General features: G+C 32.1%; 51 protein-coding genes and 2 pseudogenes. 30 read left to right on the top strand and 23 right to left on the bottom strand.

All coding sequences use genetic code 11. The features are described 5' to 3' along the window. Positions 1-126 precede the first annotated feature (126 nt). From AC22L0_RS25055 to AC22L0_RS25015, 9 genes and pseudogenes are all read left to right on the top strand, one after another. Positions 127-675 (top strand): fascin domain-containing protein, encoded by a 549-nt coding sequence (locus AC22L0_RS25055; protein WP_087966865.1) that lies wholly within the window; start codon positions 127-129, stop codon positions 673-675. Positions 676-1250: 575 nt separating this feature from the next. Then, positions 1251-1499 (top strand): hypothetical protein, encoded by a 249-nt coding sequence (locus AC22L0_RS25050; RefSeq protein ID WP_487272501.1) that lies wholly within the window; start codon positions 1251-1253, stop codon positions 1497-1499. Between the two features lie 1437 nt (positions 1500-2936). Continuing rightward, on the top strand, positions 2937-3044 hold the full coding sequence (locus AC22L0_RS25045; protein ID WP_339326551.1) for a DUF3983 domain-containing protein: 108 nt from the start codon (positions 2937-2939) through the stop codon (positions 3042-3044). Between the two features lie 204 nt (positions 3045-3248). Then, positions 3249-3695, top strand: a complete 447-nt coding sequence (locus AC22L0_RS25040; RefSeq protein ID WP_097998761.1) for a hypothetical protein — start codon at positions 3249-3251, stop codon at positions 3693-3695. Between the two features lie 174 nt (positions 3696-3869). Further along, complete coding sequence (locus AC22L0_RS25035; protein WP_487272500.1) at positions 3870-5213, top strand: patatin-like phospholipase family protein; 1344 nt, start codon at positions 3870-3872, stop codon at positions 5211-5213. Positions 5214-5303: 90 nt separating this feature from the next. Beyond that, positions 5304-5990: a DUF2278 family protein gene (locus AC22L0_RS25030; RefSeq protein WP_487272498.1), complete on the top strand. Its 687-nt coding sequence runs from the start codon at positions 5304-5306 to the stop codon at positions 5988-5990. Between the two features lie 207 nt (positions 5991-6197). After that, on the top strand, positions 6198-6368 hold the full coding sequence (locus tag AC22L0_RS25025) for a hypothetical protein (RefSeq protein ID WP_109103085.1): 171 nt from the start codon (positions 6198-6200) through the stop codon (positions 6366-6368). A 26-nt stretch (positions 6369-6394) separates the two neighbouring features. Next, positions 6395-6544, top strand: a pseudogene (locus AC22L0_RS25020) (ArpU family phage packaging/lysis transcriptional regulator); the annotation flags it as partial. 261 nt (positions 6545-6805) lie between these two features. After that, a complete protein-coding gene (locus AC22L0_RS25015) occupies positions 6806-6931 on the top strand; it encodes a hypothetical protein (RefSeq protein WP_257144800.1) in 126 nt (41 codons plus the stop codon). A gap of 125 nt (positions 6932-7056) precedes the next feature. Here AC22L0_RS25015 and AC22L0_RS25010 read toward each other — a convergent pair whose 3' ends face one another. From AC22L0_RS25010 to AC22L0_RS24985, 6 genes are all read right to left on the bottom strand, one after another. After that, positions 7057-7209, bottom strand: coding sequence for a hypothetical protein (locus AC22L0_RS25010; RefSeq protein WP_097998318.1), 153 nt, complete (start codon positions 7207-7209; stop codon positions 7057-7059). Further along, positions 7209-8324 (bottom strand): response regulator aspartate phosphatase, encoded by a 1116-nt coding sequence (locus AC22L0_RS25005; RefSeq protein WP_487272497.1) that lies wholly within the window; start codon positions 8322-8324, stop codon positions 7209-7211. The genes AC22L0_RS25010 and AC22L0_RS25005 overlap by 1 nt, the downstream gene beginning before the upstream one ends. A 497-nt stretch (positions 8325-8821) precedes the next feature. Next, entirely contained in the window at positions 8822-9949 is a 1128-nt protein-coding gene (locus AC22L0_RS25000; protein WP_487272496.1) for a Ger(x)C family spore germination protein, read from the bottom strand. Continuing rightward, complete coding sequence (locus tag AC22L0_RS24995) at positions 9946-11049, bottom strand: GerAB/ArcD/ProY family transporter (protein ID WP_048538656.1); 1104 nt, start codon at positions 11047-11049, stop codon at positions 9946-9948. Before AC22L0_RS24995 ends, AC22L0_RS25000 begins: the two co-directional genes overlap by 4 nt. 1 nt (position 11050) lies before the next feature. Further along, positions 11051-12544, bottom strand: a complete 1494-nt coding sequence (locus AC22L0_RS24990) for a spore germination protein (protein ID WP_000055695.1) — start codon at positions 12542-12544, stop codon at positions 11051-11053. 829 nt (positions 12545-13373) lie between these two features. Then, positions 13374-14417 (bottom strand): Fic family protein, encoded by a 1044-nt coding sequence (locus AC22L0_RS24985; RefSeq protein ID WP_048538655.1) that lies wholly within the window; start codon positions 14415-14417, stop codon positions 13374-13376. 1391 nt (positions 14418-15808) lie between these two features. On the opposite strand from AC22L0_RS24985, the gene AC22L0_RS24980 reads away from it, so the two are divergent. Then, a complete protein-coding gene (locus AC22L0_RS24980) occupies positions 15809-17185 on the top strand; it encodes a lytic polysaccharide monooxygenase (RefSeq protein ID WP_087965808.1) in 1377 nt (458 codons plus the stop codon). Positions 17186-17378: 193 nt separating this feature from the next. Here the strand turns inward: AC22L0_RS24980 and AC22L0_RS24975 are convergent, their stop codons facing one another. Both AC22L0_RS24975 and AC22L0_RS24970 read right to left on the bottom strand, forming a co-directional pair. Next, a complete protein-coding gene (locus AC22L0_RS24975) occupies positions 17379-18794 on the bottom strand; it encodes a phosphatidylinositol-specific phospholipase C (RefSeq protein ID WP_087965810.1) in 1416 nt (471 codons plus the stop codon). Positions 18795-19204: 410 nt separating this feature from the next. After that, complete coding sequence (locus AC22L0_RS24970; protein WP_087965812.1) at positions 19205-19774, bottom strand: methyltransferase; 570 nt, start codon at positions 19772-19774, stop codon at positions 19205-19207. A gap of 987 nt (positions 19775-20761) precedes the next feature. On the opposite strand from AC22L0_RS24970, the gene AC22L0_RS24965 reads away from it, so the two are divergent. The 4 genes from AC22L0_RS24965 to AC22L0_RS24950 all read left to right on the top strand — a co-directional run bounded on the left by AC22L0_RS24965 (position 20762) and on the right by AC22L0_RS24950 (position 25273). Further along, on the top strand, positions 20762-21529 hold the full coding sequence (locus AC22L0_RS24965) for an ABC transporter ATP-binding protein (protein ID WP_087965816.1): 768 nt from the start codon (positions 20762-20764) through the stop codon (positions 21527-21529). Beyond that, positions 21519-23501 (top strand): FtsX-like permease family protein, encoded by a 1983-nt coding sequence (locus AC22L0_RS24960; protein WP_487272495.1) that lies wholly within the window; start codon positions 21519-21521, stop codon positions 23499-23501. The genes AC22L0_RS24965 and AC22L0_RS24960 overlap by 11 nt, the downstream gene beginning before the upstream one ends. A gap of 81 nt (positions 23502-23582) precedes the next feature. Further along, positions 23583-24254 (top strand): response regulator transcription factor, encoded by a 672-nt coding sequence (locus AC22L0_RS24955; RefSeq protein WP_087965820.1) that lies wholly within the window; start codon positions 23583-23585, stop codon positions 24252-24254. Continuing rightward, a complete protein-coding gene (locus AC22L0_RS24950; protein ID WP_487272494.1) occupies positions 24251-25273 on the top strand; it encodes a sensor histidine kinase in 1023 nt (340 codons plus the stop codon). The genes AC22L0_RS24955 and AC22L0_RS24950 overlap by 4 nt, the downstream gene beginning before the upstream one ends. Positions 25274-25707: 434 nt before the next feature. Here AC22L0_RS24950 and AC22L0_RS24945 read toward each other — a convergent pair whose 3' ends face one another. Beyond that, positions 25708-26940, bottom strand: coding sequence for a sensor histidine kinase (locus AC22L0_RS24945; RefSeq protein ID WP_087965824.1), 1233 nt, complete (start codon positions 26938-26940; stop codon positions 25708-25710). A 4-nt stretch (positions 26941-26944) separates the two neighbouring features. Next, the gene (locus tag AC22L0_RS24940) at positions 26945-27637 is read right to left on the bottom strand and encodes a response regulator transcription factor (protein ID WP_000362055.1); all 693 of its coding nucleotides are present in this window, start codon (positions 27635-27637) and stop codon (positions 26945-26947) included. A 701-nt stretch (positions 27638-28338) separates the two neighbouring features. Between AC22L0_RS24940 and AC22L0_RS24935 the strand changes: the two genes are divergently transcribed. The 3 genes from AC22L0_RS24935 to AC22L0_RS24925 are packed head-to-tail and all read left to right on the top strand — an operon-like array spanning position 28339 to position 32339. Further along, positions 28339-29139, top strand: a complete 801-nt coding sequence (locus tag AC22L0_RS24935) for a lipoprotein BA_5634 family protein (protein ID WP_087965826.1) — start codon at positions 28339-28341, stop codon at positions 29137-29139. A gap of 21 nt (positions 29140-29160) precedes the next feature. Further along, positions 29161-29874 carry an ABC transporter ATP-binding protein gene (locus tag AC22L0_RS24930; protein ID WP_087965828.1) on the top strand — a complete coding sequence of 238 codons (714 nt, stop codon included), beginning with the start codon at positions 29161-29163 and terminating at the stop codon, positions 29872-29874. Then, the gene (locus AC22L0_RS24925) at positions 29871-32339 is read left to right on the top strand and encodes an ABC transporter permease (protein ID WP_487272493.1); all 2469 of its coding nucleotides are present in this window, start codon (positions 29871-29873) and stop codon (positions 32337-32339) included. Before AC22L0_RS24930 ends, AC22L0_RS24925 begins: the two co-directional genes overlap by 4 nt. 374 nt (positions 32340-32713) lie before the next feature. On the opposite strand, the gene AC22L0_RS24920 is transcribed toward AC22L0_RS24925, so the two are convergent. Both AC22L0_RS24920 and AC22L0_RS24915 read right to left on the bottom strand, forming a co-directional pair. After that, the gene (locus AC22L0_RS24920) at positions 32714-33160 is read right to left on the bottom strand and encodes a hypothetical protein (protein ID WP_087965832.1); all 447 of its coding nucleotides are present in this window, start codon (positions 33158-33160) and stop codon (positions 32714-32716) included. A gap of 302 nt (positions 33161-33462) precedes the next feature. After that, positions 33463-33816, bottom strand: coding sequence for a hypothetical protein (locus AC22L0_RS24915; protein ID WP_000533251.1), 354 nt, complete (start codon positions 33814-33816; stop codon positions 33463-33465). 517 nt (positions 33817-34333) lie between these two features. On the opposite strand from AC22L0_RS24915, the gene AC22L0_RS24910 reads away from it, so the two are divergent. After that, positions 34334-34486 (top strand): hypothetical protein, encoded by a 153-nt coding sequence (locus tag AC22L0_RS24910; RefSeq protein WP_487272492.1) that lies wholly within the window; start codon positions 34334-34336, stop codon positions 34484-34486. A 222-nt stretch (positions 34487-34708) separates the two neighbouring features. After that, the gene (locus AC22L0_RS24905; RefSeq protein WP_487272516.1) at positions 34709-34831 is read left to right on the top strand and encodes a hypothetical protein; all 123 of its coding nucleotides are present in this window, start codon (positions 34709-34711) and stop codon (positions 34829-34831) included. Positions 34832-34944: 113 nt separating this feature from the next. Here AC22L0_RS24905 and AC22L0_RS24900 read toward each other — a convergent pair whose 3' ends face one another. After that, positions 34945-35928, bottom strand: coding sequence for a DUF4046 domain-containing protein (locus AC22L0_RS24900; RefSeq protein WP_487272515.1), 984 nt, complete (start codon positions 35926-35928; stop codon positions 34945-34947). Between the two features lie 231 nt (positions 35929-36159). On the opposite strand from AC22L0_RS24900, the gene AC22L0_RS24895 reads away from it, so the two are divergent. Beyond that, complete coding sequence (locus tag AC22L0_RS24895) at positions 36160-37653, top strand: peptide MFS transporter (RefSeq protein ID WP_000413411.1); 1494 nt, start codon at positions 36160-36162, stop codon at positions 37651-37653. 655 nt (positions 37654-38308) lie between these two features. Here AC22L0_RS24895 and AC22L0_RS24890 read toward each other — a convergent pair. Continuing rightward, positions 38309-39691: an alpha/beta hydrolase family protein gene (locus AC22L0_RS24890; RefSeq protein ID WP_487272491.1), complete on the bottom strand. Its 1383-nt coding sequence runs from the start codon at positions 39689-39691 to the stop codon at positions 38309-38311. A gap of 257 nt (positions 39692-39948) precedes the next feature. Between AC22L0_RS24890 and AC22L0_RS24885 the strand changes: the two genes are divergently transcribed. Together AC22L0_RS24885 and AC22L0_RS24880 are read left to right on the top strand one after the other, a co-directional pair. Beyond that, entirely contained in the window at positions 39949-40122 is a 174-nt protein-coding gene (locus AC22L0_RS24885) for a hypothetical protein (protein WP_170925776.1), read from the top strand. 67 nt (positions 40123-40189) lie between these two features. Beyond that, entirely contained in the window at positions 40190-40387 is a 198-nt protein-coding gene (locus AC22L0_RS24880) for a thermonuclease family protein (protein WP_487272490.1), read from the top strand. On the opposite strand, the gene AC22L0_RS24875 is transcribed toward AC22L0_RS24880, so the two are convergent. Both AC22L0_RS24875 and AC22L0_RS24870 read right to left on the bottom strand, forming a co-directional pair. Next, a complete protein-coding gene (locus AC22L0_RS24875; protein ID WP_163050577.1) occupies positions 40373-40528 on the bottom strand; it encodes a DUF2651 family protein in 156 nt (51 codons plus the stop codon). The genes AC22L0_RS24880 and AC22L0_RS24875 overlap by 15 nt on opposite strands. A 233-nt stretch (positions 40529-40761) precedes the next feature. Continuing rightward, a complete protein-coding gene (locus tag AC22L0_RS24870; RefSeq protein WP_487272489.1) occupies positions 40762-41913 on the bottom strand; it encodes a hypothetical protein in 1152 nt (383 codons plus the stop codon). Positions 41914-42032: 119 nt separating this feature from the next. On the opposite strand from AC22L0_RS24870, the gene AC22L0_RS24865 reads away from it, so the two are divergent. Beyond that, positions 42033-42440 carry a hypothetical protein gene (locus AC22L0_RS24865; protein WP_487272488.1) on the top strand — a complete coding sequence of 136 codons (408 nt, stop codon included), beginning with the start codon at positions 42033-42035 and terminating at the stop codon, positions 42438-42440. Positions 42441-42568: 128 nt separating this feature from the next. Next, positions 42569-42733, top strand: a complete 165-nt coding sequence (locus tag AC22L0_RS24860) for a hypothetical protein (protein WP_170964345.1) — start codon at positions 42569-42571, stop codon at positions 42731-42733. 299 nt (positions 42734-43032) lie between these two features. On the opposite strand, the gene AC22L0_RS24855 is transcribed toward AC22L0_RS24860, so the two are convergent. Then, a complete protein-coding gene (locus tag AC22L0_RS24855) occupies positions 43033-43203 on the bottom strand; it encodes a hypothetical protein (protein WP_000204757.1) in 171 nt (56 codons plus the stop codon). A 993-nt stretch (positions 43204-44196) separates the two neighbouring features. On the opposite strand from AC22L0_RS24855, the gene AC22L0_RS24850 reads away from it, so the two are divergent. Beyond that, a complete protein-coding gene (locus AC22L0_RS24850; RefSeq protein ID WP_487272487.1) occupies positions 44197-44673 on the top strand; it encodes a GNAT family N-acetyltransferase in 477 nt (158 codons plus the stop codon). Between the two features lie 1033 nt (positions 44674-45706). Then, on the top strand, positions 45707-46780 hold the full coding sequence (gene xerS / locus AC22L0_RS24845) for a tyrosine recombinase XerS (protein ID WP_135238824.1): 1074 nt from the start codon (positions 45707-45709) through the stop codon (positions 46778-46780). Positions 46781-47175: 395 nt separating this feature from the next. On the opposite strand, the gene AC22L0_RS24840 is transcribed toward xerS, so the two are convergent. From AC22L0_RS24840 to AC22L0_RS24820, 5 genes are all read right to left on the bottom strand, one after another. Beyond that, the gene (locus AC22L0_RS24840; RefSeq protein WP_487272486.1) at positions 47176-48222 is read right to left on the bottom strand and encodes a M4 family metallopeptidase; all 1047 of its coding nucleotides are present in this window, start codon (positions 48220-48222) and stop codon (positions 47176-47178) included. Positions 48223-48400: 178 nt separating this feature from the next. Further along, positions 48401-48844 carry a hypothetical protein gene (locus tag AC22L0_RS24835; protein ID WP_487272485.1) on the bottom strand — a complete coding sequence of 148 codons (444 nt, stop codon included), beginning with the start codon at positions 48842-48844 and terminating at the stop codon, positions 48401-48403. A 513-nt stretch (positions 48845-49357) separates the two neighbouring features. Then, positions 49358-49549, bottom strand: coding sequence for a hypothetical protein (locus AC22L0_RS24830; RefSeq protein WP_487272484.1), 192 nt, complete (start codon positions 49547-49549; stop codon positions 49358-49360). A 1373-nt stretch (positions 49550-50922) separates the two neighbouring features. Beyond that, positions 50923-52137 (bottom strand): SpoIID/LytB domain-containing protein, encoded by a 1215-nt coding sequence (locus tag AC22L0_RS24825; protein WP_487272483.1) that lies wholly within the window; start codon positions 52135-52137, stop codon positions 50923-50925. Positions 52138-52162: 25 nt separating this feature from the next. After that, on the bottom strand, positions 52163-52708 hold the full coding sequence (locus tag AC22L0_RS24820) for a hypothetical protein (RefSeq protein WP_487272482.1): 546 nt from the start codon (positions 52706-52708) through the stop codon (positions 52163-52165). Between the two features lie 331 nt (positions 52709-53039). Between AC22L0_RS24820 and AC22L0_RS24815 the strand changes: the two genes are divergently transcribed. Further along, positions 53040-53318 (top strand): hypothetical protein, encoded by a 279-nt coding sequence (locus AC22L0_RS24815; RefSeq protein ID WP_483503483.1) that lies wholly within the window; start codon positions 53040-53042, stop codon positions 53316-53318. Positions 53319-53700: 382 nt separating this feature from the next. On the opposite strand, the gene AC22L0_RS24810 is transcribed toward AC22L0_RS24815, so the two are convergent. Continuing rightward, a complete protein-coding gene (locus tag AC22L0_RS24810) occupies positions 53701-55548 on the bottom strand; it encodes a C1 family peptidase (RefSeq protein ID WP_487272481.1) in 1848 nt (615 codons plus the stop codon). 728 nt (positions 55549-56276) lie between these two features. Between AC22L0_RS24810 and AC22L0_RS24805 the strand changes: the two genes are divergently transcribed. The 3 genes and pseudogenes from AC22L0_RS24805 to AC22L0_RS24795 all read left to right on the top strand — a co-directional run. Further along, positions 56277-56666 carry a DUF1036 domain-containing protein gene (locus tag AC22L0_RS24805; RefSeq protein WP_483503479.1) on the top strand — a complete coding sequence of 130 codons (390 nt, stop codon included), beginning with the start codon at positions 56277-56279 and terminating at the stop codon, positions 56664-56666. A 231-nt stretch (positions 56667-56897) separates the two neighbouring features. Further along, positions 56898-57290 (top strand): hypothetical protein, encoded by a 393-nt coding sequence (locus tag AC22L0_RS24800; RefSeq protein WP_487272480.1) that lies wholly within the window; start codon positions 56898-56900, stop codon positions 57288-57290. A 107-nt stretch (positions 57291-57397) separates the two neighbouring features. Beyond that, positions 57398-57598 (top strand): annotated as a pseudogene (locus AC22L0_RS24795) (DUF1036 domain-containing protein); the annotation flags it as partial. Positions 57599-57671: the final 73 nt, after the last annotated feature.

Below are 57671 nucleotides of genomic sequence, written 5' to 3'. Positions count from 1 at the left end.
TATAGATTTGAGAAAAAAGAAACAGAATAGTAAGGTATTTATTGATAAACTCTCTCTAGTATTACAATATTTTACATATTTGGTATGATGTATATGAGTTCTATGTATATTAAGGGAGGAATGGGAATGAAGAGGTTCATAACACGTGCAAGTGGTAATACAATCTCAAAAAAGTTAGTTTTAATGATGTTGCCGATGGTTTTAATGATATTGATGATTACACCATCGAATGATGTATCGGCAGCAAATCTATCAAAAACAGGTTCACTAAAAGGCGTGAATTTATTTAATGGAAGTTGGACAGTTGCTATACAGGCAGCAAATTTACAATATGTTTCTGCTGAGCCTTTGGGAAATGTAACAGCAAATCGTAATGTAGTTAATGAATGGGAGAAATTTGAATTAATTCCGACTGGAGAATTATATACGTACGCTTTAAAAGCCAAAAGTAATGGGAAGTATGTTTCGTTTGAGCCAAATGGTAGAGTAGTAGCAGATCGTACATCAATTGGGACATGGGAAAAGTTTATCTTATATAATGGTGGAGACAATAGGATATATGTATTACAAGCACTCAGTAATGGTAGGTATATATCAGCAAATGGTGGTAGAGAATTAACGGCTACTAGTTATGTAGCTGGAAGCTGGGAAAGATTTGTTATTGTATACTTCTAAACTTTGAAGTGTAAAGGACTGCAGGTAATTAGCAGTCCTTTTTACATGCTAAATAAGGACTTACTGGGGTTATAATGAAAAGAAAAAGAACCCTATAGGGTTCTTTTTCAAGGCATATTAACAGTAAGGAGAATCATGAAATGCTACTTCAAATCTTTATTAGGGGAAAGATTTTGAATAAGCTTAACATACATCTATTTTTACATAAATGTAAGATATAGTAAATTGATAATGTTTATACTTACTATTACTAATATTCAATTAAGATAGTTAACACTATGTATATAATGTTAACTGGTGTTTAGTACAGTATACATTTAGAAATTTAATATTAGATTTCATTTGTTAAAAAAGCTAGAGAAAGTAGTTATGAAAGCAATGAACTAATAAAGAATTTAACAAAATAGTTATTTTGTTAAATAAAAAGCTATGTCTTGTCTATGTAAATATATGTTTGGTTTATACAAACTGTGAGTATTTTTAAGTAAATTATTTGTTTATAAACAAATATAAAGAGCGTCCTCCAGGACGCTCTTCCACCCAAACTTACAATGAAAAAGAATACGTGACATTGTATGCGTTTTTTTTCTCTTTGTGTAGTTTATCAACAAAAAAGAGCGCTTTTAAAGGCACCCAATGATCAAGATTTATGTAAAAAAGGTGCACAAGATATGGTATGTATGCTTCTTAATCTTGGTGCAGATTTAATACAAAATCCTTATTTGAAAACAAGAAGCTTTAGAGTTAGGGCTCTAGGGCTTCTTGTTTTGGTATTCTCACATGGTTTTTCAAAAAGAATAGAACATATTGAAGATAACATGTGAATGTTTCATAAATGTATCAAAAAAGTGAACAAAATTGCTATTGCAGAAGAAGCAGAAATGAAGTTTCTAATACGTAAGTACGTGAAAGGTATTATTTCCAGTGGATAAAATGCGTATGGGACACCTAATCATTATTTTATCGGGGGAAAAGAATATGTTATGAACTTGGTGGAATGAAAAAATGAAAATTTTACTTTTAGAGTGAAACTAAACAAAAATGCTATTTTGTAGAGTTTTAATTCCATGAGAAAAGAGCACTTCGTAAAAGTGCTCTTTTGACCAAAATCCATTTTGTAAAAGAGAGGAATACGTAATATCATATGAATTTATTTTTAAATGTGTTTAAAATCGTATAAAAACTTCTTTTTGCAAAACAAAGCAGCCAGCTTAATTAGCTAACTGCTTGTTGTACAAAAGAAAATTAGGCCCTACAAGTAAAAGATATGTAACTTTAAGTTACAACTATATTATAAGCAGAATTAAACATGTTATGCGGTAGTAAAAATAAGCTTAATCAAACTTTCATTTTGTATTAAGTTGGAGTATAAAAAGAGCACTTAGTAAAGTGCTCTCGTGACGAGTCTCATTTTATAACGACTATTTTATAAAGAAAGGAACTCAGGATATTATATGTGCGCCAGTCAATTGAGTACCTTGTACAAATAAAGAGCAGCTACCAAAAGTTAACTGCTCAAGTTGTATTATGAGTAGTATTGTTAGAATATCGAATTTTATCCGTTTAATAAAAAAAGCAGCTAGCAAAAGCTAGCTACTTAGCCTCAGGGAAGGGAGAGGAGCAATCAATTAGGTCTAAGTTTGGAATAAGGTTTTTAGATTTTAAGATCTAACCTAAGTATAGTATCGATTTTATTTGAGTTATTATGCATATAAATGGTTCCTCTTAAAAGAATGATCAACAAAAAAGCGGCTAGCTAAAGCTAACTGCTCGGTTCATGGAATGTGGTTTGAAAAATGGGTTGTCTATAGTATTGAAGGAATATTGAGTTTTATTAAAGTGATTACGTTATATGTTTGACGATATAGTCTTTTATTAGTAAAAAAGCTACAAGGAGAAACATTACGTTAATCGAGAACCATAACACACCTTTTTGAGGTTTTTAAACTCTGATATTATGGAAAACATTAAAAATAAGGTAACGACTATTACAATACAGACTTTAATTATATCAGGCATTTATAGCATTCCTAACATCTAATCATTTTTATTATATAGCTATTTCTAATATTGAGGAATTTTAAAAAAAGTTTTACGAAAATTCGAACAAAATAATCCTTTTGAAATTATATAGGTACAATTTCCATTTGAGCAGTTTTTTGAATGTAATAGGGTATTAAATTAATGAAAACGCCCTAAAATGGACAGTAAACCGTTCCGTACGAAGGAGTGAGAGGATTGACTAATTTAAAGAAGAAGAAATTAAAAAAGCAATTTCTCGTCGCGCAAAGGCTATACAAAAATATGAGAAAGACAGATTAGATAAAGCATGGATGAATCTTTTCATTCAATCAAGTATCATAAAATAAATTCAGTCCGGCTAGAAAACTAGAGGACACCAATTCATTAAAGCAGCAATTAAAGCTGTTTTAAGAATAGGTGTCCTTTTTTATAAGGTATTCTTTGAATTTCTATTTATACTAATATAAATAAAAAATGAATAATCTTTATATAACATACAAAAGATTGTTTAAGAAAGAGCAATATCTATAATAAAATTTGGAGGTAGAATTATGATTGAAAATTTAAAACGACATCCTCACTATGGTCACACTTTAGCTGACCATCCTATGGAGCATCATCGACATCCATTATCACATCATGGTCCTATTGTACATGTTAAAGGAATCATAAAAAAAGTGGAAAAAGATGATACAAACCCTCAAGGGGGTACTCATCAACATATTATAGTTGATCAAGTAGAACTTATTGATGCTCAAGGATTACCAGAATCATTAACCGTCGATACTATAGTATTTTGTGCAATTCGTTATGGAGATAATTTAGGAATAGCACATCGTATCCCAGATTTAGAAGAGGGAGAAGAAATTGAATTACAAGGTGAGTATTTAGATAAAACTACTGCAACTCCAAGCGAAGGTAATCCAGGGTATGCGGTAATACACTTTACTCATCGCCCTGTAGGGTTTATTAAATATCATGGGAAAGAGTACAGATAGAAGTTTGATTATCAGAAAAAAATAAAACTAATTTTTAATCTATTGAATGGAATGTATCACATGTAAGTGATACATTCCATGAATTATTTTATTACTAATAAAAATTTTATATTTAAACGTCGCGCATATCTTTATTCGAACTTTATGGGTGGAAAAGTTAAGGAGGAATCATAGATGAAGAAGGAGCTAAAATTAGCGTTTTCTGGAGGTGGATTTAGAGCGACCTTTTATGCATTAGGGGGATATAAACGTTTAGTTGAATGCAAGCTAGATCAATGTGTAAATAGTATTAGTTCTGTTTCAGGTGGCAGTATTACTGCCGCTGCTATTATGCTTGCTTTACATAAAGGTGGATCATTCCGTGATGTAAATGATTTTGAAGAACGCGTAGTAAATCCATTGGTAAAATTAGGACAATTAGACCTTCGTACAAAATTACTCACGAACTCGTTTACAAAACAAGCATTATCTTTCAAGTCCATTCGTGAAAAATGCAGCAAAGCCTTTCCGACAATGTTAGATAAATATTTATGTGAAGGGGTAAAAATGAAGGAATTAGAAAATTCTCCTATAAAATGGTACTGTAATACAACGTGTTTAGATACAATGAGGATGTTTTATTTTTCCAATCAAGAAATATATGGAACACTTATTGGAAAATCACTTGATTTTGATGATATTACAGTCTCTTATGCTGTTGCGACCTCAGCTGCTTTTCCAGTTTTATTTGCACCTATATCACTATCATTAGAGGGAAGAAATTTTAGTGATTCAGAAAATAGGATGCAAGGCAATCCTTTGTTAAAATTTGACACACTCTGGTTTTCTGATGGAGGAGTATTTGATAATATCGGGACTGAGCCAATATTAATATCGGATGGTGAGAACAAAAACAGTAGTTCCCCTTTAAATACAAAACATAGAAAAGAGCCCATGAAATTTATTCCCGACCCAGATGCAAGTATTGATGAAATTTACCTTGTTTTAGATGCTTCTGCATCTGAGAAAATTTGGAAGGAAGACGAAGTACCTTCACATTTTGAATTAACTAAACGGATTTTAGATACATCTAATAGTCAAATTGTAGTTTTAAGGAGAAGATTATTAAAAACCTTAGATTACAAAAAATATCCAGGATTGCAACTTATTCTTAGTAAACCTATTCAATCTTTATTCGAAAAGAATAATAATCCTTTTTATAATGATAAAACATCTTTACCTGATTATAAATTACCAACCCGTTCTAAGGAGGTCGAAAGTCTGTTAGCTGGTCTTCGTACGGATTTAGATAGCTTTCATGACAGTGAGATTAATACTCTAATGCGTGCAGGCGAAATAAGAATGGATATCGCGTTAAGATCGTTATTACCTGAGTACATGGAGAATATAAATACAGTGCCTATTCCTGTATTTTCTTCGGGAGATATGGATGGTCTAGAAAAAATATTACGCCGAGGTGGAAAACATAGATTTACCGGAGGATTTTTTGAGAATGTTCATGATGAAGATAAATTTTAAAACAAGGAAATCTTCTTATAGACATCTCATTTATATTTTTAAATTACATTCAATGTAGAAAAGTAAATTGTAATTATGGAGGGAATAAAAATGAATTATGGCGTTCTAATAGGAAAAGTAGAGGATACGCATCCGGATAGAAATGCGAATAATCATCATAATCCACATTATGAGGTGAAAGTTAAGACAGAACAAAATAAGGAGTATAGTGTTAAAATAAATGTTCGTTCGAAAGAAGCTAATAGTCCAGATTTGTTATACTATGCCGATGAAGATTTTAACGCCAAATCAATTACAATACTTCCTAATATGGAATCGGATTTTCATAAAATTGATTATCATCAGGGTATAAATCCTGATATAGCATTAGATTATATTAGGGGTAATTTGTTTGATCCTCATAAAATGCAAGTTGTTAGTTTTAATAAGCCTGGAGAGAACAATGACTTGAATGAATTTATCGATAAAAATATGAAAAAGGCAAAAGAATTAAACGATTCCGCTATTATATATGTCTATGGTACAACATTTCCAGGTGGTATAGATAATATACATATGATGCAAGGAAATAGTGAGATAGAGGTTAAGGAAAATGGAACTTGGCATGATGGAGGTTTTTTACTGCACTTTCCAACTGAAAATAAATGGGTAGCATATTTTTTAGCATTCCAAAGCCAATCATGGTGTACAGATGAGAACGGTATGCCAATGCCTGACAGTGTTGATGAAAATGGTTTTTCTGTTAAAGGTTGTCGATATAATGACACAGATATTTAATAGTGATGTTGCAATTATGATAGTTGGGTACCGACGTGATAAGAAACCTAACAGTACAATCCATCCTGAAGGATTGAATTTTGTAAGGTGAACAAAAATAAAATATAGTCCGGCTAGAAAACTAGAGGACACCAATTCATTAAAGCAGCAATGAAAGCTGTTTTAGGAATAGGTGTCCTTTTTTATTTTGAAAAGGGAGATGGGGAAATGAAGGGGTTAAGAGATCAATTACGTGAATGGAAAAAGAAATCGAATCAGACAGAAAAGAAAACTAAGAAAAAACGAAAAGAGAAGTTAAGCACTCGTGAAATTGAGTATTTAATGGGGATGCATAGACCTTGTTATGAACGTAGAAGCGGAGCATTAAGACAAAAGTAATAAAAAATAAACAGGAGTGGTCTTACATGACTAAACAATTATCTTTCTTACCAAAAATCGATAGAGTAGCAACGCAGAAAAAATTAGAAGGTGTTCTGGAAAGTGTACGTTTATATAGGCAGTTTGGAGTGATGCGTGAAGAAATGAAAGTCACTCCTTCTTATGAAATTAGATATTAAAATTTCCTTTTAGATAATGCCTTTAGTATTGGATTAACAATCCTACTGATTAAGCGAACTCCTCTAAATATCGACTGGAAAAACTTCATCGCATCATCTCTCTTGGATTAGGTAAATAATAATAATTTTAGAGTGTAATCGTAAGATTGTTTTTCTAAATGAGTCTAAAAAAGTGGATTGTTTATTATACAACAATTCATTAAATTTAAATTCTGTATTTAATCCAAAGGCATCTGTATTGTACAAAGTTTATATGATGTGGGACTGGGATTCAAAATCAATGCAATAGTAAATGTCAATGGTGCGACACACTCTATTTCAGCAATACAATTAGCACAGATGGCGGAAGAACTTCAAGAGTTAATTGGTGGATTTAAGATTTAAGTTGAGATTCTAGGAGAGAATGCTAGAATCTTGTTACAGAGTGGAAATGAAAAATCTTAAAACATAGTAACTAAGTATAATACGTATTCTCTACAAGTATTGAACAGGCAGATAAGCCATTTACATTAAATTTGTTGTGGTGTACCACCATCACTATATGAAGGAGCAGGATAATGTCCATGAGTAGCAAGTTGATCTGTTTTAGAAAACTGAGAAATTCCCACCGTTAAAACTCCAATGAAAGCAATACCAGATAATAATAAGCTGATTTTTTTCATTATTTTAAGACTCCTTTTTCAATTGATTTTCGTCTTGCTTGATAACAAATATGGAAATAGTCACTTACCTTTTTATGGTTCTCTAATTGTCTACATTTTGTGGCAAATAATTCAGCGTATTCGACAACATATTCCCATAACTCTTCTTTCTCAAAGTATAAGATTCCTTCTTGAATGATTTTTTCTAATTCTTCCAATGGAATGTTTTCGTTTAATCTTTTTAAAATAAAGAAGTGATGCATATATTCTTCATTATGGATTTCTCTGCAGATTTTTAATCCCTTAATAATAAGCTTGCTAGCCGTCGATTGTTCTCCTAATTTATAATGTTCCTTAGCTTGTAGGAAGATAGCCTTGAAGTGTGTAGGGATTTTCTCTGTTACTTCTGAAAGGTGACGAATAGCTAAAGTTGAAATACTTTGATCAGAATACAGCCATCCCAAAGTACTTTTTACGTATAACAAGGAATCTTCTTCCTTATTTTTTTGTAGTAAATCAATTGCATATTGGAGATATTCTTCAGCTTGTTCGTACTGTTTTAAATAGATGCAGCAACCACCTAACAAACTATTACAAAAAGCTGTTTTTACTTCATAACCTTCATACTTTGAAAAGATTGCCCTTGATTTACTTGCATATTCGATAGAAGCGAGCATGTTATAGGTATGGTGATAAAAAGTAGCAATTCTATAGTAGAATTCAGCGTGTTCAATTTCATCTGGTATGTCTACTAATATCTTTTCAGCTAGTTTATAATGTTCCTCTGCCTCAGTATAATTTGATATAAAAGTGGAATGAATGGATTTAAAAAAGTGATAATAGAAGCGTAGGAAATGGTCTGCAGGCATATCATAGTCGCTAATAGCATCAAAGCTATTTTGTTGAATACCAAGGCTATTTGTTAAGACCTTATAACGAAATTCGAGTAGTGAGTAATATAGTAATAAATTTTGATCTTGATGCTTTTGATTCGGTTCAATGATTAACTGACTAATTTTTTCATCAATTTTCTTTTTTAGATTAGTAGCTTTTATAACTTGTTGAGATAGCATAGCTCGGTACCAGTCGTTTAATAGAGAGGTTAACTGCTCATTTCCTTTTACTGAGACACTCATAATATACGCCCCCATCTTATAGAAATATCCTAATCCAATTTAATTGTAACTATCATAGCAAAATAGAAGAAAAAATGGAATGATTTTACAACTTTTTCAAGAAAATTCAGAAAATAATCAATTATTGTCGAATGTACTTATAATTTAAGTTATCTGCTCGGTATAAGTCATCAATCTAATGTAAAATAATAAACAAAAATGTTGATATGTATTTATTGTAGCTAGGTACATAGAACTAAAAATAAGATATTCTTGTGAACTCAAAAAGCCGAAATTCCTTAACTTGGGAATTTCGGCTTTGACGTTATGTCATGGAATTGCAATTGGAATGGAATCTGACATATCTACTGCACCAGAGTTATAATTTCTTCAGCTCTTTAAATTATTGCCTTTTTAAGAGAACGGAAAGAGTTTTTCGAGTTAACATCTTTTGCATAATAATTATTAAAGAGGGAATTTCCACTTAGAAATACTTTTAAGCAGAAGAATAGACTAGTTTAATTTCTAATGGTCCCAGTATCTTTTATTTTGACATGTGTCTTTACATTTATTTTAGCCTCTGCTAACGCTTGCGACCAATCTCCTTTTACTTTTTTCCACTCTTTATATTGAAATGCTCTAGCATATAGGGATAATCCGATTGGATCAATTTTATTCTGCTGTATTTCATACAACATATTTTGTAAATTATTATTAATTTCTTTTTGAATAGCACTTTTTAAATTATTTATATTTTTTTTATTATCATAGTACCCCTTAATTAAATTCGGATTAGTTTTTTCTATTAAAGCTACATTAGCATATATATCGAGATTAAATACAAACTTTCCGTTTTGAAAAGTTACATCTACCTTCCTTGTCGCGTTCTGTACGAAGATAGAAGTATTTGTTTTTTTGTTGGAATTTTTAGGAGGAAGTGCAAGGTGTAGTATCATTCGCCCGTTACTTTTTGGCTTATTTATAAGATTGAAAAATTTAACATCTTTTTTAGGGATATGAGTCAAATATTTCCCTTTTCGATTTAAAAATGCAATTCCTACTGTGTCGATTTCATCCTTTGTTTTTTTGATAATTGGAACAGTTTGCGTCATTCCTTCTTCATTTTGTTCTCTCATTAATTGTTGAATTGTAGAAGAGACTGATTGGTTATTTTGAATTGACGATTCAATTACACCATTTATATAAGATGAAAGTGATGGTTTACTAGGCTTATGAATTTTAAAAATTTCTTCTGCAGGTCCATCTACAAGTACTACTTTAGCATTAATGGTAGCGTAAGGATCACGGTAAGAAGAATCAAGCTCCTGCAACCAGTTTGCTTCTTGCGCTAATTTTTTCCCAATTAAAATGATTTGAGCTTTGGAAGCTGTCAGATATCCCGTTAACTTCGTATCTATCTTACTGAATCCATTATATACAGTTGCTGCTTGTGTCCAATGCTCTATAGTACTTTTTTGCTGCTTATGATGAAAGAGTGGTATGCTTGTTCCAACTTTTATGTCTCCATTAGAGGTTCTATCCAAGCCAATTAAAAGGATTAATGAAACCTTCTCAAGAGGAACTCTCTGACTACAACCAATTATATACACACAACAAATTACAATCCATATCCATTTTCGAATCAAAGTTGTTTCCTCCTAGTAACCCAAGTAAAAAGAATACTGTAAGCGAAAAATAAGATTGGTAAAAGAATAAAGAAAATGACATTTAAGATATCCATAAGAGAATATATAAACAAATATTGATCCACATCGGGATTTAGGAAAATAAATAGCCCAACTATAAATAACATAAAAGCAAGCAGCGCCCAATTTCGGGCGTTTTTTTGAAGTGATATGGTCATAGATTCAAAACTGAAAAATAAATACGGATATAAAGTAGTGGAGAATACAATTAAATAGTAAGCGATATAAATAATTTCTAATCGTTCCATGAAAGAAAAACGAACCCCTTGTAACAAATGAAATACGGGCCAAATTACGTCTTTTATCCCCTCGGGGCTAAAGTATATATAAGAAAGAATAGTCACATATAGATAGAAAATCATGGTTCCAGTATTAGCTATTAGTAGTCCTCTTATGGCCTTTTGTTTTTTTTGTAAGAACGGATATATATAATATGCAATTTCTAAGCCAGCATAAGGAGTAATAGTTTCTTTTGTTCCCTTTAAAATAGGGTATAATCCCTCTTTAAAAATAGGTAGTAGGTGTAAAGGAGCATACATACTCTTTAATGAAAAAAGAAGAAATAGTGGCATCCAAGTAGTGAAGAAGAAAACAAGCATAGAATAACTAGTAAGAGCCCTTAACCCACTCAGAGCTAAAATAATAAAAGGTAATAGTAATAATATGGTGATTTGATAAGCAGGAGTGGAAGGGAATATCCAAACTTTTACAATATCAGTTGCCTTTAGTAAAGTATTAAAGCCAGCAAAAAATAGATAACAGGCATATAAAAGAAAAAGAATCGTCCCTAGCCATTTACCAAAGTATGTTTTTAAGATTTGCGAGAAATTTTTGTTGGGATTTTTTTGTAACATTAATATAATAAATACACCGATTATAGAAGTAACCATCCATCCAAGAATGATTGAAATCCAACCATCTGTGCCAGCAGTAGTAGCAAGTGGGCTTGGCATAATTAACATACCAGATGCAAGTTGCAGCGAATGGATGAAAATAATAAATTCGAATAAAGTTATATTTTTGAATTTAAGATTCCCCATGTTAACCACCTTCTTTTTTCTTTCTTTGTTTCGGCTGCCCTGTACTCGAACGACTGGTAAGCATAGAAATAGGAAATCTTACAAAAGAATCTTTTAACTCTTGGAGACGAAATGGCGCAATTGGCAATCCATATGGTGAACCATATGAAGTTAGTGAAACAAAATGAGCAAATAAGAGCATTAATCCACTAACAATACCTACAATGCCATAAAAGTAAGCCAATAACATCATTGGAAAACGAATAAGGCGTATAGAACTTGATAAATCATAATTAGAAACAATAAATGAAGCAATGGCTGTAATAGATACGATAATAACCATAACGTTACTAACAAGACCAGCTTGAACAGCCGCCTGTCCAATTACAATCCCTCCAACTATTCCAATGGTTTGTCCAATTGGTTGTGGTAAGCGAATACCAGCTTCACGTAGCATTTCTAGTGTGATTTCCATTATAAAAGCTTCCAATAAGGGAGAGAAAGGGACTTTGACTCTTGACGTTGCAATAGAAGTGTATAAATCTATAGGAATGATTTCAAAGTGAAAAGAGACTATAGCTATATAAAATGCTGGTAAAAAAATAGCTATAATAAATCCTGCAAATCGTAATAAGCGAAAAAATGATGCAATGAGCCAATGAATATTATAATCATCTGGAGTTTGAAAGAATCCAATTAAATTCATTGGAACAATCATTGCGCCAGGGGATCTATCCATTAACACCGCTACTTTTCCATCAAGTATATGGTTTGAAATAGCATCTGGGCGTTCGCTTAAATAAGCCTGTGGAAAAGGAGACCAATTTTGATCCTTTGTAAAATTAGATAGTTCACCAATGCTTAATACCGCATCCGTTTTAATTCTACAGATTCTGTTTTCTATTTCTTGAACTACATCTGCATTCGCAACGTCACCTAAATAAATTAAATAAACAACAGAAGTTGCTCGTTCTCCAATCGTCAGCTTTTTGATTTTTAACTCTGCAGAAGGAAGATATCGACGAATTAAGCCTATATTTTTTGTGGCATTCTCAATAAATCCATCATGCGATCCTTTAATAGTAACTTCTGAAATTGGTTCTTGAATTGCTCTCTCTGCCCAGCCTTTTGTATTTATTAGAAGTGAACGATTTTCTCCTTCCATAAATAGTACACATTGACCTTCAAGTAATCCTTCTTTAATTTCATTCCATGTATATACTATTTTGGTATGAGTAGCGATAATATTAGAATTAAATATTTGACTGTCTTCATTTACTTCTTGTAATAATGGTGTAACAACATTGCCTTTTAAAGCAACACCATCAGTAAGGCCTTCAAAGTAATATAGTAGAATATTCGTATTTGTTTTTAATTGCAAAGGGTGTTCAATTAAATCTGCACTAATATCAAAGATATTATCTAATGTATTTTTAAGTTCTTTTAAGTTACTTGTTTGGATCTTTTCAATGTTTTTATCTGTTTTAGTTTCTAAGATCTCTTCATTTAAAGACAAAATTGACACCTCTTTAATATATAACGATTAGTTGTATTTATTATTTTTATAAGATGGAATTTTATTCACAAATTTAAACAAATTGGGAACGGAAATTAATAATTGAGAGCAAAAAAGTAGAGGTGATTTGTTGGGGAATCTAAGTATCAAGATAGAATTGAAATTTGAATGATTATAACAAAAAAGAACCATTGATAGGCTCTTTTTCATAGTTGGTAAATATGTTATTAACAATAGATGGCGATTAAGGTAGTAATTTAGATGCCTTTAAGTTAATCAGCTGAATTTTGTAGGAAGAATTCTTTTTCCATACCTTAATGCTCAATGAAAAAGGATATTTCATTTATTTGGGTGTTCTAGTGTATTTGAATTTTGCGCACTAACAAATTTTGTTTAGGGACAAAATGCATTTTCTTAATAATCAGAAAAATAACGCAACAAAATTCTTATTAATTATTTTGGTAGGTATCAAATATTCCTTTGGCCTTATTTTCATGATATTACCGCACGCTTATATGTTTCTAAGGGAAAGAAATACTTTCATTTTTATGACCATCTATTGTTTGATTAAGATGGTAACACGAAATAGAAGCGTTTACAACCGGAAAATAAAGAAAAAATATTAAAATACGACTTTTTTCGACGATAATTTTATGTTTTATATTTCATTTTATTATAGGAAAAGGCGGGGGAAAGCGGACCTTTTCCTATAATATGTTTTGTTGGAATTAGAAATAACTAAAAAAGTAATATTAGCTTAAAATTAAAATGAAATTCAATGATAAGGTTATAATTGAATTTTTAAACATCATGTGTATTGAAAGTATGGTCAAATCTTAATCCACGTTGCGTTTCTTCCTTTTGTAACTAGCTTAATATGGCCAAACACTTGCAAGGAATTTAAAGCCTTACTGATTGTACTTTCTGCAATGTCTGGATAAGTGTTACGAATACTTTCCTTAGTAAAAGGTTGTTTTTGTTTAAGTATAAAATCCTGAATTCTCTCAACTTTAGTATGTTTACATATAGAATCTAGAACCGTGTTATGAAGATCTTTGTAAGCCTCTAATATAATTGTTAAAAACGTTTTTAACCAAAAGCTATTATTATGTTCCTCGCAGTACCAATTCACCGAAGATTTATAAATCGAATTGTAATAATCAGATTCGTTTTTCTTAATATATTTATCCAAACATACATATTTTACAAATGTATGCCCACTCTTAATTAAAAGCAATTGCATTAACATAAATGCCAGCCTGTTATTACCTTGATTGAAAGGGACTATGCAATAAAAATTTAATATAAAACGAGCTATTAATAAAAGTGAATGTAGCCCCTTACTAGTATTTAATGAGTTGTATTGATCACATAATTGCTCCATAAACCGTGGGATAAGTTCATGCGGAAGAATGCGGTAACTATTCAAGTGCATTCCATGTTCTGGAACTCCCGGAATAATAAAAGGTTTTTCACGCCATTTGGCACTGTCAGAGGTAAGGTAATGTATTAGTTGAAAATGTAATTCCTGTATAGTTGCTGGATTAATTGATAAAGTACAGGAGTTTTTATGTACAAAAGAAAGTGTTTGATAATAACAAAAAATAGCATCTTCAGAAATATTTTGAGGTACTATATCATCTAAAATAAGTTCTTTTAATCTTTTATTAGGGACTTTTATATCCTCATAAATAGTTGTGAAATTTTTTATGTAATGTAGTGGTATAGTTTTTTCTAAACTATTAAATATGTCAGGGTTTTGTTCCTGATAAGCAGCTAATTTTCCTTTGAATTCGCTAATTTCACTTATTAAATTGATTAACCTCCTTTTTAATTCAATATTTTTGTACTTATCATCAAAAAAGTCTCTCATTTTTGTTCCTCCTGTAACCCCTTAACACGTTGTTGCATATATCTTTCCATTCTAAAGGTATGCTACGACATCATTGTAAAATAAAGATATTTTCGGTCTGATTTTGAATATATATATCAGAATCTATATTTTTATTTAACAATTAAAATATGGAAATTATAAAGAAGAATCGTTAGGATTCAATTTTAATAGGCATAATCCTAACATCAAATGCACAAATATACAATAAAAAAATAAAAAAAATAAAACTATCGACTCTTTTGGAATATTATCTAAAAGAGTTTTAAGAAATTGTAGGTATAGATGTGCTTTGGTTTAGGAGTAAATAATAAAGCGGTAATAGAGTTTTCATAGGTAATTAAAAAGTAGATAGACTATTAATTTGTGACAATTACGTGCCTAATCTATCATATGCTTTTATGAGAATTCTAAAATTAAATCCTAACGAGCTGAATTTTCTATATTTAGCATAAATATTAGGGAGGCGTGCTGATGAAATGTATCATTTTATATAGAAATATGTAACGTTTAACACTCGTATTGTAAAATATTTTGACATACGTTAATTTAAATATTAGGTACAGGAACATTTAATAAAAACTCAGTACTAAAGTACCCTTTAAACGTTTCACCCTAAGAACGTTTCTCAAGCACACTGAAGTTTACCCGTTGTTTCTGTACCTTATTAGATAAAAATAATATAATAAATTTTTAGAATATGATAATAAAAAATGGGTTTTCAAATTTCTCTCCTTAAACATTAACAATCTCTTGATGATCTGTTTAAAGTAAGGAAGTGCAGGATTGACAATGGTTATTAATAAAGAAAATACAGTTAAGCTAGATACCTTAAGTCATTTTATAAGTAATTAAGCGTTAGATTGAATTAGTAAGAATATTATATGTGTTTGCTAAATGGCTTGTTTTAATTGTTCTGTTACTATTAATTTATGAATTTTAACATTTAGAAGCTAGTCAACATATAGGTTATATTGATTATGTGGGTTTTAACCTCAAGTGTATATGTTTAAGGTTAAGGGATTTGTGAGTGTTATAAAAGAAGTGAAAGTCTGGAAGAAACGGATATAATCGGTTTCTTCCAGACTTTTTTTGCTTTTTTGTAATATAAAAAATTTATTTTTCCTACATGATTTAATTATCTGTTTTAATATTTGAATTTTTTGTGAAATTAAACGAAGTTTTTATTCTTTTTTAAAAACATAATGTTACAAAATAGACTTATTGTATTTATTTTATTTTTATATGAGATTAAAAATAATAATAAACGTACCAATGTATGAGAGGTATTAGTATATTCATTAGTAATTTGTTCGTTTATCTCTATATTGCTATTATATTAGCGATAACAATAATATATTGGGGGGACAAGAATGAATTTGAAATTTACATCTAAATTGGAAAGATTAAGAAAAAGTAAAAAAGGAATTGGTGCTTGTGTTTTAGCTGCAGGGGTAACGGCTATTACTATGATTCCTCAAAGTGCTTATGCACATGGATTTGTTGAAAAGCCAAGTAGCCGTGCTGCTTTATGTAGTCAGAATTATGGAGCATTGAATTTAAATTGTGGAAATATAATGTACGAACCTCAAAGCCTAGAAGCACCTAAAGGATTTCCAGATGGGGGACCGATTGATGGAAAAATCCCTTCGGCAGGAGGACTGTTTGGAGGAATTCTTGACCAACAAACATCAAATCGCTGGTTCAAAAACACGATTAAGGGTGGAGCAAATACCTTTACATGGAAATATACAGCTGCACATCCTACAAGTAAATGGCATTATTACATTACAAAAAAGGGATGGGATCCTAATAAACCATTAACACGTGCTGAATTAGAACCAATTGGAACTGTGAAACATGATGGTTCTGCCGCATCAAATAATTTAACACATACAATTAATGTACCAACTGATCGCAATGGTTATCATGTTATTTTAGCTGTATGGGATGTAGCAGATACGTCAAATGCGTTTTATAATGTAATTGATGTAAATCTAGTAAATAATGAAACTCCCGATACAGTAGCTCCAAGTCAACCAACTGAATTAAATGCTTCTAAAGTTTCTGCCAATAGTGTTGAAATAACATGGAAGGCCTCTACTGATAATATAGGTGTAAAAGAATATCAAGTGTTACGTAATGGCGAAGTAATTGATACGGTACCAGGTACAACTTTTATTGATAAAAAACTAAAAGCAGATACGGAATATACCTATACAATAAAGGCATTAGACTCTGCTGGAAACATATCAAAAGAAAGTGAAAAACTAAAGGTTAAGACAACACATGCAATCCCAGATATAGAGGCTCCAACTCAACCAAAAGGATTACATAGTATGGGTACAACAGCGACAACTGTTGATTTGATGTGGAGTCCGTCTGAAGATAATGTAGGTGTTGACCATTATATTGTATATAGAGAAAGCGCTGGGGTTATGAATAAAATTGGGACAGCGGCTAATACATCCTTTATGGATAAAGATTTGAAGGCTAATACATCGTATAAATATGTAGTGACGGCGGTTGATTTAGCTGGAAATGAATCTAGTAGAAGTGATGTTTTGACTGTAACAACAAAGTCAGAGGATTCCACATATGAAAAATGGGATGCAAGAAAAGCATATACTAAAGGCGATAGAGTAGTACATGAGGGAAAAGTGTATGAAGCGGTTCAAGATCATCAAGGAAATGGTGACTCAAATTGGATTTTTGCCTTATCGCTTTGGAAGCCAGTTTTGAATAAATGATAAGGTGGAAAAGGTAGTTAACAATTTTGAATTTCTCTTTAAAAAGTAAGGGTCGTTCCAAACATGAATTATCTAATGGTTTAAATGGTATATTAATAAATTTAATCATCATCCTAATGTTTACGAATTAAAATCAAAAAAGAATCCGAATGGTATTCCATCAAAAAGGAATTCCATTTGGATTCTTTATTTTTTAATTTGTAATAGCATATATTTTCACTGTGAATTTGTTAGTGGCACCCATTGGACTTGCAATATAATATTTAGTATTTGTGTAAGCTTCAGTCCTAGATCCATGTGAAATATTTTTCCAACGAGTAGAATCTATTCCTAGGGAAACATCAATCATTACATTGAAAGAGATAGTAGAAGGAGAATCTTTTTCTGAAGGCTCAATAACCCATTTTAATTCTTTGGTACCTACAGGTAAACTATCAATTTTAAAGTTTTGACTGGATCGATTTTGTTGCCCGGATAAAGGACTAGAATCAGATGATATCTGCGAAATTAATATTTCTTTTTCATTAGAATGTATACCATTTAATTTAATGATACTATCAATTAAACCTGGACCAGGAAAATCAGCTGCGATGATCCCAGAATGTTTAATTATGCCTTGTTGTAAGAGTTCGGTCCCAAGTGTATTCATTCCCCCATAGTATACTTGTCCGTTTCTATCGCGAGGGAAATCACTCCATGCATTTGTGGAATTCGTTTGAATCAATTTAGGACTACTATCAGTATTTCTGCTCTCTTTTCCGCTTGCAACAAACCAAGGATATACATTGTTTAAAAATGCTGCTGCGCCTCCCGTACCACTAAAATGGTTGAGATGAATTTTTCCATTATTAAAATTAGTATTTGCATTTTGTAGATGGGTTTTTATCGCAATCCATTTTGCATATACTTCGTCTGGTCCGCTTCCAATTTCAAATTTATCTTGTATATTTAAACCTTCGTAATCAATACCGTACAATTGAGTGGATGTAAAGTTTTGTAAGATTACAATTTTACCGCGGGTATCTCCTAAAGCAGGGTTATTTCTATCTGAAGTTGGTACGGAATTAGGATTCCAAAAATATGAAGCATTAACGTTTTTATATTTTAAAAATATCTCCTCAAATGATTGAGATCCACTTTCAGGAGTAGTTTCTTCTTTTAGGCGCATTAATATTGTTTCTGTTGGATGATCTTTTAAAAATTGAATTGTCTCTTTTAATACATCTTCAAACACAGCTTTTTGATTTACAATGCCATGATACATTGCAAAAGAATCTTTTACACGTTTAACACGCATATCTACATATCGGATTCCTGAATTTAATTGTTGGGATAGACTCATAGTTTGATTTCTTGTCAAATTTTCATCAAGAAAGCTTGCTCCATGTAAAGCCATTGTACCGTGAGTCCCTGGAATAGATATTTCACTTAATTTTGTTGAATCTTCTATTTTCGACATCCACGATGGATTTTGATAACCTAGATTGGGCTCATAGGAATAACCTGGATGACTATCAGCTAAAATAGTAGATGGTGTACTTAAACTAGCTAGTGTAAAACAAGTGAGGATGCTAACTTTAAAGAAATTTTTCATTTTCATTTTAATCATTATATCTCTCCTGACTTTTAAACAATAGCTATAATAAGATGGTTCTTTACTATATTTATTGTTTATTATTCCTAATGCAATGAATTTTTGTAGTTGAAAAAAGAGTAGTGAGCTAACTTGAAATATTATTAGTTTACTGTAATGAATTGTATCTAACAGCCAAATAGATTCTTAAAGAATGGAAGCATAGAAAGGTAAAAAATAAGTTTTTTACTGTATTGTATACACACAAAACAGAAGCCTTAAAAAAGACTTCTATTTTGTGACATATAATGAATGATAAGGTGGTAAACAAATCAAGATAATGTGACTGAGTGTTAAAAATTTATTAATAGCTGTTTTAGAATCTCTTATAATAAGGCTAATTATGAAAAGTGAATCCCTACTATGCTAATAAAAATTGAAAAATTCTACTCATTAAAACTTAGACTAACTACAGTTGCGATAGATTGGGCTGCATGTTCCCAGCTTCCATCTATAACTTTACCAATCTGCTGACCAAGTGTATTTAAATCATTTGGATTAACTGGAATTCCATTATACGCAGCAAGAATTGATAAAAGTGGAGCAGCAAATGGTGTCCAACCACCTCTATCAATATTAAATACAGGTTTATCTAGTACCTTTCCATCTTGTACTGTAAACTCATAATAAAATTGATCATCTGGACGGAAACTTAAATGATGAGAAATTTGTCCCTTAACATATTTTTTTCCTGCACCTAGATTTACTACTTCTATTTCCTTTACGTTAAATTCATGCTCAAATACTTTTATTTTTTTGACTTCTGGACCATTTAAGGCAGCATTAACAGCTGTTTCTAAATTATTTTGTGCTAATGGTTGAATACTCATTTGTGCCTTGTTTTGTTGGATAGGAGCCTCTTTTTCTGCAGCAAACACTGATGTGGTAGGTAGTGCACCTGTAGCTAATGTTGCTGCAAGTGCGGTTGTCATCATGATTTTTCTTTTCATCTTCATAGTTTTTCTTCCTCTCTAAAAGTTTTGATATATAATCTTTTAAAGACTGACATTGTGTAATATTTTATTTCATAATGCACAAAAAACGGTTTTAAGAATGATGTGGAATTATGTCAGAGAATTAAAATTAATTATATATGTATTTAAGATGATATATATCTACACATATTTTTTCAATTTTTAGACAAATATAATGTTATGACTTCTTAAGAGTCAATTTAGTACCTTGTTTATCTATAGAAATCCTATAAATAAACTAATTTCATAGTGAATGTAATATATTTGATATTAAATGTCTTACATAATGATATAAAATTTCACATTTTTTTATTTTTAAGAATGAAGCAATAAGACTTGTAACCGCAAGGACTGCGGGGTTAGCCTAATTAATTAGAGTTCTATAGAACTCTTTACTTAGGAATCCCTCATTTCTAAACGAAGTGAAAGTGGGGGTAGTTCAATTTATCATTAGACTAATCTCACAAAACGAGAAAATGTAATGTGCTCCTATTTGAGGGATTTTCATTATTGGTAATTTCATGTACCGTAATTAATATTAAATCTAATTGAGAAGAAGTGAGCAGGACGAGCTTACTGCAAAAGTGAAAGAAAAACTAGCTGCGAAATAATAAAAAGGATTTGGCCTTAAAGGTCAAACCCTTTTCTGTTTTCAAAATCTTCTTCTGAAATGACTATGAATCCATATTTTTTAAATTGAGCTGTTGCTATGCCGTAACTAGTTTGTTTATTTCCACTAATTACATAAGTTTTATCGTTGATCCCCCTATATTTTTCTGTCTCTTTAGTAAGGCATCGAATAATCCTTACGAATACCCTCACTATTTCTGATAACTTACATGTAGAGGTATCACTCAATATAACAAAAATGTAATGTTAATGAAATGTAATTCCACCGATACTATTAATGAAATTATATAAAATGAAGGGGAGTTAAAGAATTTTTATAATGAAAAAGGAGAAGTATTAATGCGAAATATATTAAGTGTAGAAAAAATTGAAAAATACTATGGTAATAAAGATAATGTAACAAAGGCTATAGATAATATTAGTTTTAAGGTAGATGAGGGAGAATTTGTTGGGATAATGGGGCCTTCAGGAAGTGGCAAAACTACACTACTTAACTGTATATCAACGATTGATAATGTTACTACGGGGAAAATAATGATAAATAATAGTGACATTACTCGCTTAAAATCAAATTCATTAGATAAGTTTAGACAAAATGAATTAGGGTTTGTATTTCAGGACTTTAATTTATTAGATACCCTTACTGCTTATGAAAATATTGCCCTAGCGTTAACTATAAAAGGTGAGGTAAGTTCAAAAATTGATGAAAAAATACAAGCGGTTGCAAAATATTTAGACATTGAACAAGTATTAAGCAAATACCCTTATCAAATATCAGGCGGACAAAAACAAAGGGTTGCTTCGGCAAGAGCTATCGTAACAGATCCATCTTTAGTACTTGCAGATGAACCAACAGGATCGTTAGATTCTAAATCAGCTAGATTATTACTCGAAAGATTTGAAAGTCTTAATAAGGATTTAAAAGCTACAATTCTTATGGTTACTCATGATGCATTTACAGCAAGTTATGCTCGTAGAATTCTTTTCATTAAAGATGGAAAAATATTTATCGAGTTGGTAAGAGGGAATGATTCTAGAAAAGAATTCTTTACTAAAATTATCGAAGTTATAACCCTTCTTGGAGGTGACGATAATAATGTACTCTAAGATTGCTATTGGGAATGTAAAGAAAAGTTTTAAAGATTATGCAATATATTTCTTAACACTAACACTGGCTGTTTGTATATTTTATAGCTTTAACTCAATAGAATCACAAAAGGCACTTATGGAAATTAACGCTTCAGATAGAAAGTATGTGCCTACAGTAATGAACGCTATCTCAAATGTCTCAGTATTTGTATCCGTAATATTAGGTGGTTTAATATTGTATGCAAATAATTTCTTAATTAAAAAACGTAAAAAAGAATTAGGAATATACATGACTTTAGGTATGGGAAGAAGAAACATATCCAGAATATTAGTAACAGAGACATTTCTAGTTGGCGTTATATCTTTAGTGAGTGGACTTATAATAGGTATTGGAGTATCGCAGGGGTTATCTACATTTGCATTAAAGCTATTTGACTTGCCCATCAATAAATATAAATTTGCAATTTCAACAGGTGCTATAGGTAAAAGCGCATTATACTTTGGGATCATGTTTTTACTTGTTATGTTATTTAATGTATATGTTGTTTCTAAATACAAAATAATTGATTTGTTAACAGCAGGTAGAAAAAACGAAGATGTAAAATTTAGAAATCCTCTTATCTATGTAATCACATTTATTATCTGTGTAGCATCACTTGGATATGCATATGTGACTGTACTAAAAATCGGATTGAATTTTACTAATCCTATGATCGTGGTATCAATCATTCTTGGCATATTAGGTACATTTCTGTTTTTCTTTAGTTTATCTGGATTTATATTATATGTTGTAAAGAAGAATAAAAAAGTCTATTTTAAAGGTTTAAATATATTTATCATCAAACAAATAAATAGTAAGGTTAATACAAATTTTATATCCATGTCTGTAATCTGTTTAATGTTATGCCTTACAATGGTGGCTTTATCTACAGGAATCAGCTTTAACAGAATGATGGACGCAACAACGAAAGAAGTAACACCATTTGATGCCAGTATTACGTTGGAGAATAAGGATGAAAGTTACACTATAGAAGAAGTATTAAAGAAAGCTAACTTTAAAATAAGTAATAACGAAAAATATACATCTTATAATGTATATCGAATAGGGATGGAAGTGGTGGACTTTGTACCAGAACTTAAAGATTATAATATGAGTATAGATTTCATTAAAGTATCTGATTATAATAAAATTTTAAATCTTAAAGGTGAAAAGGAAATTACTTTAAATAACAATGAAATTTTACTTTTATCAAATGAAGGCCGGTTTGTTAATTCGACAAATGAAAGATTAAAAAATAGCAATAAGATGAATATTAAAGAAAAAGAATATTCGGTAAAAAACACTAAAGTTATACAAGAAAATCTTTACACTTATGATGTGCGAACTAATTACTTCACAATCGTTATAAATGATGAGTTTTTATCAGGCTACAAAATTACTGATTCCGTACTTAATGTAAATTATTTAGATGGAAATAGAGAAGCATATAATAAAAAATATGATAACGTTGCACGGGGCTTTTATGACGAAAATGGCCCGAAATTAAATATTAATCGTATAGCAGGCAAATCAAAGGATGAAGTTTATGCAGGAAGTAAGGGATTGAAAACTATCGTACTGTTTATTGGGATATATATAGGTATTGTATTTTTAATAACAAGTATGGCTGTATTAGCTCTTCAACAATTATCAGAAGCCAGTGATAGCATAAATCGATATAAATCTTTGAAGAGAATTGGTTCAAACGGAACAATGATCGACAAAACGATTTTCATTCAAACTTTCGTATACTTTAGTCTTCCAGTTTTTCTTGCCATAATTCATTCTATAGTTGGAATTTATGTAGTCAATTATTATATTAACACATTTCAACAAACAGACATTGTTTTACCAGCATTGATGACGGGCTTAGTATTTCTTGTAGTTTATGTAGTATATTTCTACACGACATATGTCGGGTATAAAAATATTGTAAAAAGTAATACTTGATTTTATAATGCTCATTAAGGCTATTACACCTTGTTTCTCAAGATGTAATAGCCTTATATTCTATATAGGAAGGGAAAAGTCATGAAAAAAATCATTCTGATTGAAGATGATGAAATCATCAGAGAAGAATTACAACATTTTTTTATAAAGTATGGATATGAAGTAAAGGCTCCCACAGACTTTAATCATATTATCGAATATATAGAAAGTGAGAATGCAGATCTTATATTACTAGACATAAATCTTCCTGTGTTCGATGGCTATTATATATGCAGAGAAATACGTAAAACTTCCGATGTTCCAATCATCATGGTTACAAGTAGAGATAGTGATGTAGATGAACTAATAAGTATGAATTTAGGAGCAGATGATTTTATAACAAAGCCTTATAATACAGAAATACTATTAGCAAGAGTAACAAACATTTTAAGAAGAACATCTGGAGATTTCAAAATGAATCATATCTTAATGTATAGGGATTTTACTTTAAATCTTTCAAATGCAACAGTTACTTATCAAGACAAGTCTGTAGAATTAACTAAAAATGAAGTTAAAATACTTTCATGCTTAATAAATAATCGCGGAAATATTGTAAAAAGAGATTCACTCATAGAAACTTTATGGAAATCTGATTATTTTGTGGATGATAGCACCTTAACTGTTAATATAAATAGATTAAGAAAAAAGCTTGAAGAGATAGGTATAGAAAATCCAATTGCAACAAGAAGAAGCTTAGGGTATATAATGCCATGAAAATAGGTGAATTTACTAAAGATAAAATGGTAGTAATACTATCTAATGTACTGGTATTTATTATACTAGCAGGTATATTGCTGACTGCAAATGTTCAGTTCATTATCATATTCTTTGTCTATTGTATTTGGTTTTTTCCATTGATTTCATATATGGTTATAGAATTTATAAAATGTAAAAATTATTATAATGAGATTAATGGCATATTAGAAAACTTGGAGAAAAAATACCTACTACCAGAGGTCGTAAAGGAAGCAAACTTTATACATGGTGAAAAGCTTAACGCAATACTGAAAGAAGTAAGTAGAGATATGCATGAAAATGTAAAGTATTATAGAGACATACAGTTGGATTACAGAGAATATATAGAGACATGGGTGCATGAAATTAAGACACCAATAGCTTCTACAAAGCTTATAATTGAAAATAATCAAAATGAAGTAACGAATAAAATTGACTCTCAAATGGATCGAATTGAGGGGTTTGTAGAACAGGTTCTATATTATTCTCGAAGCAATAACGTTAATAAAGACTATATGATAAAGCCAATCAACCTTGATAATGTAGTAAGAAATGTAATTAAAAGAAACTATAGGGATTTTATTCATAAGAGAATAAAATTAGATATACAGGATATTGATGAGATTGTATATAGTGATGGGAAATGGGTTGAATTTATTATTAATCAAATAATAGGAAATTCTATAAAGTACTCAAATAACAAAGAACAAATGATACGTATATACTCAATTAAGAAAACTAACGCAGTAATACTAACTATAGAGGATAATGGAGTAGGGATAGTAACTAGAGATATAAATAGAGTTTTTGAGAAAGGATTTACTGGAGAGAATGGAAGAAGATTTAGCAAAAGTACAGGAATGGGCTTGTATCTATGCGAAAAACTGTGCTCAAAATTAGGTATGAAAATTTCCATTGATTCTGAAGTGAATAAAGGAACTAGAGTTACATTAATATTTCCGTTGTCAGCTATGGTAACTTTTGAGCCTTATTTATAAAAGAGATGCTGCTATCTTTCCACGAATTTCGTATGAAACTTAAAAACACACGTAAAACGGTATGAAAAGACTAGAAATTCTCTTCATACCGTTTGTATTATTTAGTCATTTAACGTAAGAGTTGGTTTGGTTGCTACACAGACCTTGTAAGTGAGAAATTGTACACTATATAAAACAGTAAAATAAATATCCGATCCCTTAGCGTACAAGGAATCGGATATTTTGTGTCTAAATTTTGTTCAAACGTACAGTTTTCTTTTTTTATATGGTGACTCTATACCCATCAAGCTAAGATTTTTAATTACCCCTAAAACGAAAAAGTTATTTCTCTACAATCATTTATGAAAAATTAATTGAATTTCTTTTTTTACAGATGATTAATTTTTAAAAATTATACTCAAGGGTTAGGGTTTTACAATAACTTTTATGAACTATTAATACTTCATAAAAGTTATTGTGAATTTTGTGAATGAGTGTTTTTGACTTTCTACTTTAATAAATCCATGGTGAGCTTCGATAATTGATTTCGCTAGTGCTAAGCCAATTCCAATGGAACCTTCTTTATTAGAATTTTTTGTTTTGTAAAATCTATCGAATATATATGGCAAATCTTCTGATGCAATACCTTCACCAAAATCTTGAATTATTATTTCAGTATGAATAGGAGAGTTTGTGACTTCAATATAAATAGAACTATTATCATTTGAATGTTCAATGGAATTCTTTAAAATATTTAATAATGCTTCTTGCATCCAAATACTGTCATGGAAAAGTGATATTTTTTCATTGGTTTTTAAATGTATGTTCATATTTTTTTTATTTAATTTACTGTTCAAACTAGCAATGACCTCATAAATTGTATCAATAATATCAGAGTTTTCTTTTTCAAATAGTATTGCTCTAGCATCTATTTTTGAAACTTTTAATAAATTATGTATTAAAAAGTTGATTCTTGAAATTTGAACATCATTATTGTGTAAAAAATGATATTGTTGTTCATTTAATTTACCTTGTAATAAGATATCATTGTTCACTGTTAGTGTTGAGAGTGGTGTTTTTAGTTGATGAGAAATATCTTGTAAAGTTTGAATTAAAAATTGTTTTTCTTCCATTAAATTATGCATACTTTTTCTAATAACATTTTTCAGTTTATGAAAAGAATTAGCAAGTTTAGCTAGATCACCTTCTCTATTTTCCTTGATATCAATGGTATAATCACCTTCAATAATTTTATTCGCTGCAGCTGTTACATTTCTAATTTTTAAGAAAAAAGATTTATATTGTAAGTAATTTAGAAAAATTAGGATTAAGCTGAACCCTATTGCTCCAAGGAACATGTATATATTGTTTTGGGATATATGTTTATTTAAATAAGGAAAAAGTCTTGAATCCAATTCAGCAGATAGACCATATTGTTTTAATAGCATTTCTCCATCACTGGAATAATCTTTTTTATTGGCTGTATCATTTGTAAGTGCTTGTATTATTTCGTATTCATTTTCTGGGTTTTGTTCAATTAGTTTTCCAGTAATTTCACTCCAAATAGTAATATAATCATTTTTTAAATGGTCATATAGAATATGAACTGTGATAACTTGATATATAATAAATAAAAAAGAGATTAATGCTAATGTAAGTATATTAATTTTTATTTCTCTATTTATCATTAAATTACTCCTTACTGACGTCTTTATTCCAGAAATATCCGACACCTCTTTGTGTGATTATACAGTCAGGATTTTGTGGATTATCCTCAATTTTACTTCTCAATCTTTTTACATAAACAGAAAGAGTATTTTCATCGAAAAACACTTCACCTTCATCTGCTATTTTTTTCAATATCTCATTTCTTTGTAACACTTTATGAGGATTTAGCATTAACGTTAATAAGAGTTTGTATTCTAAATGTGTTAAATTTATACTTTTCTCATGCTTAAAGGCTCTGGCCGCTTCAACTTCAAGCTGTATATTTTCAGACTTCAATATAGTATTAGAAGCTGTTTTAATTTTTTTTCTTAATTGTACTTTTACTCTAGATAATAGCTCTTTTACCCTGAAGGGTTTTGTTATATAATCATCTCCACCAATATCAAGGCCCATTACTACATTTGCCTCCTCATCCAGTGCTGTGAGAAAAATAATAGGTATATCACCTTTTCTTTTAAGATAGGTACATAAATCATACCCATTTCCATCTGGGAGTCCAACATCCAATATAGCTAAGTCAAATTTATTATTTTCGTATTGGTCTTTTGCATCTTGTACAGTAGAAACTCTTATGACCTCAAGTCCTTCTCCTTTTAGAGTAAACTCAATAGCCATTCCTAGATCGTTATCGTCTTCAACGAATAATACTTTATCCACAGTATCTCTCCTCATTTGTCTTTGATTATGGCAGTATTTTAGATTATGACAGTTATTTTACACGTTGATTGGCTAATTTAAAATAGTTTGGTATGGAAATGGATTTTTAGAGGCTTTTCTGAGTATAAGCATAATACCCAAATCGACTTAAAGCTTTTCAGTACATAATGAGATACAACAATTACTTAAAGCAGAATATTTATGTAATTCATACATGTACTTGCTTATATTTTGAAAAACCTTGTAATAGTGTCTTGTTGAATTTGTACGTTTTTATACAATCAGTAAAGTTTTGTTTAAGTTATCTTATACAAAAATGTTAAATGAAATTTGAATTCACATTAATTATGTAAATGAATTTTAAAAAACAGATCATTGAGAATAAGAGCCGAATGGGAGCGGATTTTTGAGAATTTGAAAAGTATGTGTGTACTTAAATAAGTGTATAAAAGCCGTTTAATTTTAAAGTATATCTTAATCAGAGTTACGAGTATATAAAAAGTTAGATTTAGTAATCTTACTAAATTGTAAGATTAAAGTATATATAGTAAGACAAGAGTTATTCAATTAACAATTAAAGACGTCTATACTGAAGGTAATCATTCTTTATTAAGACTTGTAGCATTTTAGCCACTGTTTATATAAAGAAAAAACCTACTGTTCTAATCCCAGATTAAACATAGTATATGAGGAGGAAGAAAATGAAAAAGGTAATAGGATTTCTAGTAGTAACAGCAATTTTTATAGGTATAGGGTTTGCTGTAAATCGGTATATAAATGGTCCCTCACAACCAGTAAACGGTATCATGGTATCTGGAACGAAAGAAAATATATCAGCTGTCAAAAATCTGTATAAAGATCAAAACGTAAGAACAGCAGATTATAGTTATAAATTGGTCACAGAAATAATAAAACAAGAATTCACTACCGAACAGAAAGAAGAAATTAAGAAAGAATGGAAAGAAAAAGGAGGAAATATGACTGAAGAAGAGATAGACAAGGAACTTAATAAACCATCTGTTAGAAAGAAACAATATGCGGTTATTACAAAATCTACAGCTGAAAAATTCTTGAAAAAAGGAATTATAAGAACACCCTTATCTAAAGAAGATAGTTCAATGACTTCAGCCTCGGTAAAAGAAATAAAAGAATTAGCGAGTGAAAAAAACATATTTTATAGAAAAAATGCGGAAGATGGGGAAGTTAAGGATGGAAATTTAAATTTAAATGGACAAATGATACCTGTTCAACATATTGAACAAAATAATTGGATTGGCTATTTTTCATCACCGATAGTAATTGTTAATGAGGAAACATATAAACAATTAAAAGAAAAAGAAGTAAGCCTTTCGTTAATTCAGTTTGCAAAAGAAAATTTTGATTATAAAAATAAAAACAAAGTAAAAAAGGTGGTCGACTACGTTTCAAAAGTGTATGCAGTGAAAGACGAGAATGGTGAGCACGATAAGGATAAAATCTATTTTGTAGAGATTCAAAATTAATCTGTGAAAAGGATGAGTTGTATGGAGGTTGTTAGATTAGAAAATGTAGTAAAAACATATGGAGAGGGAGAAACGCAAGTACAGGCGTTAAAAGGAATTAATCTTTCCATTCATAGAGGAGAATTCGTAACCATAGTTGGAGCATCAGGTTCTGGTAAAAGTACCTTATTGCATATTTTAGGAGGGCTGGATCGTCCGAGTTCGGGAAATGTGTTTATAGGTGATGAAAATATCTACAATTATAAAGATAATGAACTCTCTATTTTTCGCCGAAGAAAAGTTGGATTTATATTTCAGTTTTTCAATTTAATTCCTGTCTTGAATGTACAAGAAAATATTGCTTTGCCAGCTCTATTGGACGAAGAACAGGTAGATGATCATTACCTGGATGAAATTATAAGAATTCTAGGGTTAAATGAAAGACGAGATCATTTGCCTTCTGAATTATCGGGTGGTCAACAACAAAGGGTATCTATTGGTAGATCCCTTATAAATAAACCCGATATTATCTTAGCGGATGAACCAACCGGAAATCTAGATACAAAAAATACAAAAGAAGTTCTGAATTTATTAAAAGTAACGGCTAAAAAATATAATCAGACGGTGATTTTAATTACTCATGACCCTGCTATCGCATCAAACTCTGATCGAATTATAACCATTACAGATGGCATGATTATTTCAGATAAAAAGTTAGTGCAAAATCAAGAGAAATGTGGAGGGGAGGAGTATTGATTCATAGTTACAAACAGTTAAGTCAAAAATATCTCAGAAGTAATATAAAACGTACTCTGCTAACATTAACAGGTATTATTCTAGCATTGGCGCTAATAACAACGATTGGACTTTTTTTTAATAGTGGATACACTTCGGGAATTGAAAATGCTAAAAAAGGTTCTATGGGTTCTGCAAATATTTCAGTTAAAAATTATAATCAAAAGCTTTTCAATATGATAAAAAGTAATCCGAATATATCTTCTTATGGCATCATAACTCCAGGAGAGGTGCTCCATGTTGATGATATAGCTGTCTCTTATATGTATGCAGATCATCAAGCATTGAAGCTGTTACAGTCTAGTATTCCTGTAGAAGGTAAGCTGCCTTCAAATGAAAGCGAGGCTGTTTTGGATAAATGGATGCTGCCTTACTTCGGTCCCAATCTTAAATTAGGCGGTATGTTTACTATTCATGAAAAAAAATATAAACTTGTTGGTTTGCTAAATAAGTCTAGTAGTACTCAGGAAAATAAAACTGGTCAATTATTTACATATAAAAATAATTTCAAAGTTGGTGAAGGTAGCGTATTGATTGAATTGCATAAGTACGCAAACTTTGATGAAGTTGAAAACCAATTTAAATTATTGACGAATAAAGAAAATATAAGAGTGAATGACGAATTAAAGAGAGCCTTAAAGCCTAGTGTGGAGATAATGGTGGCAGCCGCTATTAGTATTGGGATTGTTGTGATTTCTACAATTGTTATTATTTACAATGCATTTCAAATTAGTATAGTAGAGCGAATGAAACAGTTTGGGCTATTGAGGAGTATAGGAGCTACAAAAAAACAAATCAGAAAAATTGTGATAAGAGAAGCAACATTTCTTTCTATTATTGCTATCTTTTTTGGGATTTTGTGTAGTATATTAGTAGTCTTTTTACTTAATCAAGTACTGATAAACGTACTTAAAAACTCTATGGGATACACAATTAAATTAGATTGGTTAATTATATGTGTAAGTTCGTTAATTACATTGATAACTGTTTATATTTCAAGCTATTTTCCCGCTTTTTTTGCAGGTAGAATTTCACCGCTACTGGCCGTAAGTAGCCGATTGGCTATAAAAAAAGAAAAAATAAAGAAAAAAAAGAGAACAAAACTAAAGAAATCACTATCTTTTCCGTTAAGTATGGCATTGAAAAATATCCAAAGAAATCCCAATAGATATACAGTTACAATTTTGTCTATTATTATAAGTAGTGTACTGTATATCACGTTTACGTTTCTCATAGATACTGTCATTCAGCGTAAACAACCGGAAATTCAAGCTCTAAAATCGGATATATCAGTTACGGTTAATTCAAATTTAGACAAGCCTAGCATAGATCGTATGAGTCGAAATATTTATAAAGTTAATAACGTAGAGAATCTGTACAAGCAATATCAGGCAAATGATTTTTATACGAAAGTACCAAAAAATAAACAAATTAAAGAATTACAAGGAAATGAATCGCTGTATCATAAAGTAAAATACAATAATCAGACTGTAGAAATTATGGAAACACAAATAAAAGCATACGATGAGAATAGTTTAAAGAAACTAGCTGAAAATGTAACTAGTGGAAGAATTGATATTTCAAAATTAAATCGTGAAAAAGAGGTTATTTTAGTAAAGCAAGCTGCATCAAATGATATGAATACAAGTAAAAAATATATAGGTTCTCTAAGTACTTTTCAGGTAGGGGATGAAATCCAAATAACAAGTCGACAGGAAAGAAAACCTACAGAGGAAATCTCTTACAATGAAGACAAACTAGAAACTTTAAAAATAGCTGCAATTGTAGAATTAGATATTTTTAATATGAGTAGAGTGATGGATACCATAACTTTTATTACTAGTGAACAAATAGCCGAACATATTACACCATCTCCACAAAAATTAACAGGTTTTGAAATTGATTTAGAGAATCAATCTCAGGCTGATGCTACAATTTTAGATATACAAAAGAAACTGAGTGGAGATGCATCTATAGATGTAAAAAATAATATTGTTCAAAGTAATTTCCATACAGACAATATACTTTATATAAAAATATTAGGGTACGGATTTATAGCTGTTATTACACTAATTGGTTGTGTAAATATTTTAAATACCATCACAGTCAGCATCATTATGAGAAGAAAAGAATTAGCTGCTTTAAAATCGATTGGTATGTCGCAAAAGGATTTGAAAAAGATGGTTATATATGAAGGACTCCTGTACGGTTTCTTTGGAAGCATACAAGGAATCTTTTTCGGCTGTATGTTGTCATATATTCTTTATGTAGCACTGTCAAATACGATTTCGTTTGAATGGATTATTCCTTATCAATCTATCTTTATCACATTTATAACTGCACTGTTGATTAGTTATGTATCGGTACTAATTCCGCTTCGGAAAATTAAAAAGGATAACGTTATAGATGTAATTAGAGAAGAATAGTAGTAGTTAAAACAAGATGTGCTTCTGAGGTTCAACTGAGATACGTATAAAACGGTTTGTAAACTGTATTATATTTCAATTTTACAGTTCAAATCGAGGAATTCTAAAACATAAAATACAAAAGTACCATATATTATATAAGGTACTTTTGTCAGAGTGTTGGGAACTCTAAAGGGTTTCCAAACACTCTGTAAAAATACACCTAGTTAATAGGTGTATTTTTTAGACTTGAAAACCACTTATGTAGTAGAGATTTCTCTCGGGTACAGTGTATCACATTAGAAAACATGCGTATACATCATATTTGTTACGTAAAATAGATTTCTTTTGGTATACGATTCATTTAAAATTTAATTTGATCCCCTTTTGGGAACTTAGATACCTTCGCCAGGTTCTGTATTAGATGGAGCCCCGCCATGGTCCCCATCTGCTTCTAGTTTTGGAGCTGGATAATGTCCATGCGTATCTTGTATCGGAACAGGTGTTTTCCCACGGTTTAAAGCAGGAGCACCACCAGTATGACCATGAGATTCTAGCGAAGGAGCGATTAAATCTGCATGAGTCTCTTTTTTAGGAGCCATTCCTTCCCCATGTGTATTTGTAAAGGAAGGAGCCCAAGTATCTCCTTTGTTGTATGATGAAATAGGAGGTCTTCCGTGATCATAAGCAGGAGCCCATGAATCCCCATGCGACTCTAATTTCGGAGCAAAAGTTTCTCCATGTGCAGCTTTTACAACTCCGCCATCTCCAATGTTTACACCAAAAAGACCAAAAATAAAGACAGATAATCCTACAATCGTTAATCCAAGTTTTCCTTTCAAACTATACCTCTCCTTTTTGCTTTGTTTTTTCTATTTTGTCTAAACGTGGTAGATAAAATGAAACGAATCGTAAAAAAATTACCAATTTTATACGGTGTATGACTAATTCTGTGTAAGATTTTGTAAAACCTTCTTAAAACTAGAGTTTTCTAAAAAATATTTTCGACAAAAATCAACGTTCGTAGGAAGTTGTTTTTTAGAAGTGCCGATTTATTTGAAAAAGGGAGAGTGATCCACTGAAGAATCCAAGTAATTACTTAATTGAACAAAAGTGTTAAGCAAAAAAGAGCATCTAACATAAGTTAAATACTCCTTGTTTTAAGACTATTTTCAGTTATATCTCTAATGGAATAGTTATCACTAAAATTAACAATAACAGAAACTTTTTGATGTTTATTGTTTATGACATGTCCATGCAGATAAATTTCATGTGTTCTATATTCTTCTGATGGTTTAATTGTTTCGATTACAATATCGAGATTTCTTTCTTTTTTGAAGTAACCGATAGTTATTAGTTCAGCAGTCTTTTTTACTTCTGGCCATTCCTCATTGTATTCTTTTGGAATGAAATGAGCTGACGCCAAAAGTATAAATACAATAGGGATGGTAATAAAAGCTATACTTATAATTCCATAGCGTAATAAGTTTCTTCCCATTAAGTGACACCTACCAATGATGTTGTATTAAATATGGTCAATAGTCTGTATAATAAACCAACATTAACCAATTTACTATCTATTAAGGTGACAATAGTATTACAAATTTGTAAGGTTTATCAGGTATAGAAACTAATGAAAAGGATATACAGTCGTTATTTTTCAGCATATCCTCTTCGGAATTTATTAAATACTTAGTTGAATGTCGTTATCTCTATATAGATATTTTATTTGAACAAAAAAATGACCCTTCAATTGAGTAAGAGTCCTAAAAGCAAAGAAAAAGTCCTAGAGGGGACTAGGACTTTTCTACTGAACGATACGATTTATAAAAAGAATATAATTAATATATTATAAGAATGTTTCATAAATGTATCAAAAAAGTGAACATTTTGTTATTCGAATCTAAGTTGAAAACCACATATTTAAGCATGTAGTTTAATAAGAAAAGAGGAACTTAAAATCTGATGAATCTCCACCAATATCGTTTAATTGTCCAATGTAAAGGTGAAAGGATATGAACGAAAAAGCCAATTTAGTAGGAAGTAAATTTAAAAAGTCCTGTATTTTGACAGGACTTTCAAAAAGGGAACAACAGTTAACAACTGAAGATACCTTTATATTACTATTAATGGTAATGTTATTCCATGTGTTATGTGTTGAGAAATAATCTCCTATGAGATGAAAAAAGTAACCAATGAAGTTAAGTGAAGAATTGATGTAAAAAGGACATTTGGACCTGTAAGTAATGGATATGAAACATATATTTATAGTCGAGAAAATGAACAGTTCATAAGCTAGAAAGTTTAGCTTGCATATAGCATATGTTGTAAGGACAGGGTGGGGATGAAGTATGGAACGACCGAACTGGGGCATCGAGGGGTTAGTATTCGTGGGCTGTACGTTTCTTGGCGCGGGAGTGGGATCTATGTTTGGGAGCGCCCAAGCTGGGTGGCTGATAGAGATGGGCGCTGGGTTTCTTGGTATGGCTTTGACGAGATGTATTGGGAAATAATATAACAGGTTCACTTTCTTCAATAAATAAAGCGATAGGCACATAAGAATGTACTTACATAGGATTTCAAAAAGAGACACCAAAGGGCGTCTCTGCATACTTACATTTCCACTTTAATTATTAAAATACCCTTTTATACCTTTAGAAAAACGATTTGGATATAAAGCAATAAGCATCCCGTAGGGGCTTCCTTTCCAATAGCGTTGTAAGGGTGTCCGTAATTTTTGTTTTATGAGCCATCGTTGATTAAATACGTTTAATAGCTGTTTTTCATCCAGTTTTTCTTTCTCTTCAATGGTCCATCTTAATGCTTCTAGTGCTTTACATTTGGACCAAAAGCCAACTGGTGTAACTTTAAATTCCCATTCTTTAAAGCGACCTGGATATAAGTCGTTTATCATTTTAAATGGACTATTTCCCCACATTAATTGGCAGGGAGACGCTAATCTGTGAGTCTTTAGCCACTTTATACTGTATACATCCAGTATTTGTTCGGGCGTTAATTTTTCTTTTTCTTCAATGGTCCATTTCAATGCTTCTAATGCTTTTTCTTTTGTCCAGAAGTTATTGGGCGTCATGAGAAATTCCCATTCTTTAAAACGACTAGGGTACAAATCGTTAATCATTGCAAACGGACTACTATTCCAGTACATAGCCAGAGGGGCACTAAGTTTGTTTTTCTCCAACCATTTTTTGCCGTATACGCGTAAGAGCTTTTCGTTCGATAAACCTTTTTTTTCTTCAATCATCCATCTCAAAATCGTTAATGCCTTTTCTTTCGTCCAAAAATTTAAAGGAGTCATACCAAACTCCCATTCTTTAAACTCACTTGGGTATAAATCATTTATTGCTTTAAAAGGGCTATTTTCGTATCTATGTTTGAGTAATCCTCGTAATTTATACTTTACAAGTAATTGAGTGTTCCATTTTTTTCTGATGTCTTCCTTATCCCATTTTAAGATACTGTGTAATAAATATGTGATTACTCTGCGGGCTAGCTTATTATCCATATCTTCTTTCCAAGTATTCGGAGGGAATCGTTTCCGTTTTCCATCCAATATTTCTTGATAAATATCTTCTATGGCAATGACTTTCATTGACAATATGTAAATCCTCCTACATTTGTATTTATATTTATACAGTATTAACATTCGAATTATTATATCTATATTATATAATTTAAATGAAATCAACATTAAAAACAATATATAATTTAGTTTTTTCTGAAAAACCTAATCATTTAACGAATTAATATTTGTTTAAATTTTCTATTTTTTGTTATATACTTAATTAAAATCATTATATCTGTATATTAGGAGTGTTTTTTTATGGAGAAGCTTAACAAAAGCGATATTATTCGCAGCGTTCCGCAAAATGGTTTCTTTGGACATCCCAAAGGACTATTTACTTTATTCTTTACAGAATTTTGGGAGCGATTTTCTTACTACGGAATGAGAGCAATATTACTTTACTATATGTACTATTCCATTTCAAAAGGTGGCTTAGGGATGGATCATGCCACAGCTGCATCCATTATGGCTATCTATGGTTCGTTAGTTTACATGTCAGGTATTATTGGTGGGTGGATTGCTGACCGCCTATTAGGTTCAAGTAGAACAATATTTTGGGGTGGCGTTTTAATAATGATCGGTCATCTCATATTAGCTCTACCAGGAACGGTTAGTACACTATTTATCTCAATGGTATTTTTAGTACTTGGAACAGGGTTATTAAAACCGAATGTATCTAGTATTGTTGGTGATTTATATAGTGAAACAGATACTCGTCGTGATTCAGGTTTCAGTATTTTCTATATGGGTATTAATTTAGGAGCACTATTATCTCCGTTTGTGATTGGAACACTTGGTCAAAAGTATAACTTCCACTTAGGTTTTGGTGTGGCAGCAATTGGTATGCTATTTGGATTAATTATGTATGTTCTTACGAAAAAGAAAAATCTAGGATTAGCAGGAACGCAAGTACCAAATCCTTTAACAGACAAGGAAAGAAAAAAGGTCCTTATACAGTTTAGTATTGGTATTATCGCAATTGCACTAGTTTGTGTGTTAACAATTCCAACAGGTATTTTAACGATTGATCGATTTACTTTACTTGTAAGTATCTTAGGTATTCTAATTCCAACAGGCTACTTTGTCTTTATGTATCGTAGTCCAAAGACGACAGAAGTTGAAAAATCTCGCTTAATTGCTTACATACCACTATTTATCGCTGCTACAATGTTCTGGGCGATTCAAGAGCAGGGAGCAATCATCTTAGCTAGTTATGCTGATCAACGTACGCAGTTAAACTTTGCAGGATTGGAGGTTCAATCTTCATGGTTCCAATCATTAAACCCTATTTATATTGTTTTACTAGCACCAGTATTTGCTTGGCTTTGGGTAAAGCTGAATTCACGCCAACCAAGTACAGCAAATAAATTTGCTATCGGTTTATTATTTGCTGGTTTATCATTCTTAGTGATGATTATTCCAGCATATATCCATGGTACCGAATCCCTTGTTAGCCCAATTTGGTTAGTCATTAGTTTCCTTCTAGTCGTAATCGGGGAACTTTGTTTATCACCTGTAGGTTTATCTATTACTACAAAACTAGCTCCAGCAGCGTTCTCTGCTCAAACAATGAGTCTATGGTTTTTAACGAGTGCATCTGCACAAGCTATCAATGCGCAGCTTGTGCGATTATATAATCCTGAAACAGAGATTATTTATTTCGGTGTAATTGGCGGAGTATCCATTGTTTTAAGTGTTATTTTATATTTCATGGCTCCAAAGATTCAGGTACTTATGAAAGGGATTAAATAATAGAACTGTGCCAAAAACTTGTTACCATGCAGGTTTTTGTGCAGAGTTTTTTTAGTGCTTTATCGTATGTAAAACTAGCTCCTTTTAAACGAAGAACAACAAAGGCAAATTGATCAGAAGTAAGTCATTTATCGATATGGATGATTAGGAGAAAGCATTTACGGTAACCCCAAGTCGAGAATATTCCGATGCTAATATAGTTTATACATCTAACCCTATTTAATAGGTTAGTTTTGAAAGATGGAACTCCCGCATTCGAAAATGATGTACATAAGTTTTCCGAATGGGCAGCTTATTTTTTGTTTTGGGGTTACTTCAATATCTAAGCTAAATGCCTATGGAGCAAAACTAAAAAAAGACGCCAAATGGCGCCCCCAACTTGGGTTAATGAGGTTTTAGTTTTCCAATCTAAAGAAATATTGTATCAGCTCACAAACAGAGTATATCATAACATCCAAGAGAAATAATATGCATTATTACATATCGAAATAAATTTTGTATTCTTGCACTGACGGACTAGGAATAGCAAGATATGAAGCAAATAAGCGCTGTAAAAATATCAATTCATAGAAGCGATTAATTTCTGATATAACATGTTTTAATATCACAAAAGCCATCACGAAATGATGATTGCATGATGGCTTTTGTTGTTTTCTTATTTCTTTGTCTCATTGACCCATGCAGTGATGTCCTGGATGACATACGCAGGAACATTGGAAGGGACTTCGTATTCACTAGGATGACTGAATTCCCCGTCGCCCTCCGTGAAGATGTGATTCAATTTCGGATATTCTTTGAACTGAACATTACTGCGGCTTGAAAGCCCTTCTTGCCATCTCGTAAAATCGTCTTTTACAGTTACTTGATAATCACGTGCGCCTTGCAGAATCAGTAATGGCTCTTTTCGTGATTTCGCTTCCTCAACTGGACGCCAACGAGTCACATCATACATGAAATGTGGAGAAGGATAATTATAACCAGCTGGTGGGTGATCTGGATCAAAAGTAGGATCCTTAATATAAGCGAATTGTTTTTTTAGTTCATCAATAAAATCCTTAGGTGCCCCGAGGTACTGATACTGATCAAGGAGCATGTCAGTAAAAGGACGTGCAGGAGGTGCCATTAAAATACTTCCTCTTACAAGTGATGAAGGTGCTTTGCTTAGTATACGCGGCATGGTGCCAGCTCCTTGGCTATGTCCGAGAATGAAAATGTTACCTGGGTCAATACCTTCCTGCTGCGCTGCTGATTTTGCTGCATATATGGCATCATCTGTAGTATCGCGGTCTAATGTAGCAGGTTCTGCACTCATTTTAAAACCGTGTTCTAAGGAACGTTTCTCGTAACGTAGCACTGCGATACCGCTTGATGAAAGACCAGCTGCAAGGTCTCTAAAGATTTTAGCTCCCATAAATGTACTGTCACGATCTTGTGGACCAGAACCGTGAACAAGAACCACAACAGGTACTTTTTCGCCAGGTTTATGTTTTGGAACCGTTAATGTGGCTGGTAACGGGTATGTAGTATTTCCAATTACGATTTCACGTTCTTGGTAGGAATCAGGTTGGTCATAACTAGGATGCGGGATGGTATAAGATTTCTGTGGCATCGTCCTTACGCCAACTTCATCAACTTTGCCGCCAGGCGTGAATTTAAGGAGTAGTGGAATAGTAGTTCCTTCGATAGCTCCTGGAATTTCAACCGTTTGATGGACTAAGTTTCGTTCTTTAATAACAGGTGTTCCCATGCTTGTAATCCTGCTCCCGCCACTTTGTGTCCACCAGTTTTGTAATATGTTTGCCGTAAACTTGGATTGAAAAGCAGCAGACGTTAACTGAAGTGCTTCTGCATATTTATCTTGCTGGAGATAGTCAAAAAATAATGACGTACGCTCCGTTAAAGAGACTTGTTTCTTTTCTGCAGTTTGTGCCCCTTGTGTATCCGCATGAATGGTTGTTGTAAGCGGAAAAGAAGAAATACCTAAAGAAAAGAGTAGGGTAAAAGAAAGTGCTGATTTTTGTAACTTCTTTTTTTTCATCCTGTTTAACCTCCAAAATGTAATGGTATGAAATGGGGATGGTAATTAGTGGAATGACTCCCTATTGGGGTTTCGGTATATGTATGGGTGAATCCTGCATACATATCATAAAAAGTCCGTATGAAAGAGTAGAAGAGTCCAGCAATGGATGTATACAAAAACCTTTGCTACATCATAGAAGTCCATCGTTTTTCCAACAATGATTCCAATCTCGTTATGATGTCAGGAAAGAAAACAAGAAGAGAAGGAGGCATACGATGAAGAAATTTTTATGCTTCATTTCTACATTGTGCATGATTTTAGGATTGGTAACAGGGTGTAGTAGCAAAGATGACACTGGAATTTCCGTTACAAGAAATGTAGCGGAGAAAGACCAGCAGAAAGGAAGCGAAACAAAGAGAAACAAAGCAAAATTAGAAAGAAGAGAATAGTTATGAGGCAGCAGCGTCCGTACCTGTAAAAAAAGAGGAGTTTACGGGTAAACTGCAGTATCCAGAATTGGTCGAGCAGGCAATGAACCTAGTACCTGGGCAGAGTAAGAAACAAAATGCTAATAGAATCATCAAAGCTACGATACTGGATCATATCAATGGTGATACGTTTCGAGTGAAGTTAGCAAACGGTAAGGTAGAGGATGTGAGATTTCTATGTATTGATACGCCTGAAGTACATCATCCAAGACTAGGACTCCAATAGGTTATTTAATAGAAGTGTAAGAACAGGCGCAACCCATATGCGTTTTGTGACGTATGAAACATAAACGCCGAGTCCGATAACGAAAACTGGCACAAGAAAAAGTTGACGTACGAAAGAATCTATCTTGTTCAAAAAATCCATTTGACATCCTCCTTTTTACTTCATTTTACATATTTTATACGATAGAGCTTGGCAGGTCCCTTTTGGAATCGTTTCTATATGATAGTGGGTATTGTATAAAAGTACTTAAAAATAAAAAAGAACCCTCATCAGGTTCTCTTTTTAATCGTGCTAGGATAACTAGAGTTGGAATAATTACTAATTAAAGTAATGGTAAAGAGGCAGGAGCTAATAAGTAATGCATTTAGAAATGGTTATTCTCCAGCGTATATCTTTTTATATTGAATGCTTGGCTTACCTTTGTATTCGATTAGCCCTACATAGTGAATATAGTCGCCTGTCAAACTGAAGTGGTATAAATGCTTTTCAGAACCGCCTAATAGTCCCCCTACACCTGCGCGTGTAATTGCTTCTGATTCAATACTTCTCATTGCTTTACCGCCAGTAGTAGTATTATACACGTCAAACTTTAATTTTGAACCATTGTTTGTGTTAGCAATGACGTATTTTGCATTTGCAGCGATAAGGGTTTGACCGTAGTTTATCCCATACTTTAATTTTTGACCTTGTTTATCATACACATAATCGCCCTTGTTTATATCAAATACTGTTTTTCCAGAGCCATCATATAGTAAGTTTTGTTTTAAATCAATATAGATATTGTTAGTGCCATAATCCTTTAATTTCAGATTTTGTATCTCCTTTTTCGAACTGTCATCTAAATGCAGGAAGACCTTTTCTCCCTCTTGTACTAAAAGAGCGCTACCGTTCGAGGTTTGTACATAATGATATGTATTGGCTGTATTTTGGCTATTACTGATATTATTAAAAGAGGAACTCTCTAGGTTGGTATCAATCTCTACCATTTTAGCTTGTTCATCCATAAGAGAGGTTCTTGCTACTAAACCATTTGAAATGATGTGTGCATCTCCAAAGAGTGTAGAAGATACGCCGTCTTCTCCATTATAAAAATGTTGATCTTTTATAATCCATTTTCCTTCTTTATCGTCTATTTTGCCGATTGATACAAAAGTCTTATCTTTTTGCTCTTCTTGGCTGTATTTTTGGAACATGACGTAAATGTAATCACCCTTTCGAGCAACACCAAGTTCTTTCACTTTTCTATCGTCTAATAAATTAGAAAAGCTTTCTCCGCCGAATTGATCTATAGTAATTTCTTTATGGTCTTTGGCATTTTCCTTCTTTTTAGACGAATCAGAATTACTAGTATCTCCTATTTTTGACCCGCTGGCCACTTGGTCTTTAGTTGTACTTTCATTCGCAGATGCAGTTGTTTTACTTCCTTCTTTTGGTTCTGAATTGTTGGAAGAGCAACTTACCAATAAGCTAAACGTACAACCTGCTAATAATATGTTCTTACTTGCTTTAAGTATATTTCTTTTCATAATTTCCTCCTACAGATATGTTGATTGATACGATTATACTATATATAATTATATATTAATATACTATTAAATAGATTTTAATAATAGAAACATACTAATAATGAAAGGGTGTTTAAATAGTGAAAAAAGTAGTGTCATATATTGTTAGTTTAGGAATACTGTTAACAGCATGCTCAAACGAAGACAAATTAAAGGGTAGATCAGAGAGTCGTGCAAACACAAATGAAGAATCTGTCGGTCAAGTAGAAAACGATAAAGTAAAGGATAATGATTATGCTTCACCATATAATGAGGAAATGGCAAGAGTAGCCATACAAAAAATGATGAAGAAATATCCAAAAGAAGCTGGGAAGAACGTGTTACAAATTGAGAGAAGGGCAATGGATATTTTTCATGTTACAACGGATAAGGTAGAAGTTCAAATGCAGTTTAAAGATGCTGGGAGTGGAACGGTGGAATGGATTATGTGCGACTGGAATACAGGTCAACCGTTATATCAAAGTGATAAATGGAATGCTTATAGCTAATTACAACTTATAATTATCACATAGGGAATAGATAATAGATAAAAAGAATTAGCACTCAAATGAGTTCAAAGTAGTATATTGATTTTAGGCAGGAAACATTCAATACGTATAACTGGGAGAGTCGACTTATGGACTTAGAATTAAAGGTAAAGAAAGAAAAAATAAATAAATACATACTAAAAAAGCTACATAATGAAGAAAATCCGAATGCCTGGAAGCTGGATTGTATAGAGAATTGGCATGAGCTTCGTAGTGAAGGTGAAGTGAAAACAGGTTCTAGTTTAAAAGAGTAAATGTATGAGTAGGAGTTGCTGGTACATTACACAGGTAGTCTTCATATAGAATTGAATTTTATGTACCTATTACTTTAGGAAAGCATTCTGTATGCAATTCAAACAAATGCAAATCAAATCACGCATTTACAGATACAAAAAAGGAGCTGTTAGTAAAGCTAACTGCTCCAGATCAAGGAATCTCCAAGGGGAAAGGAGAAAGACTAAGGACTTTAAATGAGTTTTGGCTAATGCCTATCCCTATTATTGACGGAATAATAAGTTTTATTCAATCGTAACGAAAGTAATATGTAAGTATGTTACAAGAATAGTCCAATACCTATCCATGCAACTCCTAATATAGACAATGATTCGATAATAATTAAACGTTTAGCCTCATCTTGTTTTGGCGTAGTTAGCTTCCTAATTAGGGAGAATAGTCCACTTATTCCACACAAAGTAAGAGCTAATAGTAGTAAAGTACTTGTCATCCTGATCACTCCTAGTATTTGGATATTCTTATTGTATATCAAGCTACAGACTGAAAAATAGTAATGTTATTGTATCTGTTCTATGAAGTATGTAAAGTGTGACGTGAATCTTCAATGGATAGAGGTCGTGTAAGGTAACTTTCAGTATTAGAAGTATGAATATTGCGTGAAAGGAATGCAGACTGTTGAAAATATAAAAAACGTATAGTACAATAAGGGTGTAAGCTAGATTATAACGAACAAGAAGTCGGGTGGTTCTGATTCTCGTTCTATTGATAGGTCGTAAGCTTCTTGAAAAGTCTTGGTTTGGTCACCAAGGCTTTTTTTCGTACGCAGACAGGAATAAAAGCACTGCATGTCGCAATACTATATAGAGTAGTAATCTGGGTTTCAACGTCTTTGCACTTCAAAATGATACTGCATTGGTCGTGTGCAATGAAAGTATGGTCAGTACTTCACCTTGGAACCCAATCATAACTACAAACTGGTCTTAGTGTCGCTACTTATAGCGGCACTTTTTTATTTAAGAAGATGTCTTACATATTCAGTTATACCCTTACCTATTTCACTTTTGGTGAAAAAGTAATGTATATTTCTAAGGAAACTGAATGCTGTAACGATTGTGCCAAAAGAAAAAAGACGCTTACGTTTCTTTTCTCTCTCTGAACGTTTACGGGTGGTTCTAGTATTCTCCACGTTCTATTGTCACCTCCTCTAAAAAGAGAAGGGCAAAGACGGCACATATTCAGTGTACAGTGTTTGACAAATCTCTACAAGAATTTATTTTCTGGTATGAAACATTCGAATATGTAGGATCAATTTCGAGTAAGATGTTTGAAGAAACGTACAAAGGTTATATGTACTGATTCTCTTTTACTAGATAAATAGTATCAGTGGATTTAAGATTTTTTCATGTTGTAATTAAGCTAGGTTAATGGAATACTATGATGAAATTTAGTGTGATAAAGGGCATAAATGAATGGAGGGAATTGGATGGTTCATAACATAATACATAATAGATTCAAACTACGAGAAATCGAAGAAAATGATTGGAAGGATATACATATATACACATCACAGTCCATTGTGTACCGATACCAAGCATGGGGCCATAATTCGGAAACGGAAACAAAAGAATTTGTAAACCAAGTTCTTCAAGATGCAAGTAAGGTCCTGAGAAGTCGATTTTCTTTTGCATTGGTTGAATTGGAGTACGAAAGAGTGGTAGGGGCAGGTGCGATTATGATTCGAGATTTTAATAATAGGGAGGGAGAAATAGGGTATAACATAAATCCAGATTATTGGGGAAAGGGTGTTGCAACGGGAGTAGCAAGGTTGCTGATTACATTTGGAATTGAGGAATTAAATCTTCATCGTATTATCATGATGAGTGCAAATACTGATGTACGAATTTTCACTTACATGAAGCAGAAAGCACACAGAATGTGGTTACACCGAGTGGTAAAGTAGGGAGGGAATGTGACTTGAAAAACGGCTATATAAAGTGATTTACAATAAATTAATTTTAATCAGTTTACATAACATATCTAATAGGGACTTATAAAAAACAAGTGAATAAATCTCAAAACGAAAAGAATACTTATATCATTGAGACGGAAAGAGAAATTTAGTAGTTACATTTTGAAATTTGCATTTAAATAATATTTAGCAGAATGCTTAGCTAAACCAAGTACTATAAAAAGAATTGAAGGAAATGCTCTATTTCGACATCACAATAATTAAATTTTGTAAAATACACCATCTATTTAGTCTTAAGGAGTTAAAGTAAACTGTTTCGCATTAAAATGTTATATATTAGATATGTTCTATAAGCAATCGTTTATAATATTAATATGTATAGCTGAACGTACCAGAAACTAAAAGATAATTATACTGATGAAAGGTAGGGTATATGATGCCTTTATAAAAGCGTGAAAAAATAATCATTAACAACTTCGCGCGAAATACCAATTTTACGAACAGTAAGATGTATAAATAAAAATCTATTACAGTATTTAGGGATTTCGAACTCAATTGCATGGATCTTTGTATATTGGTATGTGTCTATATAATTCATGCTTTATATAGAAATCATTAAATGCTAAGTTAGTCATTAATATTTTTTATAGTAAATTAAATTATAATTTATAAGATTTCTTCTTAAGTTGATTTAATTAACTCCCCATAAACATGATTAAATTAATCAATTTACGCTTGATAAAAATTTTTACGGATTGATTTCTTATATAAATTTATATATCCGGTTTGTTTTATTTCACATACATTTATATTTAGTTTTTGCACAAATTTTTATAGTCTAATACAAATTTATCACTTGGTTAGCTATAATTCCCAATTAATTAACTACACTATACCATTCAGTTTTGAGTATATTTTAGAATCCCATAATTTAATTATGTAAATAAGTTTGTGTAAAAATTGAATTTAATGCGAACTTGTGTTCGTATAGTTTTTCTGTTATAGTATATATGAGGTGATTTTTATGGATTACAGCAAACAACGTCAAAAATCTGTACATCGTAAGAAATTATACGAGAATTTAAATGAAATGCCCTTTTACATAGAAGAATTTGTGGAGTACAAAGAATTGCATGATGCCTCTCCCTCCACCCTACTGAATTATGTATATGATTTTAGAGTCTTCTTTAATTGGCTATTATCTGAACAAATTATTGAATTTAAGCCCATTAAAGACATATCATTTTCTGATTTGGAGAATTTAAAGAAAAAAGATGTTGAGAACTTTATGAGGTTTTTAAAACTACAACAAAACATGCAGAATTCCTCTGTTAACAGAAAGATTTCGGCCTTAAAGTCTTTATTTAAGTACCTCACCTCCCTATCAGAGAATGAAGATGGAGAATGCTATTTTTATAGAAATGTGATGGCTAAAATTGAAATACATAAAGATAAAGAAACATTAAATGCTCGTGCAAAACGTATGAGATCTAAAATATTCCATAATGATGATGATCAAGAATTTCTGAATTATGTTAAGTATGAACATGAAAAATCTTTAACAAAACATCAGTTATTCTATTTCCTAAGAGATAAGGAGCGTGATGTAGCTATCCTCTCCCTCTTTCTTGGTAGCGGTATTCGTGTAAGTGAATTGGCCGATCTCCGCATGGAAGATATAAACTTAAAGGAAAGACTAATTGATGTAATCCGAAAAGGAAACAAAGAAGATTCTGTTTGGATTACCCCAATTGCATTAAATGATCTTGAAAAATATATGGAGATTAGAGATAAAAAATATGCTCCAGGGAAAGAATTGAAAAATGTGTTTTTATCGAAATATAAACATACTGCACAACCTCTTTCAGTTAGAGCTATCCAAGATATAGTAGAAAAATATACTAAGTCCTATGGAAAAAGAATGTCTCCTCATAAATTAAGACATACATTGGCAAATAAATTATATATGGAAGAAAAAGATTCATTACAAGTAATGCAGCAACTTGGGCATACCAGTCAAGATACAGCTTTGTTATACACTCAACTTGGGGAAACAACTATTAAAGATAGTTTAGGCAGAATAGGTAAAGAAAAATAATAAAAGGTTCAGCAATGCTGAGCTTTTTATTATTCATTGTTATTTTTAATTTTATTATGTAAAAAATACATAGTTTATCTGTCCCTTTGTTTGGGATATGAGTGATGAAAAATATTAATAAAAGATTTGAAAAACTACCTTTAGTTTGAATGTCCGTATATAAATCCATAAATTTCAATTAGATAACCAACATTATCTGTATACCATGACTTATTCCCTTCTCACTTGAGAAATATTATGGTTTATCTTCATTACCTTGCTTCATATAAAATATTTCTAAATTAAACTTTAATTCGAAAGTGCATGCTTGTTCATTTCAAAAATTGCAAAGCAAAAAGGCACCTAAATCAGGTGTCTTTTTGCAAAAATCATTTCCTAATCTTTGTTTAAATAATTTAAGATTTTGCGATACCTACATCACTAAATGCTTTTTTCACAACTTGTTCTGTGTTTTGGGGCATTTTCCCTTCGGTTATAAGTACTTTCGCGGCTTTTAGAATTTCTTCAAAAGCATCATGGAAATCAGAATTTGGGTGAAGATGAGGCCATGCATTGTACCATAAGATTGCAGCATTATCTGTTCCTATTCCCATAGAAACTAGATAAAATGCTTTGTTTGGAATACCACTGTTAGTATGCACGATATAACTTTGCCTTTTTTCTTCTGTTTCAAAATTAAGATTACTACCATCATCATATTTATTCATGTGATTCGGTTGAGTATCATGATCATTTGCAGTTCCTGGTTCTTTCATTGAACGAAGAGCTTTTCCAGGAAATTTAGGACCAATAATTTTGTCACCTATTAACCAATCGGCATTTTGAGCATTTTGACCCAAATGATATTGTTTTATTGCACTTCCCATACAATCAGAAAAGCTCTCGTTAAGGGAACCAGGTTGATCATGATATTCGAGTTTAGATGTATACTGTGTTACACCATGACTCATTTCATGTCCTATAACATCAATTCCTCCTGTAAAATCAATGAAGATTTCACCATCACCATCACCGAAAATCATTTGTTCTCCATCCCAAAAAGCATTCATAAAATGATTGCTATAGTGAACGTTAAAAATAAGATCCAGCCCTAGATTATCAATAGAATTACGATGTAATACATTTTTATAATACTCTAAAATGACTTGTCCAGCATCATATGCTTGATTCACATCCTCATCATCTGTAGGTGAATCTCCCTCGTCTCGAACTAATTTATGCTGACGTTCTTCCGTGTGTTGACAATCATAAACATGTCTAGTAGGTTTATGCTCTCTATTGTTATCCAATGTAGATTCCATTATTTGTTGACTTTTGATTATACTTTTTCTTTCCTCATGAATTTTCCTAGTATGTTCTAAGCTTTTCTGGGCTTTTTCGCTCCCTTTTTCTGCAAACTTTTCCAATAAGTATTCTGGAACAATACTTTCAATTTTTCTCATAATAATCATCTCTTTTCTATAATAATAGGTATTTTATATCCAAAAGAACTCAATATTTGTTAATTTCATTCCCTAATTCTCATCCAGTGGGAATAAAAAAGCATCCCTACGGGTTGGTTAATTGCAAAAATGACTACTCTAATAATAAATATTACTTCCTATATTTTTCTGCAAATTTTTATTCGTAATGTACACCATTATAATTTACAAAACCTACTGGGTGATGCGTGAAATGTATGACTGGATCACCTGGATTCCCAATTCCTACTTTTACATGTGTTTTATCAACATATTCCCCTTGCAGTTCGATTTCTTCCCCTTCTTTTAAGCCTGGAATTGGATTTTTCAATCCTAATTTATCCCCAAAACGAATTGCACAGAAGGCTTCATCTTCTACTAAAGATTTTTGTGCCCCTTTTATATCAATAACTTGAATATTATTAATTAAAAAATGCTGATGTGTTCCGCCTTCTGAATTAGAATCATCGTCTTCTACTAATTTTATTGTTGCTTTTACATGCACAATTGGGGCATGAAATGAAAGTGGATTTCGATGATGCTCCATAAAATGATCTGCTAACGTATTACCAAAATGCGGATGTCGTTGTAATTGTTCACTCATAGTTGTTCTCTCCATATCTTTGTTATACTTACATCTATTTAAAAATTTAAAAGTATAACAGTATTTAAAATAACATTAATCTTTTTGTAGTTTTTAACCAAATAACTTTATTTTTTAATCAGATGGATTTTCGCTTGCCCAGCTTATAAATTGATTTAAACTTATTGAACCAACAAATCCATATCCTAATCCTGAGCCTCTTGGTTTTAAAATAACTGTATCTAAAAAAAACAAGTGATTGTATAGAATTATCAAAAGAATACTCATGAGCGATGAATATCCTATTTACCTGCGGGTTAGGCTCTGTCTCAAATATTCTAATTAGTTTTACTTGTACTAGTCTCTGTTTTTCATTTGGGTTATTAATATTCAAGTTGTTAATATCAGCTAATTCATCCATCACTTCAATATTTTGTTCCCCCAAAGCCAGTTTGCCAGTGTCTTTAGTTCGACAATAAGGACTTGTAAATATGGGGTATTGAACGGGTACTTTTTGCTTTCTAAAAATCTCTCCTAGTTTTTTAATTGTTTCTTTCCATTATCGGTTAAGTTGCTTTGTGTTTTAAAATCTTTCAAATCTAGTACTCCACCGAGTTCTCTTCCCTTTTTTCCATGCCTTAGATATAGATTATATCCGCCAGCTGTAATAGCTTTTAACAATGAAAAATCTAAGGTCACTGTGTTTCTCAATTCTGTATTATCCATTTTCCTAATCCTTCTTTCTTATATAAAGAAACTAGTTCTAGGATTTGTTTATACTTAACAGTTAAAAAATTCATATGATTTTTTGGGATTTTCCGGTTAAAAGGAACAGCTCTCATCTCTATCCAGAGTAATTTATATTATTTGAATTTAACATTATGATGTAACGATTGATTATCCCGATATAAATCTGCATAAATTTATCATATTTGTAACAAATGAAATCTTCAAATGTACATTACACCAAATACTAAATAAAATTTTCAACTTATCTTTTAGGAATTTTGCTGGAATAATACTGTGTACTAGTATACCCTTTAACTTCTAATTTATTTTCTTGTCAAAACCTACAACTGATTGACTACTAAACGTTTCGAATAAATTAAGGACTGTTGTTCTTTTAATCAATTGAGCATAAGCTTCATTTTCAGATAACGTTCTATCAAATTTATCTTTATTTTCACATTGTTTTATAATTAACACTGTATTACCTGAAATATGAGGAGTTACTATCAATGTTGCAATAGCCCTACTCCAGTCTCATTCATATCCGAATAATTTTTAGGATCACTATTATTATCAGTAGTGAAGTTTTTTCCTCCAATAATACGACCCTTTAAATCCACATGACCTGTTTGACATCCTATATCTAGGAATGCAATTATAATATTTTTTCTTCTCCTCTTTTTACGATTTTGAAGGAGCATTTATAAGTTTGGCACCCTCAGGTATTTCAAGAAATTCATTAATAACTTCCAACACTTGAAAAGGGAATTAGAGGAATTAGCCCTACTTCATTTCTCTTTACATCATTTATGTTGTTTTGACTCATGTTTTCACCTCCGGTAATAAGTTTTGATTGTTTTTAAGCAATCAAAACTTATTCTCTCTGTATATTCCATTAAATATACAACTTATTTGAAAATTGCTCTAAAAACCTTCAAGGTGATAGTATTTAAAAGACATGATCTCAGTTTATAATTTAGCTTTGTTTCACTTTATATAATAAAAAACCTGTATGTACTTAAATGTAAAATTCACCATTAAACCAAAGTGTAATTAATAATTTTAGGGTACTTCAAATATTTTGTCGAAGAGATATAGTAAAAGAATAAACCGCATGACTCTTAGGGAATTATTTAAATAATCACTTTAATTTATTTAATGTCGTTAAATAAAAGATAGTTTTCACTGTGATAAAAACTGTTCATAGATGTGATACGATTTTTTATTAATATATAAATAACATGTTTATAATCTTATTATTTATAAAATTTTCAATTCTAAAGTTATAATAGTAAAAATATAGAAAATAAAATGAGACCAGTGTTGGTCTCATTTGTATACAAGCTTTCCATTAAACTTATTCATGTGAATTAATAATTAAAATAAATCATTTTACCGTTCTTAAGTTCTTTAGAGTTGTCATAATACCAACTAAGTATCTCTTTGAAATTTTTCCCATTTCCAGCAAGGCGCATTGTTCCTATTTGTGGCATACAACCGCTACCTTTCCAATCTTTGGAGTTTCGTCGGTATTGAGGTGCAAATAAATTATCTAGCTTTTCGCTATAAAAACCTATGTTTTTTAATGATTCGATATGAGGATTTGTGATTTTTGTTTTTTCTTCTTCTGTATTTTTCACCCACACCTGATAAGTTGTATTATCTCGAACATGTGCACCAACAAGTGGTAATCCTGGATATTTAGTATAATACCAACCATACATTTTAACCGCTAATGCCCCCGCTTTTAAAGCTTCATCTTTAGATGAAAGATCCCATTCATTTGGAAGTACGTTCTTAATGTAATCATTAAAATCTATTTCTTGTACAGTTCCCTTTTTACCATTATGCTTATTTGTAATGAGTACTTTTATTACTTTTGGAGGAGTTCTTAATCTTTTAGCCATATGATGATGAGGAGCTCCCTGATGTATATATTCAGAAGGAGTATTGTAAAAAAGTAATTCCCCTTGTTGATTAGTAACAGCACCTCCAAAAACTCGCTTCTTTTGTAATTCGATTACTTTTTTCTCATCTTCTGTATTAAACCCCTCATCATTTTTGGAAATTAAATCTACAGGGGCGACTGAAAACTCAGCCATCTTCCATTCATCATCTTCCTTTACAACAATTGCTAAGAAATAATTTACTCCATTTTGATAAAAGTCTGACTCTTGTTTTACTTTATAGTCCACAGCAACATAATAAGGTTTTACATTTTCTTTTCCATATCGACTTTCATAATAACTAAAATTGCTAATAGAAGTGGCTAATTCATCAGGTAAAGGTTTTGAGTCAATGATTTTAGCATTTTCTATAGTATTAATCCCTGCTTTCGTTGCTTGTTCTCCTTCTTCTCCGTGAGAATGACCATGGTGATGTACTTGCTTAATTAATGGAGAGGTTTCAGTTGTCCAAATCTTTGTCATTTTTGCTGTATCCTTTTGGTTTTCAGCATTTACTTGCTCTTTTATTATTGATAAAGGTGTGACTGTGTCGACTGAATCTGCATATATGGGTTCCTGGGTGATTGTATATATCGAAAAAACAATAATACCTAATAGCAATTTTATTAATTTATTCATGAATTTACTCCTTCCAATTACGGCTCTAGTATTTTATCCTGGTATTAAAAATTGAATATCCTAATTCTTCAGCGGTTTTTTTTTCATGTGCAGTCCCGAAACCAACCTTTTTTGAGACAATAAGGGGGACAGGTGCAATAGGTAACTCTGCTATTTTCCACTGGCCATTTTCTTTCGCTATGATTGCTAAAAAATAATTTATTCCATTCTTATAGAATTCATTTGGTTTATGCACTTCATAATCAACTGCTAAGTAGTACACCTTTACTGACACATATTGCGAAACATATGGATTGAGGTTATAAATATTCTTTGCTATTTCGTATGAGAATTCTTTCCACAAAATAAGCCTGGCATGTTTAATTGTAAATAAACCACTTTTATTTTTTTTGTTCTTATCATTAGATATAAAAAATTTTAAGGGTTGTTCCATTGTTGTTACCCATAAGGCAGGGATTTCGGTGAATTGATTAGAATCTTCTAGTGATATTTCTTTTTTTACCACATCAAATGGTTCTGCTGCATATGCATATTGAATATAAAATAAACCATTAAGTAATATGAAGATCAATAAATATATAAATAATTTTTTAATTATAACTTCACTCCTTGTTATTCCCCACACTTAATTTCTAAAAAATTATTCGTAATCTACATCGTTATAATTTACAAACCCTTATGGGTGGATGTCTTTGTAAATACCCATTCATAATTGTTTCCTCCATAATTTTTTTACTTACTTTTTTATTGTTTACAGATCCGTAAAAATTATTAAAGTAAGTTTGCGAGTATTTGATAAGAAATGTTATCTAAATTTATATTATGTAAATATTTGTTTATTAAATCTAAAGACTTATTATTAGCATCCAAATTTTACATATCGTGGACGTGGTGTTCAAGAATTGGCAGGTAATGCTGATCCAGAAACAGGGTATCAAATTGAAATAAATGGACAACAAATTGTTAACGGAGGAACTAGCACTGTAGCCCTTCTTTGGACTGGTTTAATGCAAATACCAATCAGCAATGAGGTCACTGAATCGGTTTTATCAATCCATTTTTGTATAAGCTATCGGATTCAAACTGGTATATTTTATGATATTAGAATTGGGAAAGATAATATAAGTAATGAAAACAGGGCTTATAAAGCATCTTCTGGGTGGGATGCTTGTACAGGATAAGTAGTCCAAATGGAACCAAGTTAATAAACGCTCTTGAAAATCTCAATGATTAAAGTTCGATGACCTTACAGCTCTATAAAATATGAAAGTGTAACTATATTAAAAACAACAATAATCTTTTTGTGAATTTAATCAAATAGATTATTGTTGTTTCTCATATAAATTAGTTAGTACGAAATATTCTCACAAGATAAAGTACCCATAAATCTTTAGATTCTTCTTGTAGTGAATCAGTTAAAAAATTGTTAAGATTTTTATTAAATAATCCATAAAAGGAAAAAATACGCCATCCTTTCTGTGAATTACTATAAAAAGAATAGCGTTTTTTCGTTTTATGGATTCATTTTCACTTTAGCATGATGGTCATGTATAGCGACTCCACTTAGGTAATTATTTGTCCCTCATGCCAACCAGCCCCATCTCGCCAATAGTGTTGTAACCGCTGATCAGAGCGTAGAACAATCATCTCTAGATCGAAACCAAAGGTACTCTGTAGAAGTCCTATGACGGCTTGCACTTCATGGCCAAAAGTGGAGCTTTTCCGCCAAACCATATCCCCTTGGTTGTCTCGCCACCAGTGCTGAATTTGGCCACCCACAGCGACGCAAAGTTCGAAGTTGCCATTCGCATGCTCATCTCGTGCGCCATAGGATGCTTCAATCATGCAGGGTGGACTGAAGACCCCTCCTCCAAAAGTCACACTTGGGTGCCAAACAAAACCATGGTCGTCATCTCGCCACCAGTGTTGCATTCGACCATCGTTCAGCACGCAAATCAACTCCAGATTTCCTTTTTTTCCATACATCCCTTGCACCAATGTGGTGCCACTAAAAGCAATATTTTGACCAAAACGCCCACCATCATGCCAAGTCCAAGGCGGTCTGTTCTCTCGCCACCAATGGTTGAGTTTTCCGTCGGATGTTAGTACCACAACCTCAAAATTTCCAGGAGCACCATAGTTGCTTTGGATGAAACCAGGAATTCCCTTCGCATCGGTTGGACCAAAGATCCCACCGTCCATCCATCGCTTGCTGGTTTGATCAAAAAAAGAGTGATGCAAGCGTCCATGAGTGGTGAGGTAAACGCACTCAAAGTTACGATTAAACGTAGTGGCTGTCACTGTAGGACAAACTGCGACATCATTCCCGAAAGGAGCATAAGCCTTAGCCCAAGGGAAACCAGGGGCGCTATTATCCCGCCACCAGTGTTGAATCTGCTTAGTTGCTCCTACGTTAACTAACATCTCAAAATTAGAATGATGCGCTCCGTTACCACTCTCTATCACGTTTCCACTGTGTAGATGTCGCTTGGTCCATGGGTCTGGATTGGTGCCACGAAGTCCCTGTTTGGCGTACCGGTCTATATCACACTCTCCGTAGCCAATGCGTGCATAACCGCCCTCTCCCCAACCCGTTCCCCAAGAATTTTTAACAATCCAACAATTTTGATTGTCATCGTAGCCTACGACCAGCATATAATGACCGCCCTGTAACGTGTTAGGATGTCCCCCGATAGTATCCTGTTTGCGGTAGACAGCACTACCATGGAATTCTTCAAAATCCCGGTAGACATTGAAGAAACAGATTAGTGGTCCGACCGTATCTAGCCAGTTCTTCTGGTCATCCACGCTTCCCACATTGGTATTCTGCGGAATTCGCACGGTCCGTCCTGATCGATCTGGAGTTGGCGTCCATGGAACATCGCTAGTCTGCCAAGAAAAACAACCAGGATCGGCCAAGCCATGATCACGTATCCAGTTCAGGGTGTCTGGGGTGTTGCCCAGGTCTGCACAATGGGCACCCCTCCCCTTATGCACATCACCTTCAGACAGTTCACACCAAACAGAGTGTTCAATACGGACCATGGCCTCAACCAGCGCTGTAGAAGCAAACGCCCAGCATGCCTCACAGGGATCCTGATTTCGTATGCTGGTAATCCAAGGCCAGCCTCCGCGATTACGCCAGTCAACTATCGTTGGACGAGGTGTTGTTCGAATCAGGGGAGTAATTTGCGGGAGGCTACTAATGTGTTTTATTAATATTTCCGAACTCGATAGATATCCACGATCAACGTGTATCTTTTGTAACATAGGGTTTGTGCTAGGCACATCCAGAAACATCCTTCGAAAGTGAATTGGGGCGACCTCTGTTGATTTTTTCAATCCGACTGGCGTGCCACCTTTACCATGCTCCTGTTGTTGATCTCTGTTCCAAACCGATTTGTTTAGCATACATTACCTCCATTAATAGGCTTTTAACACAAAATGCATTTTTGCCTCATTATGATTTAGGCAATAGTCCCTTCTCAGAAACACTTTTCGGCATTAGTAATAATAGTAGCGATAGCCCCCCATTACTATCAAGTTAAAAAACAAAATACTTCCTAAAGTGAAAAAATTGTTATTCTTTCTGTAGAATTATTGGAAAGGATGAAGTTTATAAATATTTATTTCTGTATCTAATAAATTAAAACTATTTGCTCAAAAAATTTAAACTTGATTTTATACTCAACTTCAGGTTTAAATCTTTTAAGGAAATGGACACAAAAAATGAGAAAAATAGAATTAGGTTCTGATGCAAATATAAGACACATTTCAAGGAACAATCAGGATTACTATCGGAATTGCTATTTATTTCATATTTCATATTATTACTAGTAAACAATAATAGCTTATTTTTATATATCACCTTAAAAAATCCTTCTTACTTATTTACTAAATAAACAACTCCAAATCGACTTTCTCTATTTTGAGATTACTATTAATTTCAAAGTATACAAAAAGCTAAAACTATGCCTATTTTTTTGAGGACAACTACCTAAAACTATTTCAAATAAATATTCTATTAAAAATTAATTCAAAAGGAGGAAAAATGTTGAATACTAATTACTCATATCAATCATTCTCTTATGATTATGAATGTGATACGTCGCCATACAAAACAGGAGGGAATAATAACAATGACACTTATATTTAAGAACCACACTAATTTAACTTTGTGGGTAGCTTTCGCTCACGTGGATCGAGGTTGTGCTGGTAGCGTATGGAGAAAAGTAGGTTGGTATCCATTAGGACCTGGAGAAACAAAATCAGTAAGGACCGGATCGACCAAGGGAAACTTTTACTACTACGCTGAGGACACAAATCGTAATTACGCATGGACAGGAACTACTTACACCGGCCTTCCTGATTACGCATTCTCTCGGTGCTGGGACGAACCCGGTGGGAGAAACCTTGGGATGAAGGTTTTTACGTCCCCAACTCCTGACTTCACAATGAACCTTTACCTGCAGCAACAATCAGGATCACTAGTACCAATAGACAAAGGAACACCGATGTACTCCTTGTGAATGAAGGTTATAGAGGGGAAACATCAGGATTTTATGGATTTACAACATAAAGATAAAAACTTTGTATCAACCGGTTTACTCTATTGAGATTTAACCAAATTCAGGTCAAAAAAAGCTTGCAAATATATTATATGACTTGTCTCCAAATCTTTAGCGTTGTATATCCCCATTTTTAAGGCGCTCCTCCAATAAATGCTGAAATAAAAAAATAACTATAAAGGAGCAAGAATATTGAACGAAAAATTTAATAGACAAGTAAATTATTATGATTTTGGATATTTTTCATCCGGAGATTATTATCAAAATGTTCAAAGGGATACTATAGATCCTGGAAGTGTAGGATGTCCCAGCGATGGCCCCTGTTTAACAGAAATCTACAAACATGGTCCTAACCTGGTTATTAAATGGCATGATGTTGAACATCGAGATGTCTTTCACTTTCGATGGGGACGTCCAGGTAAACCGGAATCACCATCCGAATTACCTGGCGGTTACGGTGGATATTTTATTATAAAAAACTTTAGACCTAATACCACTTACACATTTAAAGTATCAGGATGTGTTAGCCACTTTTTAGCCCCATCTACTTGCACTAATTGGACTGTTGCTTATTATCAAACATAAAATCTCTAATATATTTGTAAAATCCAGTGAAGACAAATATTCCATACCCATTATTAATCTTCTTTTGATAAAAGTAAAAAGTATTAAAATGAAAAGGAGTAACAACAATGGCACTTACATTTAAGAATCATACTAGCTTAACCTTGTGGGTAGCTTTCGCCCATGTGGATCAAAGCTGCTCTGGTAGCGTATGGAGAAAAGTAGGTTGGTTTGAATTAGGACCTGGAGGGATGAAAACGGTAAGGAACGGGTCGACCAAGGGGAATTTTTACTACTACGCTGAAGACACAGGTCGTAATTACACATGGGCAGGAACCACTTACACCGACCTTCCTGATTACGCATTCTCTAGATGTTGGGACGAACCCGGTGGGAGAAACC

The organism is Bacillus sp. LQ01 (assembly GCF_057624735.1).
The sequence above is the reverse complement of the archived record's forward strand: the minus strand, read 5'-3'. Positions and strand labels throughout refer to the sequence as shown.

Bases quoted from the DNA above. Each gene is read 5' to 3' on its own strand.
- AC22L0_RS24915 (WP_000533251.1), bottom strand. From the start codon at position 33,816: ATGGGAAGAAACTTATTACGCTATGGAATTATAAGTATAGCTTTTATT.
- AC22L0_RS25005 (WP_487272497.1), bottom strand. From the start codon at position 8,324: ATGAGTGTCTCAGTAAAAGGAAATGAGCAGTTAACCTCTCTATTAAAC.
- AC22L0_RS24955 (WP_087965820.1), top strand. From the start codon at position 23,583: ATGAAAAAAATCATTCTGATTGAAGATGATGAAATCATCAGAGAAGAA.
- xerS (WP_135238824.1), top strand. From the start codon at position 45,707: ATGGATTACAGCAAACAACGTCAAAAATCTGTACATCGTAAGAAATTA.
- AC22L0_RS24995 (WP_048538656.1), bottom strand. From the start codon at position 11,049: ATGGGGAATCTTAAATTCAAAAATATAACTTTATTCGAATTTATTATT.
- AC22L0_RS25040 (WP_097998761.1), top strand. From the start codon at position 3,249: ATGATTGAAAATTTAAAACGACATCCTCACTATGGTCACACTTTAGCT.
- AC22L0_RS24980 (WP_087965808.1), top strand. From the start codon at position 15,809: ATGAATTTGAAATTTACATCTAAATTGGAAAGATTAAGAAAAAGTAAA.
- AC22L0_RS24975 (WP_087965810.1), bottom strand. From the start codon at position 18,794: ATGATTAAAATGAAAATGAAAAATTTCTTTAAAGTTAGCATCCTCACT.
- AC22L0_RS25055 (WP_087966865.1), top strand. From the start codon at position 127: ATGAAGAGGTTCATAACACGTGCAAGTGGTAATACAATCTCAAAAAAG.
- AC22L0_RS24910 (WP_487272492.1), top strand. From the start codon at position 34,334: ATGAACGAAAAAGCCAATTTAGTAGGAAGTAAATTTAAAAAGTCCTGT.
- AC22L0_RS24930 (WP_087965828.1), top strand. From the start codon at position 29,161: ATGGAGGTTGTTAGATTAGAAAATGTAGTAAAAACATATGGAGAGGGA.
- AC22L0_RS24965 (WP_087965816.1), top strand. From the start codon at position 20,762: ATGCGAAATATATTAAGTGTAGAAAAAATTGAAAAATACTATGGTAAT.
- AC22L0_RS24950 (WP_487272494.1), top strand. From the start codon at position 24,251: ATGAAAATAGGTGAATTTACTAAAGATAAAATGGTAGTAATACTATCT.
- AC22L0_RS24875 (WP_163050577.1), bottom strand. From the start codon at position 40,528: ATGGATTTTTTGAACAAGATAGATTCTTTCGTACGTCAACTTTTTCTT.
- AC22L0_RS25010 (WP_097998318.1), bottom strand. From the start codon at position 7,209: ATGAAAAAAATCAGCTTATTATTATCTGGTATTGCTTTCATTGGAGTT.
- AC22L0_RS24870 (WP_487272489.1), bottom strand. From the start codon at position 41,913: ATGAAAAGAAATATACTTAAAGCAAGTAAGAACATATTATTAGCAGGT.
- AC22L0_RS24850 (WP_487272487.1), top strand. From the start codon at position 44,197: ATGGTTCATAACATAATACATAATAGATTCAAACTACGAGAAATCGAA.
- AC22L0_RS24860 (WP_170964345.1), top strand. From the start codon at position 42,569: ATGGACTTAGAATTAAAGGTAAAGAAAGAAAAAATAAATAAATACATA.
- AC22L0_RS25050 (WP_487272501.1), top strand. From the start codon at position 1,251: ATGCGTTTTTTTTCTCTTTGTGTAGTTTATCAACAAAAAAGAGCGCTT.
- AC22L0_RS25035 (WP_487272500.1), top strand. From the start codon at position 3,870: ATGAAGAAGGAGCTAAAATTAGCGTTTTCTGGAGGTGGATTTAGAGCG.
- AC22L0_RS25025 (WP_109103085.1), top strand. From the start codon at position 6,198: ATGAAGGGGTTAAGAGATCAATTACGTGAATGGAAAAAGAAATCGAAT.
- AC22L0_RS24840 (WP_487272486.1), bottom strand. From the start codon at position 48,222: ATGAGAAAAATTGAAAGTATTGTTCCAGAATACTTATTGGAAAAGTTT.
- AC22L0_RS24945 (WP_087965824.1), bottom strand. From the start codon at position 26,940: ATGATAAATAGAGAAATAAAAATTAATATACTTACATTAGCATTAATC.
- AC22L0_RS24835 (WP_487272485.1), bottom strand. From the start codon at position 48,844: ATGAGTGAACAATTACAACGACATCCGCATTTTGGTAATACGTTAGCA.
- AC22L0_RS24970 (WP_087965812.1), bottom strand. From the start codon at position 19,774: ATGAAGATGAAAAGAAAAATCATGATGACAACCGCACTTGCAGCAACA.
- AC22L0_RS24895 (WP_000413411.1), top strand. From the start codon at position 36,160: ATGGAGAAGCTTAACAAAAGCGATATTATTCGCAGCGTTCCGCAAAAT.
- AC22L0_RS24885 (WP_170925776.1), top strand. From the start codon at position 39,949: ATGAAGAAATTTTTATGCTTCATTTCTACATTGTGCATGATTTTAGGA.
- AC22L0_RS24805 (WP_483503479.1), top strand. From the start codon at position 56,277: ATGACACTTATATTTAAGAACCACACTAATTTAACTTTGTGGGTAGCT.
- AC22L0_RS24900 (WP_487272515.1), bottom strand. From the start codon at position 35,928: ATGAAAGTCATTGCCATAGAAGATATTTATCAAGAAATATTGGATGGA.
- AC22L0_RS24855 (WP_000204757.1), bottom strand. From the start codon at position 43,203: ATGACAAGTACTTTACTACTATTAGCTCTTACTTTGTGTGGAATAAGT.
- AC22L0_RS24960 (WP_487272495.1), top strand. From the start codon at position 21,519: ATGTACTCTAAGATTGCTATTGGGAATGTAAAGAAAAGTTTTAAAGAT.
- AC22L0_RS24825 (WP_487272483.1), bottom strand. From the start codon at position 52,137: ATGAATAAATTAATAAAATTGCTATTAGGTATTATTGTTTTTTCGATA.
- AC22L0_RS24985 (WP_048538655.1), bottom strand. From the start codon at position 14,417: ATGAGAGACTTTTTTGATGATAAGTACAAAAATATTGAATTAAAAAGG.
- AC22L0_RS24830 (WP_487272484.1), bottom strand. From the start codon at position 49,549: ATGGATAATACAGAATTGAGAAACACAGTGACCTTAGATTTTTCATTG.
- AC22L0_RS24935 (WP_087965826.1), top strand. From the start codon at position 28,339: ATGAAAAAGGTAATAGGATTTCTAGTAGTAACAGCAATTTTTATAGGT.
- AC22L0_RS25030 (WP_487272498.1), top strand. From the start codon at position 5,304: ATGAATTATGGCGTTCTAATAGGAAAAGTAGAGGATACGCATCCGGAT.
- AC22L0_RS24810 (WP_487272481.1), bottom strand. From the start codon at position 55,548: ATGCTAAACAAATCGGTTTGGAACAGAGATCAACAACAGGAGCATGGT.
- AC22L0_RS24890 (WP_487272491.1), bottom strand. From the start codon at position 39,691: ATGAAAAAAAAGAAGTTACAAAAATCAGCACTTTCTTTTACCCTACTC.